This window comes from Paracoccus sediminilitoris (assembly GCF_003259195.1).
GTDB classification, from domain to species: Bacteria; Pseudomonadota; Alphaproteobacteria; order Rhodobacterales; family Rhodobacteraceae; genus Paracoccus; species Paracoccus sediminilitoris.
This window is the reverse complement of sequence record NZ_QJPK01000022.1, coordinates 1-55,617: the sequence shown is the minus strand read 5'-3', so window position 1 is coordinate 55,617 and position 55,617 is coordinate 1. Positions and strand designations below refer to the sequence as shown.

Below are 55,617 nucleotides of genomic sequence, written 5' to 3'. Positions count from 1 at the left end.
GGACGTCCCGCGCGGCGGGTCCATCCGCCACGCCGTCCACCTGCCCGTCCGCGGCGTCGTCCATCTCGCCAAAGCGGGCGGTCTTCAGACCGGCGGCACGACGCAGGATGCGCTCGATGGAAAACAGCATCAGCAGGATGCCGCCCGCCACCAGCGGCGCGAAATCCCATAGTCGCGAGATGCCCAGCCCCGGCACGACACCGGATGCCACCCGTTCGGCCAGCTGCCAGCCATACCACGCCATGCCGAACCCGAAGGCGGTGACGACAAGGTCCGACAGGCTGTGAAACCACGGGCGCCAGCTGGCCGGCACCACCATCAGGCCAACGTCGAAGGACAGATGGTACCCTTCCTTCACGCCGATCGCGGCCCCCAGGAAGATGAACCATCCCATCAGCATGACGCTGGCAGGTTCGGCCCAGAACAGGCTGCTGCCGATCACGTAACGAAAGACCACCTGGGCAAAGACGAAGGCGGTCATCAGCACCAGCCCGATACCCGCCACCCACAGGCCCGCAGTGGCGACAGCCCCCGTCATCCGGGCAAGCCGGATCAATCCATCGCGCATGGCGCGTTCCCTTCACGTTCGAAGAAAGCCGCCCGCGAATGACGCGGGCGGCCTGATGTCACTGCGTGTCCTGAATGCGCTTGACCAGGTCCTGCGCCTCGGGGGTGGTGACGTATTTCTCATAGACCGGGGCCATCGCCTCGATGAACGGGGTCTTGTCGATCTCGGTGATGATCTCGGCGCCGGCGGCCTTGACTTTTTCCTGCGACGCCTTTTCCTGTTCGGCCCACAGCTCGCGCTGGACCGTGGCGGAATTGCGGGCCGCCTCGCGGATGATCTCCTGGTCCTCGGGGCTCAGCTTGTCCCAGCTGGCCTTGGACATGGCGACCAGTTCGGGCACCATCAGGTGTTCGTCCAGCGTGAAATACTTGGCTACCTCGGCATGGCCCGAGCTGTCATAGCTGGGGAAGTTGTTTTCCGCCCCGTCGATGACGCCGGTCTGGATCGAGGAATAGACCTCGCCATAGGGCATCGGCGTGGCGTTGGCGCCAAGCGCGCTCATCATGTCGACGAAGACGTCGTTCTGCATGACACGGAACTTCATTCCTTCCAGGTCGGCGATCGACTGGATCGGCTTTTGCGAGTTGTAGAAGCTGCGCGAGCCGCCGTCGTAATAGGCCAGCGCGATCAGGTCGTTCTCCTCGAAGCCCGCTCCGATCTCCTCGCCGATGGGGCCGTCCATCACGGTGTGCATGTGGTCGACCGACCGGAACAGATAGGGCAGCGACATCAGTTGCGTGACCGGCACGATGTCGTTGAACGACCCGAAGCTGGCACGGACCATGTCGATGACGCCGAACTGGGTCTGTTCGATCGTGTCCTTCTCCTCGCCCAGCTGGGACGAGGGGAAGACCTCGATGCAAATGCGGCCATCGGTCTTTTCCTCGACCTCGGCGGCCATCGCCTTGACGCCCTCGACCGTCGGATACCCGTCGGGATGAGTGTCCGAGGACCGCAGCGTGATCTCGCACGCGCCGGCAATGCTGACCGAGCACATCAGCCCGGCAATCGTCGTCATCAGGAACTTCATCTTATCCTCCCAAAATAAGCAGTTCAGAGTTTATAGGCCCGTTTCGCTAGGCCATAGGTCAGGTCACGCGCCACCTCGGGGGCCTCGTCTTCCGCAAGACGACCCGTGGCGACCAGCGTGGCCAGATAGGAACAATCCACCCGGCGCGCGACGTCGTGGCGCGCGGGGATCGAACAGAAGGCGCGGGTGTCGTCGTTGAACCCCACGGTGTTGTAGAAACCGGCCGTTTCGGTGGTCATCTCGCGAAAGCGCCGCATCCCCTCGGCGCTGTCATGGAACCACCATGCGGGGCCAAGCCGCAGGCAGGGCCAGACGCCGGCCAGGGGCGCCAGCTCGCGCGCATAGGCGGTTTCGTCCAGCGTGAACAGGATCAGCGTCAGCCGCGGGTCCATGCCCACCGCGTTCAGCAGCGGGCGCAGCGCGGTCACGTAATCGGTGCGGCCGGGGATGTCGAAGCCCTTGTCGCGCCCGAACATCGCCAGCACCTGGTCGGAATGGTTGCGGCGGGACCCGGGATGGATCTGCATGACCAGCCCGTCTTCCAGGCTCATCCGTGCCATCTCGGTCAGCATGTGGCCGCGGAAGGCGTCGGCCTCCTCGGGGGTGCAGATGCCGCGCAAGACCTTGGCGAACAGCGCCGCCGCCTCGGCCTGGGGCAGGTCCTCGGTCCGGGCGCTGGCATGGCCGTGATCGCTGGAGGTCGCGCCATGTTCGATGAAAAACGCCCGCCGCGCGCGATGCGCGTCCAGGTATCCGGCCCAGGTCGTCGTGTCAAAGCCGGTCTGCTGTCCCATCAGCGCAACATTGTCGGCGAAACCCGCCATCTCGGGATCGATGACGCCATCGGGGCGATAGGCGGTGATGACCCGGCCCTGCCAGCCGCTGCCCTTGATCATCGCGTGCCAGCGCAGATCGTCGGTCGCGGCTTCGGTCGTGGCGATGGCCTCGATGTCGAACCGCTCGAACAATGCGCGGGGGCGGAATTCGGGCTTGGCCAGACATTCCGCGATATGGTCGTAATACCAATCCGCCGTCTCTGCCGACAGGCGGCGGTCGATGCCGAAGACATGCTGAAAGCTGTGGTCCAGCCACAGCCGCGACGGTGTTCCGCGCAGCAGGTGGTAATGCTGCGCAAACAGGCGCCAGATCTTGCGCCCGTCGGTTTCCGTTGGGCCGCCATCGACCCGCGGCACGCCCAAGTCGCGCAGCGCGATGCCCTGCGAACACAGCATGCGAAAGACATAATGGTCGGGCGTCATGAACAGTTGGGCGGGGTCCGGGAAAGGCTGATCCTCGGCGAACCAGCGCGGGTCAGTATGGCCATGCGGTGACAGGATCGGCAGCGCCTTCACATCGTCATAAAGGGCGCGCGCCAGATCGCGCAATGCCGGGTCCGTTGGAAAAAGCCTGTCTTCGTGCAAAAGCGTCACCAGTTGATCCCCTGCCCTGCTTGCCTTGGATGTGGTCAACTAATATGCTAGTTTACAAATCGCGTCAACAGGAGCCGCATATGCCCTCTGCCAGCCTCAAGGCCTTGCCAAGCATGGATGAACTGCGCCCCCGCACGGTCACCGACCAGATCTTCGACGTGCTTTACGACCGCGTGGTCAACCTGACCCTGCCCCCCGGCAGCAAGCTGTCCGAATCAGAGGTGGCAGCCCAGATGGACGTGTCGCGTCAGCCGGTGCGCGATGCCTTTTATCGGCTGTCGCAGCTGGGCTTCATCCAGATCCGCCCGCAGCGCGCCACCACAGTGACGCCGATTTCCCAGGAAGCCGTGCTGCAGGCCTATTTCATCCGCAGTGCGCTGGAGGAACAGACCATCCGCCATGCCGCGACCAGCCTGACCGCCCAGAACCTGACCGATCTGGACGCGCTGCTGGACCGGCAAGAGGCCGCGATCAAGACTGACAGCTTTGCCGAATTCCACGTCCTGGACGATCAGTTCCATCAGGATATCTGCAAGGCGGCGGGGCTGGGTTTCGTCTGGGCGCTGGTGCGGGAAAACAAAGGGCACATGGACCGGGTGCGCTATCTCAGCCTGTCATTCGGGGCCGAGGCGGCGTTTTCCGAACACCGCACCATCATCGCGGCCCTGCGCGCCCGCGACCCGGACGCCGCCGCCCTGGCGGTGCGCGATCATCTGGGCCATATCAACGACATCCTGGACCGCCTGCGCCTGGATCGCCCCGAGGTCTTTGGCTGAACATCGGCGCGTTGATCACCCGGGGCCGTCCTGTTCGGGGGCGGCCAGCTGCGTGGCCACATCGGATACCAGTCCCGCGATCTTGCGCAGGCGGGCCGTCATCGGGCGGTCCCGGCGACTGACCAGCCATAGCTGATGATGGCGCTTGTGCGGCAGATCCGCGATGCGCAATCCGTCACGGTCCGGATGTGTCTGAAACCCGCTGCGCGGCAGCAGGGTATAGCCGACGCCCCGCGCCACCGGGGACGGGATCTGCCCGATCTGGTTCAGGAATCCGCGCAGGTGCAACCCCTCCGATCCGGTGAAATCATCGGGGAAATTCAGGGCGAACAGATCGTCGGCATAACCAAAGCCATCCGGATGCGCGATGAAACCCGCACGCTGCAGATCATCGAAGCCGGGGGGCCAGACCAAACGGTGGGAACAACCAGGCACAGCTGTTCCTGCCCCAGATGGCGGGCCTGCAACCGGGGATGGGCGGGGTCGTGGTCAAGGATGCCCAGATCCACGCGCCCGTCCTGCAGACCCTGCAGGACGGGCGCGTGGGGGGCGGCCTCCAGCCGGACGGTCAGCCCCGGCGCCTGCTGCATCAACGGGAAAAGCGCGGGCGCCAATGGCAAGGCAAAGCTGCCCGAACAGGCGATGCGCACCTCGCCCTGATCGGGGTCGTCGGTTTGCAGCGCCTGCATCAGGCGACGTTCTTCCTCTTGTCGGGACAGGGCCAGTTGCTGCACCGCTTCGCCGGCCTGGGTCAGGGAAAAACCCTTGCCCTGCTGGACAATCAGCGGCTGGCCGACCTGTGTCTCCGGCTTGCGCAGATGCTGCGACACGCCCGGTTGCGTCATGCCAAGGCGTCGGGCCGTCTTGGTGAAATGGCCCGTCTGACACAGGGCCGCAAAGGTGTGAAGCCAGCCCGCATTCAGCATCATTCCGTTCCGTTATAAAAACCATGCCGAATGATAATTTCACATAGGGGTCCGCGCTGGCTAGCTGAGGGTCAGAAATCAGCGAAAGGACAAGACATGACCCCGGCCCCCCGCGCCTTTTCCCATATCGGCCTCTCGGTCCCCGATCTGGACGCCGCCGTCAGATTCTATTCCGAGGTGATGGGCTTTTACAGGGTCATGCAGCCCACGCAGGTGAAGGAAGATGACGGCGATATCGGCCAGATGTGCACGGACGTCTTCGGCCCCGGCTGGAACAGCCTGCGTATAGCCCACTTGGCAACGGCCGACCGCATCGGTTTCGAGCTGTTCGAGTTCGACGGCAACGAAGCCCCCGAGGACAACCTGCCCTTCCGCCGCCACGGGACCTTCCATTTCGCCATCCAGGACCCCGATCTGGAAGGCCTGCTGGCCCGCATCGTCGCCGCGGGCGGCAAGCAGCGGATGCCGGTGCGTGAATATTTCCCCGACGAAAAGCCCTATCGCATGGTCTATGTCGAAGACCCCTTCGGCATCGTCTTCGAAATCTACAGCCACAGCTATGAGCTGACCTATTCGGCTGGCGCCTATTCCTGACCGAAGAAAGAAAAAGGGCGGACCTTGCGGACCGCCCTTCCATCAGAGAGACAAGTGACCCGAAGATCAGAAGCCGTAAACGACTGCCAGACCCAACGAGTTGTCGGTGCGGATCTTGCGGTTTTCCTGATATTCGGTGGTGTAGCTTGCGCGGGTGGCCAGCTGCTCCGACAGGCGGAAGTTCACACCGAATTCGTTGGTGATGACGTCATCCGCATCGCTCGACCCGAGGTAGTCGGTGTCGTTGGTAATGAAGACGTTTTCGTTGATGCGGTGGTACAGACGCGAGGACGCGATGTAGCCGACATCGGTATCCGAGCTGTCAGAGACGGGAACGTTAGTATAAGTCCCATCTGCCTGCTCAACCCGATTAAAGCCGGCATACTGGGCACCGGTCTGGGTGTAGCGAACGCCGACACCGGCCTGGACGCGCCAGGTGGTGGTGGGGTTGTTGATGATGCGGTAACCCGGACCAAAGCCCAGGAAGGCATCACGGCGCAGGTCGCTGAATTCGGCTTGGAAGTCTTCTGCCGACTGCGCTTCGCTGTTGCGCTCGCCATCGACCAGACCGTTCTGGCTGATGCGGCCCAGTGCGAAGGCATAGAACTGGTCGTTGAAGTAGTACTGCGCGTCATAGATCGCGTTGACTTCTTCCTGGTCCTTGTTGCCGTTGTCATCTTCGCCGAATTCCAGCGACAGGCCAACACTCTGGGCGAACTGGCCCTGGTTGTTGTTGATGCGGCCGGCGACGGCCAGATCCTGGTTTTCGTTGTTGCCGGTGCGGCCCGAGTAGCTCAGCGACATGGTGCCGAACAGACCCTGACGGCGATCGGCGGGACCGAAGCGGTCTGCGTCGACGGCGCGGTCGAAGTTGTCGGTGACATTGTCTTCGATGTCGGTGATGCGATCGTCGATGGCCGAAACGCCCGCAGCATCAGCGCCCGAGGCGATTTGGGTCTGCGCGAAGGCAGGTGCCGACAGGGCGGCGACGAGTGCGGCGGTGCCGGTCAGCAGCGTAACTTTTTTCATTTCATGTCCTCACGAGCTGAGTTGGGAGGGTTCCGATCCCGTCATGGGTCCGAAGCGTCTCTGCTGGATGATCAATTAATGAAAGCGCCTTTGGGTTCACAGAGCCAGTATCCAGAACAACTGCTAGCGGAAATGTGAGCGAACCTGCCCTTGACGAAAAATGGCAAAAACTTGCCGAAAATAATGTGAAACATAAAATGATGCAACCAAAGCGTGACTTTTATATGTCGTGTTTATGCTGGCCGAATTGCGGTTAGATGACGGTCAAGTCACCTAGGCGATCAGATGACAGGTTTGAAACATCCGCGTGATTGTTTAATTATTAGGCAGTTTTTAAAGGCGGTGACGGCACCGTGATTGTTGCACAGATACAACGATCTCAACGTCATCTTGCGGCGGGGTCACAGTCGCTTCACCCCCATTTCCGATCCCGCACCGACACAATCCCATGAAAAAGGCCCGAACCATGTCGGGTCCGGGCCTCTGCATATCACATGTTCAGCGCAGTCAGTTGAATGAGTCGGGCTGAAGCGTCCGCGCCATGTGGTCCAGAACCGCATTCACGAATTTCGATTCCTTGCCTTCGGCGAAGAAAGCCTGGGTCAGGCGCACATATTCGGTGATGATCACCCGGAACGGCGCCCGGTTCAGCACCAATTCGGCACCGGCGGCGCGAAAGACGGCGCGCAGGACAGGGTCCAGACGGTCGATCGGCCATTTTTCGACCAACCCCTTGTCGGTGGCCTGATCGATGCGCGACTGCCACATGACGGCGTGATCGACGATCCGCTCGAACAATTCTTCGTCTGCCTGGGCGGTAGGGCCGTCGCGGTCTTCGAAATCGATGCGATAGTTGCGGAATTCATTGGTGACGCGGTCCGAGGCTTGGCCCATCGCCTCCATCTGGAACAGCGCCTGGACGGCGTAAAGCCGTGCCGCGCTGCTGAGCGTCCGGCGGTCGGGGCGCTTGGCACCCTCTTGTTCGTTGTCGCTCATGCTTTGCCTTGCCCTTCCAACTCGCCTGCCAGGCGGATCACATCATGCGGGGCGGCGGCGTCCTTGCGCGTGCCTGCCCATCTGCGGGACAGCGCGACCAGATGCAGCGCCGCTGCGGCCGCCCCGCCCCCCTTGTTCTGTCCATCCGGATCGGCGCGGACCTGAGCCTGGCCCAAGTTTTCCACCGTCAGGATACCGTTGCCGACGCAGACGCCCTGCAGCCCCAGCAGCGTCAACCCGCGAGAGCTGTCGTTGCAGACCGTGTCGTAATGCGTCGTTTCCCCGCGGATGACGCAGCCCAGCGCCACGAACCCGTCATAACGGCCGCTGCGCGCGGCCATGCCCACGGCGGTCGGGATCTCCAGCGCGCCCGGCACCTCGATCACATCGAACACCGCGCCCGCCTGCTGCGCGGTTGCCCGCGCGCCCGCCAGCATCCCGTCGGTGACGTCCTTGTAATAGGGCGACACGACGGCCAGCAGCCGCACCGGCGCATCAAAATGCGGCAATGCCAATTCGTGATGTTGCGTGTTCGAGGCCATGTCTCAATCCTTGGGGATAGGCCGGGTGGAATGAATGGAAAGACCGTAGGCGTCAAGCCCAACCACCTTCACCGGTGCGGAATTGGTCAGAAGGATCAGCTGCGAGAGGCCCAGCGCCGACAGGATCTGCGCCCCCAGCCCGTATTGACGCAGGGTGTGGGGCCCGGCTTCGGTCGCATCGACGATGGCGTGGGTCAGATCGCGGATCAGCACGACCGCACCGCAACCTTCCTCGGCGATGGCCTTCATCGCGGCACCGATGCTGCCCGACGCCTCGCGCCCGACGCCCAGCACGTCGTGCAGCGGGTCCAGCGCATGCATGCGCACCAGGACCGGCTGATCGCCTGTCACGTCGCCCTTGGTCAGCACGATATGTTCGGTGCCCTGCGTCTGATCGGCAAAGACCCGCATCGTCCAGTCGCCCCCAAAGGCCGAATGGACCTGACGCTGGCTGCGTTCCACGATCAGGTTGTCGTGGCGGCGGCGATAGCGGATCAGGTCGCTGATCGTGCCGATCTTCAGCTTGTGGCGCTGCGCGAATTCCACAAGGTCGGGCAGACGCGCCATGCTGCCGTCGTCGTTCATGATCTCGCAGATGACGCCAGCGGGGTTCAGCCCCGCCAGGCGCGAGATGTCGACCGCGGCTTCGGTATGGCCCGCGCGGACCAGCACGCCGCCGTCGCGGGCGCGCAGCGGAAAGACGTGGCCGGGGGTCGCGATGTCGGCCGCCCCCTTCGCGGGATCGATCGCCACGCTGACGGTGCGGGCGCGGTCATGGGCGCTGATGCCCGTGGTCACGCCTTCGCGCGCCTCGATGGAGGCGGTGAAGGCGGTCTCGTGACGGCTGGAGTTCTTGGGGCTCATCAGGGTCAGGCCCAGGGCCTCGATCCGTTCGGCGGTCAGAGACAGGCAGATCAACCCGCGCCCGTGGGTGGCCATGAAGTTGATGGCGTCGGGCGTGGCCATCTGCGCGGGGATCACCAGGTCGCCCTCGTTCTCGCGGTCCTCATGGTCGACCAGGATGAACATGCGGCCGTTGCGGGCCTCCTCGATGATCTCCTCGGTGGGGGCGATCACGGCCGACAGGTCGCTTTCGACGGGGCCGGGTTCTTCGAATTTCATCTGGCTGTCCTTTGATGGCCCTGTCGGCGGGGCGGGTTATCCGGCTTCGGCAAGCCGCGCGACATAGCGGGCCAGCGTGTCGATTTCCAGGTTCACGGCGTCACCTTCACGGGCATCGCCCCATGTCGTGACCTGCTGGGTATGGGGGATCAGGTTGATGCCGAAACGGTTGCCGTCAACCTCGTTCACGGTCAGCGAGGTGCCGTTCAGCGCGACCGACCCCTTGGGCGCGACAAAGCGGGCCAGTTCGGGCGGCGCCTCGAAGGTCAGGCGCAGGCTGTCGCCGTCATTCACCGCCGAGACGATCCGCGCCACGCCGTCGACATGGCCGCTGACGATATGGCCGCCCAGCTCGTCCCCCACGCGCAGCGCGCGTTCCAGGTTCAGGCGCTGGCCGACCTGCCAGCCTTCGCTGCCGATATTGGTCTTGGAAAGCGTCTCGGCCGAGATGTCGACATCGTACCAATCGTCGCCCTTGGCCACGACCGTCAGGCAGACGCCGTCCGATGCGATGGATGCCCCGAGATCGACACCCGACATGTCGTAGCCGCAACCGATGCGCGCCCGCATGTCGCCGCGCATCTCGACCGCGCGGACGATGCCGATATCCGTGATGATCCCGGTGAACATAGCCATCCCTTTCCGTCTTTGCGATTGACCTAGGCCATCGCCCCTTTCCGATCAAGGACCAACCCCGGTGTGGCAGAACCGTTACCATTTGCACCATCGGGACAAATTGCTGGATCGGGGACGGCGTTCATGGCATCCCATGTGGTAACGTGTCGGCGAGGATACGGAATTTTCGCAAGTTGCCCATGTATGATCTGGACACCGCCAACCCCGACAGGACCGATCCGGCCGTCACGACCGGATCAGCGGCGGATGATATGGACATGACCGCCCTGCCCGCCGATGGCCGCGTCTTCCTGATGTTGCAGGGACCGCACGGGCCGTTCTTCGACCGGCTTGCGCGGCTGTTGCGGGCCGCCGGGGCGCAGGTTTGGCGCTGCGGCTTCAACGCGGGCGACGAATTCTTCTGGAGCGACAAGCCGCATTTCATCCGGCACGAGGGCAGCGTGCTGGAATGGCCCGACCATCTGGCCGACCTGATCCGCGACAAGAGCGTGACCGATATCGTGCTTTACGGCGATGTCCGCGCCATCCACGACACCGCACGGTCGCAGGCCGCCGCCCAAGGCATCCGCTTCCACGTCTTCGAGGAAGGCTATCTGCGTCCCTACTGGATCACTTATGAACGCCACGGGTCGAACGGAAATTCGGCGCTGCTGGGGATCGGGCTGGACGAAATGCGCGCCGTGCTGCGCGAACAGATCAACGAGGTGCGCCGCCCCCCCGCCCATTGGGGCGACATGCGCCAGCACAAGTTCTATGGCGCCTTCTATCATTTCCTGATCCTGATCGCGAATGGGCGCTATCGCGCCTATCACGGGCACCGGGCGATTTCCGTGGTGCAGGAATTCCGTCTGAACCTGCGCCGCTTCATGCTGGCGCCTGCCTATAACCTGGGGCGCGCGCTGCAATGGCGAAGGCTGCGACTGTCGGGATGGCCCTATGCGCTGGTGCCGATGCAGCTGGAACATGATTCGAATTTCCTGGGCCATTCACCCTTCACCAAAAATGCCCAGTTCATCCAGGTGGTCATCGCGGCCTTTGCCCGATCGGCCCCGCGCCACCACCACCTGGTTTTCAAGGCCCACCCGCTGGAGGACGGGCGCGCGGGTAACCGTGCCGCCATCCGGGCCGCCGCCGCTGCCGCCGGCATCCCCGAACGCGTCCACTATATCCGCGGCGGCAAGCTGGCCGAAATCCTGTCCCATGCACGCGCGGTCGTCACGGTCAATTCCACCGCCGCCCAGCAGGCCTTGTGGCGCGGCATCCCGGTCAAGACCCTGGGCCGTGCCGTCTATGAAAAGCCGGGACTGGTATCAGAGCAATCGCTGGAGGATTTCCTGCAATCGCCCGATGCCCCCGACCCGCAGGCCTATCGCGTCTTCCGCGACTACCTGCTACAGACCAGCCAGGTTCCGGGCGGTTACTATGCCGGCAGATCGCGCGCCCATGCCCTGCGGCAGGTCGCGGACATGATGCTGTCGGCCGAAGACCCCTATCAGGCGCTGGCATCGGGGCGCACGCTTCCCCGTCAGCAGCTTGGCGACCGCGACGGATGATGCCGGCGCGACGAGATTCGATAGCCTGCCAAGGATGGCAAGGCTAAGCTAATGACGAACCGGTCTTCAAAGACCGGAACTGGATAACAGGAGTATGCGAGGTGACAGTTTTGTTTCGGTTCAAGGCGCCGGTCAGGCTGCTTCTGATGGCGTCTATGGTCCTCGTATCGGCTTGTGCATTGCCGCGTTCGGGCCCCAACAAGGGCGAGATTTTCGATGGCGCGGTCGAACGCGGTGGCAACACCCAGGTGATCTATGTGAATGACCACGTGACCAGGGCCGCCAATTTTGCGCCCTCCTACGGGTTCTCGAACAGCTTCCGTTCGGCCGGCCAGGTCGGGGCGGATGAAATCCGGGCGGGCGACGTGCTGGGCCTGTCGATCTGGGAGAACGTCGATGACGGTCTTCTGGCATCGCTCGGCAGCAGCTCGACCCAGCTGACCGAAATCCAGGTGGACAGCGCGGGCTTCATCTTCGTGCCCTATGCAGGCCGCGTCCGCGCCGCCGGCAGCACCCCCGACCAGCTGCGCCAGACCATCACCGAGCGTCTTTCCGCCCAGACCCCCGATCCCCAGGTGACGGTGCAGCGCATGGCCGGTGACGGCGCCACGGTGTCCGTCGTCGGCAGCGTCAGCGCCCAGGGCGTCTATCCGATCGAACGCCCGACCCGCAGCCTGTCGGCCATGCTGGCCCGCGCCGGCGGCGTCGCCATCGCACCCGAGGTCGCCGTCGTCACCGTCAAGCGTGGCAATGACAGCGGTCGCGTCTGGCTGACGGATCTCTATGCCAACCCGTCGAACGACATTGCCCTGCGTCCGGGCGACCTGATCGTGGTCGAGGAAGACCAGCGCAACTTCACCGCCCTTGGCGCCCTTGGCGGCCAGACCCGCGTGCCCCTGGGCAATGAAACCATCAACGCGGCCGAAGCCATCGCCATGGTCGGCGGTCTGAATTCGACCCTGGCCGATCCGACCGGCGTCTTCGTTCTGCGCGACGAACCGGAATCGGTGGCAAGCCGGGTTCTGGGCAAACCGGTCATCGGGTCGCAGCGTTTCGCCTATGTGCTGGACCTGACGCGTCCCAACGGCCTGTTCCTGGCGCGCGACTTCGTCATCCGCGACGGCGACACCGTCTATGTGACCGAGGCACCCTATGTGCAGTGGCAGAAGACCCTGTCCGCCGTCACCGGCAGCGCGGCGACGGCCGACAGCCTCAGCTCGATCGGCAACTGACCTTTCGATGATGGATAATGACGACAAAGCCGCCGGGACCCCCCGGCGGCTTTGCATTTTCAACCTGGGGTTCCTGAACCGCCCCCGGCTGGCGCGGATCCTGACCCTTGCCGGATGGCGGCCCGTCATCGGATTGCCGCGTCCCGGCGATGCGATAGGCATCTGGGGGGCCAGTCCCACCGCTTGGCGCGGCCGGGCCATTGCGCGCCGCCATGCCAGCCCCGTGGTCACGGTCGAAGACGCATTCCTGCGGTCGATCCTGCCGGGGCGCAGCCGGGAACGGCTGGCGCGACGCGGCCCCATCGGGCTATTGATCGACCCGATCGGCCTCCATTTCGACCCCTCGCGGCCCTCGCTTCTGGAGCGGCTGATCGCACAGCCCCTGTCCAGGGCGCAGATCGCGCAGGCCGATCAGGGTCTGGCGCGGCTGCGGGCTCTGGATCTGTCGAAATACAACATGCACGATCCCGACCTGCCGCCGCCCGCGCCGGGTTACGTGCTGGTCATCGACCAGACGCGTGGCGATGCATCGCTGCAGGGGGCGGGACGGGACCGGTTTTTGCAGATGCTGACCGCCGCACGGGACGAAAATCCGGGCCGCCGCATTATTATCCGCACCCATCCCGAAACCGCCTCGGGACTTCGGCAGGGGCATCTTGGGCCAGACGATCTGCGACCGGGCGACCTGATCTGCGACGGGCTGGTTTCACCTTGGCGACTGGTCGAGGCGGCGGACGCGGTCTATGCCGTCAGCTCTCAGCTGGGATACGAGGCGCTGCTGGCCGGGCATACCCCCCGGCTCTTTGGCCAGCCCTTTTATGCGGGATGGGGCTTGACCCAAGACGACCTGCCCCTGCATCGCGGTACTGCGACCCGCAGCGCGCTTTTCGCGGCCAGCCATCTGAACGGCTCGACATGGTACGATCCCTGCCGCGACCGGTTGACCGATTTCGACGGCGCCTTGGACCAGATGCAGGCGGAAACGCGGGCCTTTCGACAGGATCGCGGCGGCCACTTGGCCTATGGCATGCGGCTGTGGAAACGTCGCTTCATCGCCCGCGAATTCGGCGATGCTGCCCCCTTGCGTTTCGCGGCCAAGCCCTCGGCGCAGGTGACGCTGGCTTGGGCCGGCCATGCCGGGGACGTTCCGCGGGCCACGCGGGTCGAGGACGGCTTTCTGCGATCGCGCGGCCTTGGGGCGGCGCTGACGCCGCCGCTGTCGGTCGTGGCCGACGATCTGGGCATTTATTTCGACCCGACAGCGCCGTCGCGGCTGGAACGCCTGATTGCCCAGGACCTGCCGCCGGGCGGGCATGACCGGGCGCAGCGATTGATTGCAACCCTGATCGCCGCGCGGCTGTCGAAATACAATCTGGACGGCGTCACTGACCTGCCGCCATGCGACCATTGCCGTCGCATCCTGGTTCCCGGTCAGGTGGAAAACGACGCCTCGATCCTGAAGGGGGCGGGGGTCGAACGCACGAACCTTGCGCTGCTGGAACGCGTGCGCGCCGAAAACCCGGACGCCTTCATCGTCTTCAAGCCCCATCCCGATGTCGAGGCCGGCCTGCGCCCCGGCCGGATCGACGCCCGCCAACTGGCCGATCACGTCGCCGATCGGGCCGATCCCGTCGCGCTGATCGGCAACGTGGACGAGCTTTGGACCATCACCTCGACCATGGGGTTCGAGGCGTTGCTGCGCGGAGTTCCGGTGACAACGCTTGGCGCGCCCTTCTATGCGGGCTGGGGCCTGACGCGGGATCTGGGACCGATACCTGCGCGCAGGCAGGCCAGGCCGGACCTGGCAGCGCTGGTCCATGCCTGCCTGATCGCCTATCCGCGCTATCGCGATCCGCTGACCGGCCTGCCCTGCCCGCCCGAGGTTGCGCTGGACCGCCTGCGGATGGGAACCGGCGGGCAGCCTCCGACGCTTCGCCTGCTGGCCAAGGCCCAGGGGGCGCTGGCCGGACATGCCTGGATCTGGCGGCGCTAAAGCACCCGCCAGCGGTGGAACAGGTCGGGCCCGATCGGGCGCGTTTCGACCAGCCGGAACCGTGGTGCCTCGGCCAGCCGTTCCCATCCGGTCGGCCCGACGAAGGGCCGCGCATCCGATCCCAGCATCAGCCCCGCGCTGTAACCGATGACCTGATCGACCAGCCCCGCCGCCAAAAGGCCGGCGGCCAAGCGGCCACCGCCCTCGCAGAAGATGCGGGTGATGCCGCGCCCCGCCAGATCGGCCATGATCTGTTCAGGCGCGCCGTCGACCCGCCACAGGGGGCCATGATCGGCATCCTGCGGCGCAAGCGGCGGCAATGCCTGGCTGGAGACCACGATGCGGACAGGCTGCTGAGGCGTGTGGATGCCGCGCACGTTCAACTGCGGCAGGTCGGCGCGCGCCGTCATCCCCCCGACCATCACCGCGTCATGCTGGGCGCGCAGTGCATGCACATGGGCGCGCGCGTCCGGCCCGGTGATCCAGCGGCTTTCCCCGCTGGCCATGGCGATCCGCCCGTCAAGACTGCTGGCCAGCTTCAGCGTCACGAAGGGCCGGCGCCGCGTGATGCGGCTCAGAAACCCCGCCTGCAACTCGGCCGCGCGATCGGCCAGCACCCCTTGGGTCAGGGCAATGCCCGCCGCGCGCAGCATGGCATGCCCCTTGCCCGCCACGCGCGGATCGGGATCGGTCAGCGCGGTCACGACGCGGGTCACGCCTGACGCGACCAACCCTTCGGCGCAGGGGGGCGTTCGGCCGTGATGGGCGCAAGGTTCCAGTGTGACATAGGCCGTCGCGCCGCGCGCCAAGTCGCCTGCATGATCCAGCGCCATGCGTTCGGCATGGGGGCGACCGCCGGGCTGCGTCCAGCCCCGTCCTACGACGCGACCGTCGCGCACCAGCACGCAGCCGACGGCGGGATTGGGCCAGACATTGCCAAGCCCGCGCCGCGCAAGGCGCAGGGCATGGGCCATGTGGCTGGCGTCCTGTGCGGGATCAGAGGTCAATCTTGGTGGCGCCGGGGCGCAGTTCGGACACGAATTTGTCGAAGTCATTCGCATCCTGGAAATTCTTGTAGACGCTGGCGAAACGCACATAGCCGACATTGTCGATCCGTGACAGGGCCTCCATCACGATCTCGCCGATGGCCTTGGAGGGAATGTCGGTTTCGCCCGTGCTTTCCAGACGGCGGACGATGCCGCTGATCATCTGTTCGATCCGCTCGGGCTCGACCGGGCGCTTCTGCATGGCGATGCGGATGGAACGGGCCATCTTGTCGCGGTCGAAATCCTCGCGCTTGCCATTGGATTTGACGACGACCAGATCACGCAGCTGAACACGTTCGTAGGTCGTGAAGCGCCCCGAGCAGGACGGGCAGAACCGGCGACGGCGGATGGCCACATTGTCTTCGGCCGGACGCGAATCCTTGACCTGAGTGTCGACGTTCCCGCAAAATGGGCAGCGCATTCCGTTGTCCCTTCGATCCGGCAATCCCCATCCACTATAGGCATCTTGGCAGAGCTTGGGTAGGGATATCGGCTGCACACAAGATAGCCGCTCTGGAACCTGTGACGCGAAAGCCGCGTTCGACGGCAGCATTTTCCCGAACATTGACAGGATTGGAAAAATCATGGGCAAGACCCTGTTCATCACCGGTGCCTCGTCGGGCATCGGCGCAGCCACCGCCAGAAGCGCCGTCAAGGCAGGTTGGAACGTGGCCCTGTTCGCCAGGTCCAAAGACAAGCTGACCGATCTGGCCCAAGAGCTGGGCGACAAGGCACTGGTCACGACTGGCGACGCGACGAATATCGACGACCTGACCCAGGCCGTGGCCCAGACTGCCGAGCGCTTCGGCGGCATCGACGCGGCCTTTGCCAATGCCGGTCGCGGGTTGTCGAAGCCCGGCACCGAGGCGGGCGATCTGGATGACATCAAGGGCATGGTCGACCTGAACGTCATGGGCGTGATCATGACCGCCCGCGCGACCCTGCCCCAGCTGCGCAAGACCAAGGGCACGCTGGTTCTGACCGGATCGGCGGCGGGGCGCAGGCATATCCAGGGCTCGATCTATGGCGCGACCAAGTGGTTCGTGCACGGTTATGCGGGCAACCTGGCCGAAGAGATGCGCGAATGGGGCGGGCGTTGTTCGGTCGTCGCACCGGGCATGGTCGACACCGCCTTCTTCGATGACGGCGCCCCGGACAAGCTGCAGCCGCAGGACGTGGCCGATGCTGTCATGCACATGATCGAAGCCCCTGCCCGCGCGGTCATCCGCGAAACCTATCTGATGCCGCAGAACTAAAGCGGCTGGAACATCGCCGCGACCTGCCGGCTGTGCGGCGCGCGGCGATGTTCGACCAGATAGATCCCCTGCCAGCGGCCAAGGCTCATCCGCCCCTGCGCGACAGGCACCTGAAGGCTGACGGGCAGGACGGCGGCCTTCAGATGCGCCGGCATGTCGTCCGGCCCCTCATAGCGGTGGGTGATCCAGCCCATGGAGGGATGATCCGCGGGCGGTGCGACGCGGTCCAGCCACGCCAGCAGATCGACCTGCACATCCGGATCGGCATTTTCCTGGATCAGCAGCGAACAGGACGTGTGCCGCACCATCAGCGTCAGCAGGCCATCGCCCACCTTGGCGCGCGTCAGCCAATCGGCGACATCGCGCGTGAATTCGTGGCAGGCGGGGCCATGGGTGTCGATGCTGAATTCGGTGATCATTCTGCGGCCTCCGGTCCTGCCAAGGCCTCATCGTCGCCCCGATCATGGTCCAATGCAATCTGCTTGGTGTTGCGCGCGCCCAGGCCCCGCAGCATCTCCACTTGCCGGATGACATTGCCCGATCCGCGCGTCAGGCGATCCATGGCCTGACCATGCGCGTGATTGGCTTGGTCCAGCGCCTTGCCGACCCCCTCCATCGCGTCGACGAAACCTGCGACCTTGTCGTAAAGCTGCCCCGCACGACGCGCGATTTCCATCGCATTGCTTTCGCGTCGCTCAACGGCCCAGATATGTTCGATGGTGCGCAGGGTCAGCATCAGCGTGGTCGGCGTGGTCAGGCCCACCCGACCCTCCATCGCGAAGGAGGCCAGCGTGGGGTCCGCCCGCAGCGCATCCGAGAACGCCCCTTCGATCGGGATGAACATCAGCACGTAATCGACCGAGGCATCATCCATGCGGTGATAGCCCTTGGCCGACAGCGTCGTGATATGGGTGCGGATCGCGGTGACGTGCCGGCGCAGGGCGGCCTGGGCCTCGACGGGGTCGTCATGGGTCACCGAGACTTCATAATCGTTCAATGAGACCTTGCTGTCGATCACCATGACCTTGCCGCGCGGCATCTTGACGACCACATCGGGCCGCCACAGCTTGCCGTCGTCATCGCGCCAGGTGGATTGCAGATCGTAATGGGTGCCGTCCATCAGGCCGGATTCTTCGAGGATCCGTTCCAGCACCATCTCGCCCCAGGCCCCCTGCTGCTGCTTGTCACCCTTGAGCGCGCGCGCCAGGTTCACCGCCTCGCGCGAGATCTGCTCCGAGCGGTTGTGCAGCGACAGGATCTGCTCGCGCAGCCGGGCGGATTCCTCGTCCAGGATCTTGTTGCGGGTCTGCATCTCGGTTTGGAAACGGTTCACCTGATCGCGGAACGGGTTCAGCAGGGCGTTCAGCTGATCGTTCTGCGCCTGCTGGATTTGGCCTTGCTGGGTGCGCAGGGTTTCGGCCGACAGCAGCTTGAACTGCGTCGTCATTTCGGCCCGCATTTCCTTCAGCGTGGCGATTTCCCGCGCGGCGGCTTCGGCGTCCTTCTGCGCGCCAAGACGATGCTGAGCCAATTGGGTTTCCAGACGGTTCGCGGTCTGATGGGCCTGATGCAGCGCATCGGTCAAGCCGTCACGCTCTTCCTCAAGCTGGGACAGCCGGGCCGCGTTCAGGTCATGGCGCGCCTGTTGCTGGCCAAGGGCAACGTCGCGCTGGTGCAGCTGCATCTGCAGATCGGCCAGATCGGCAGTGGTTCGGCGAAGGCGTCCGGCCGCCCTGAACCAGCCGAATGCCGCCAGCAGCGCGATCACGCCTGCCGCCGCCAAAGCCTGGCCGCCCTGCCACCAGATCATGTCTTCCAAAGCCTGCATCCTGCCACTGTCCCCGGATCTTTTGGCCAGTGTTCACTTTTCGTGCCCGGCCTGCAAGGCCAGCCGTCAGATCGCGATGGACATCAGGAAGGCGACGACGGCACCGGCGTAATCCTTGGGCCGCACGGTGGATTTGTCGGAACTGGCGAACCAATCCATCAGCGAAGCCCGGTCCCTGTCGGAAAAGCGCATCCGCCAATCCTGAAAGCGCCGCTGGTCTAGGGCGCCCTGATCCAGGATGGTGATCTCTTGGTGGCGATCATCGACAAGGATCAGGTCGACAACTTGCAACAGCCCGTCCTTGGGGCCTTCCAGCCACTGAAAGAACATCCCGTCTTCGAAATGCAGACAGCCGGTCAACCCCAAGGCCTGATTGCGGTGGCGGGCAGAGCGCAAAATGTCCTGCGTGTCACCACCGCTCAGTTCCGATGCGGCCGAACTGCGATACAGGAAATACCCCAGCCCGCCGATGTCCCTCAGATCACTGGTCAAGGAAGGACCGCAGCTTTCTGCTGCGCGACGGATGCTTCAGCTTGCGAAGCGCCTTTGCTTCGATCTGACGGATCCGTTCGCGAGTGACGCTGAACTGCTGGCCGACCTCTTCCAAGGTGTGGTCGGTATTCATGCCGATGCCGAAACGCATCCTCAGGACACGTTCCTCGCGCGGGGTCAGGCTGGACAGGACGCGGGTCGTGGTTTCCTTGAGGTTTTCCTGAATGGCGCTGTCCAGCGGCAGGACGGCGTTCTTGTCCTCGATGAAATCGCCAAGCTGGCTGTCTTCCTCGTCCCCGATCGGGGTTTCCAGGCTGATCGGCTCCTTGGCGATTTTCATCACCTTGCGGACCTTCTCCAGCGGCATCTGGAGTTTCTCGGCCAGTTCCTCGGGCGTCGGTTCGCGACCGATCTCGTGCAGCATCTGGCGGCCGGTGCGGACCAGCTTGTTGATCGTCTCGATCATGTGGACCGGGATGCGGATCGTGCGGGCCTGGTCCGCGATGGACCGGGTGATCGCCTGACGGATCCACCAAGTCGCATAGGTCGAGAACTTGTAGCCGCGGCGGTATTCGAACTTGTCCACGGCCTTCATCAAGCCGATATTGCCTTCCTGAATAAGATCAAGGAATTGCAGGCCACGGTTGGTGTATTTCTTGGCGATGCTGATGACCAGGCGCAGGTTGGCCTCGACCATTTCCTTCTTGGCCTGGCGGGCCTCTTTCTCGCCGCGCTGAACTTGGGCCACGATGCGGCGGAATTCCTCGATGTCGACGCCGACGTATTGACCGACTTCGGCCATGTCGCCGCGCAGCTTTTCGACCTGGTCGCGCGACCGGTCGAACAGGGCCTGCCAACCGCGACCGGCCTGGCCTGCCATGCGGTCGACCCAGGTCGGGTCCAGTTCGCTGCCCCGATAGGCATCGATGAATTCACGACGGTTGATGCGGGCCGCGTCGGCCAGCTTGACCATGCCGCTGTCGATCGTGACGATGCGGCGGTTGATGCCATAAAGCTGATCGACCAGCGCCTCGATGCGGCCGTTGTTCAGGTGAAGCGAATTCACCAATACGACGATTTCGCTGCGCAGGGTCTGGTAATCGGTCTCTGCCGTCGCCGAGAAGCTGTCATCTTCATTCATCGTCGCAGACATGCGCAGATCCTGCATGTCGGACAGACGCTCATAGTAGAGCGCGATGGATTCCAGCGTTTCCAGAACGCGCGGCTTCAGGCTGGCCTCCATCGCGGACAGCGACAGGTTGGCCCCTTCGTCCTCGTCATCCTCGTCGTCGGAACGCAGCGGGTTTCCGTCGGCGTCATATTCCTCGCGCTTGCCGGATTCCGACGGGGTGCCGCCGGTCTCGCCGCCTGCGACGGGAACGACGACCTCGTCGCCCTCCTCACCTTCCATGGACTGACCGAAGGTCGTTTCCAGGTCGATGACGTCGCGCAGCAGGATGTCCTCATCCAACAGCTCGTCGCGCCAGAGCGTGATGGCCTTGAAGGTCAGCGGGCTTTCGCACAGCCCCGCGATCATGGTGTTGCGGCCGGCCTCGATCCGCTTGGCGATGGCAATCTCGCCCTCGCGCGACAGCAACTCGACGCTGCCCATCTCGCGCAGGTACATGCGGACGGGGTCGTCGGTACGGTCAAGCTTTTCGGTTTCGGTGGTCGAGACGGCGACTTCGCGGTTTCCGCTGCCGGTGGTGACGATGGCACCACCTTCGGATTCCTCGGCCCCGTCCTCGTCCTCGATGACGTTGATGCCCATTTCGGACAGCATCGACATCACGTCCTCGATCTGTTCGCTGCTGACCTGCTCGGGTGGCAGGACGGCGTTCAACTGGTCGTAGGTGATGTATCCACGTTCGCGCGCCTCGGCGATCATCTTCTTGACCGCTGCCTGGCTCATGTCCAACGAATGGGCGTTGTCGTCCTTGTCGGTCTTGTCGTGGTCGTCGTCCTTGGCGGCCATCCAGGGCTCCTTCTCGGCGCGGTCTTGGGCAGTCGATTCGGCAGGTACGGCGAATCGCTGCGGAATTATGACGTTTCTAGCGCGGTTCCCGGCCGAATCAAAGGCCGTCCGCAATGATGATTCGCGATCCGTTCAGCGGGCGATTCGCATTCGCCATGCCGGATCATCTTCCCGACGGCTTTCGCCAGATCTGGCCGTCCAGCCAGCCTGACAGCTGTGCAGAGAGTGCGCTGCGGTCTTCATCCATGTCGCCGCTGGTCTCCAATTCGGGACGTTCGGCCAGATGCCGGGCGCGGGTCGTCTGGCTGATCCGCCAGGTCAGGCCTTCATCCGCCTCGCCCTGGATCTCGCTTTCGGCACGGGCCAGTTCGTGGCTGGTGGCGCGGGCCGCTTCCAGCCTGTCCAGAAGGTTCTGCAGGATTGCGATGGCTGCGGCGTCCTCTTGCTGCTGAATCACGTTCGGGGTCAGACCCAGATGGGCGTCACGGCGCAAGGTTTCAAGGCAGCGGCGTCCCATCTGGCTTTCGCCTTGGGTCAGCAGATCGTGAAGCAGCGCGCCGCGTTCGGCGTTGCGCGGCATCAGCCGCTCAAGACGCGCCTCGACCATCGTCACCATGGTCGGCCGCAGCGCGCAGATCAGCAGCGCCGCGCCCTCCAGCAGATCCTCGCCATGTTCTGGCATGTTCAGATTGACCGGGGGCAGCGGTCCGCGGGGAATGGCCGACTGCGCGCCGCGCTTGCCGGTCATGTTGCGTCCGTTGCCCGGCTGCCAGTTGCTGCGGCTTTGCTTGCGGGCCCCGCCGCCGAAGGTCTCCCACCGCTTGCGGCGGATTTCCTCGGTGTAGTGGCTGCGGGTCAGTTCGTCGGGGATGCGGGCGACGGCCTCCTGCAGGCGACGATCCAGCGCGGCCTTGCGTTCGGGACTGTCAAAGACCTGCCCTTCGGTTTCGCGCGCCCAGAGCAGGTCCAGAAGCGGTTTGGCCCCATCCAGCAACGCCCCCATCGCCCCCGGCCCCGCCGCCTTGATCAGGTCGTCGGGGTCCTGCCCCGCCGGCAGGATGACAAAGCGCAGCGCCTGTCCGGGCCCGGTCATCGGCAGGGACAGATCGATCAGCCTCTGGGCCGCGCGCTGACCCGCCGCATCGCCGTCCAGCGCGATGATCGGTTCGGGCGACACCCGCCACATCAGCCGCAGCTGTTCTTCGGTGATGGCGGTCCCCAGGGGGGCGACGGCCCCTTCGAACCCCGCCCGCGCCAAGGCGATCACATCCATATAGCCTTCGGCCACGACCAGACGCTGCCCCTTGGCCACCGCTCTGCGCGCAGGCCCGAGGTTGTAGAGATTGCGCCCCTTGTCAAACAGCGGCGTTTCCGGGCTGTTGAGGTATTTTGCCCGCGCATTCGGATCCATCGCGCGCCCGCCAAAGCCGATGCAGCGCCCTTGCCCGTCGCGGATCGGAAAGATGATGCGGTCGCGGAAGCGGTCATAGATCGCGCCGCCATTGTCGGGCTTGGCGGACATGCCGGCCTGGATGATCAGCGCCTCGGCGAAGCCCTTGTCGCGCAGGGCCGTGGTCAGCGCCTGCCGGTTGTCGGGGGCAAAGCCGATCTCGAAGCGTTCCAGCGCTTCGGCATCCAGGCCACGCCGATCCAGGTAATCGCGGGCGGCAGCCGCCGATGATGTCTGCAATTGCAGCCGGAACCAGCGGCAGGCGGCCTCGGTCACCTCCAAGAGCTTGCTGCGCAGGTCGGTCCGTTCGCGGGCGCGCGGGTCGGGTTCGGGCATCTGCAGGCCCGCCTCGGCGGCCAGCAGCTTGACGGCATCCATGAATTCCAGGCCGTCTGCCTCGCGCAGGAAGGACAGCGCATCGCCCTTGGCCTGGCAGCCGAAGCAGTAATAGAAGCCCTTCTGGTCGTCGCAGTGGAAGCTGGCCGATTTTTCCTGATGGAAGGGGCACGGCGCCCACCAGTCGCCCCGCGCCTGGTTCGACTTGCGCAGATCCCACACGACTTTCTTGCCGATCACGCGACTGATCGGAACGCGATTGCGAATCTCGTCAAGGAAACCGGGAGGTAGGGCCATGGTCTGATTATCTGCAATGATGCGCCCTGCGGCAAGCGGGGCGGAATGGGTATTTGGGCAAAGACGAAGACGCGTTCAATGCGCGCCCACCGCGCCGCGCGCAAGACCCCAGTAGATATCGGTGATGCGGACGCGATCAAGACGGCCCCCTTCGCGATACCAGTTTGTCACCCCGGTCAGCATGGCGATCAGGGCAAGGGTGGTCAGCTTGGGGTCCTCGATCCGCATGACATCGGCGGCGATGCCGTCCCTCAGGATGCCTTCCAGCGCGGCTTCATAGCGGCCGCGCAGTTCCGCGATGGCGGCGAAATTTTCGGGGCTGAGATTGCGCAGTTCCATATAGGACAGGAAGACCGCGTCGGGATTGTCCAGGCTGAAGCCGATATGGAAGCGGACGAAGCGTTCGAGCCGCGCCAGGGGTTCCGCATCGGGCGCATCCGACCAGGCGGCCAGCAGATCCTGCATGTGGCTTTCCAGAAGGTCGTGCAGCAGCGCCTGCTTGTCTGGTGTATAGGCATAGAGCGCGCCCGCCTGAACGCCCACCGCCGCCGCGATCTGGCGCATCGACACCGCCGCATAGCCCTGTCGCGCGAACAGGCGGCGGGCCTGGTCGCGAAGCAGGGGGCCGGTGATCTCGGCGCGGGAACCTTGGGTGCGGGCCATGCGGTGTTCTAGCCTGCGCGGAGGGCGGTGAAAAGGGATCGCGACAGGTCACGAGGGCCGTTGCCGCCCGCCCGGCCTGCGCGTAACCTGCAGCCATGAACCATGTGTCGCGCCCTGCCCTGCCCATTGTCCTGATGTTTGTCCTGGCGCTTGCCGCTTGCGGGACCGAGGGCGATTATCCCGACCTGCTGCCGACCAGCCAGCTGTTGGCGGAACCTGTGGTTCCGGTCCATGCCCAGGCTGCCGCGGCCGATCCCGCCCTGGTCGAGGCCGCGACGGATGCCCGTGCCGAGGCGCTGCGCGCCCGTGCCCGCGCGCTGCAGGGGCCGGTCGTCCCCGAGGAACTGCGCCGCGCCGCGATGCGGTGATTGCACGGGGCCATGGGCGCTGTTACCAATTCCCCTGCACAGGGGGAGGATGGGCCAGATGGCGGTGATCACATCGATCGATGACCTCAAGGCGTTGCATCGCGCAAGAACGCCGAAGATGTTTTACGACTATGCGGAATCGGGCAGCTATACCGAGCAGACCTTCCGCGAGAACACGACCGATTTCGCCAAGCTGAAGCTGCGCCAGAAGGTGGCCGTCGACATGAGCGATCGCAAGCTGGCGGGCGACATGATCGGCATGCCCGTCACCATGCCCGTGGGCTTGGCCCCGGTCGGCATGACCGGCATGCAGCATGCCGATGGCGAGATCCATGCCGCCCGCGCCGCCCAGAAGTTCGGCGTGCCCTATACCCTGTCCACCATGTCCATCTGTTCGATCGAGGATGTGGCGGCCCATACCACCAAGCCCTTCATGTTCCAGCTTTACGTGATGAAGGATCAGGATTTCCTGGCCGCCATCATCGAACGCGCCAAGGCGGCAAATTGCAGCGCGCTGGTGCTGACGCTTGACCTGCAGATCCTGGGCCAGCGCCACAAGGACCTGAAGAACGGCCTGACCGCGCCGCCCAAGATGACCTTGCCGACGATGCTGGATCTGTCCACGCGCTGGCGGTGGGGCATGGGGATGCTGAAGACCAAGCGCCGTTTCTTCGGCAATATCGTGGGCCACGCCAAGGGGGTCGGGGACACCAGTTCGCTGATGGACTGGACGGCCCAGCAGTTCGACCCCAAGCTGGACTGGAACAAGGTCGCCCGCATCCGCGAGATGTGGGGCGGCAAGCTGATCCTGAAAGGTATCCTGGACCCCGAGGACGCCCGCATCGCCGCGGATTTCGGCGCGGATGCGATCATCGTCAGCAATCATGGCGGACGTCAGCTGGATGGCGCGCTGTCCTCGATCAGGATGCTGCCGCATATCGTCAAGGCGGTCGGCGACCAGGTCGAGGTGCATATGGACAGCGGCATCCGGTCGGGCCAGGACGTGCTGAAGGCGCTGGCGATGGGCGCCCATGCGACCTGGATCGGACGCGCCTATATCCACGGGTTGGGGGCGATGGGCGAAGCCGGCGTCACCCGCGCGCTGGAGGTGATCCGCAAGGAGCTGGACATCAGCATGGCCCTGTGCGGGGAACGTGATCTGAAGAATGTGGGGCCGCAGAACCTGCTGGTTCCCAAGGGCTTCACGGACGAATATTCGATCGTCTGACGGCGATGGCCTGCCTTGCCCAGACCACCCCGAATGGCAGCGCGATGCCCAGGATGACGGCGACCAGCAGGTCGTCCACCCCGATCAGCGGCAGGCCCTGCAGCACGATCACATGCATCACGTAGATGCCCGCGGCCGCCGCCCCCAAGGGCAGGTTGGTCGCGGGCATCGGGATGCGCCGCACCAGCATGAAGATGGCCGGGCACAGCAGGAAATGCCCCAAGGGGATCTCCAGCAGGGGATCATGGCCGATGCGGGCAATCCAGATCATGTTCTCGGCCACAGTCAGGGCAAGGCCGAGGATGGCGGCCAAGGCGGCCATGCGCATCCGCATCCCTTCGGCGATCAGCCAGCCCATGGCCAGAAAGGGATAGAGATAGAACGGGCCATTGCGGTAATGTTCGATCGGCACCTGCGACAGGTCGGCCATGCGCGCATATTGCAGCCCCAGCCCCAGCAGCGCGAATGCCACGGCCGACAGGATGACCGCGCGCAGACCAAGGCGGCGAAATCCGCCCAGCATGATGCCCGCGATAGCGATGCCCTGCAAAAACCACAGATGCATAAAACCAAGCGTCAGGTCGCGCAGCGTCAACGATACGGGGCGTGCGCTGAAATAGGGCCACAGGAAGACGATATAGACCAGCGACCAGATCGCGTACATCGCCAGCAGCTGCCCCACCCAAGGCGACAAGCGACCCCTGCGCAGCGTCGCGGCCAGAAAATAGCCGGCGATAATGGTAAAGACCGGCACGGCCACGCGCAGGATGCTGTTGCCGACCGCCAACCCCGTGTCGCCAATGACGTCGCGGGCAAAGCCCGAATGGCCCAGCACGACGAAGCCCGCCAGAAGGACGCGCAGATAATCGATCGAGATGACCCTGCCCTGCACCCTGCGTCTCCGTTTCACAGTCCCATGTCGAACAGGGGCGTTATCTGCGATTGCCGGGTCAAGTCAAACCGTGGTTGCACGGTGCGGTGCTGGCACACGCGAACGTCATTTTCATCCTTCACAACCCGCACCGATTGCGTTATGGGCACCGCTTGGTCGCCGTGCACCCTTGGAGGACGGCGTCATCACATATGGTTAAGGATAGATAACATGGCCAAAGAGATTCCGGATCTGGTGGCTGAGGCACGCGCGGGGACAGGCAAGGGGGCCGCCCGCCAAGCTCGCCGTGACGGCAAGGTGCCCGGTATCGTGTATGGCAACGGCGTCGAGCCGGCTGCGATCGCGTTTGACTTCAACAAGCTGCTGACGCAGCTGCGCAAGGGCCGTTTCATGTCCACGCTGTGGAACCTGAAGGTCGAAGGCCAGGAAGACGTTCGCGTCATCTGCCGTGGCGTTCAGCGCGACGTCGTCAAGGATCTGCCGATCCACATCGACTTCATGCGCCTTCGCCGCACCTCGAAGGTGAACCTGTTCATCCCCGTTGAATTCATCAACGAAGACAAGTGCCCCGGCCTGCGCAAGGGCGGTACGCTTGTGACGGTTCGCAACGAAGTCGAAATGATCGTGACCGCGGGCGACATCCCCGACCACATCACCGTCGACCTGGAAGGCGTCGACATCGGCACCTCGATCCACATCAGCAGCGTCAAGCTGCCGGAAGGCGCCAAGCCGACCATCGACCGCGACTTCGTCGTCGCCAACATCGCTGCCCCGTCCGCTCTGCGTTCGGAAGGTGATGATGCGGAAGGCGAAGAGGCCGAGGCCGCCGCGGAGGAGTGATCCCGCGCGCTTGGGTCGCATGACCTGTGGGGCGGTGCCACTGGCGCCGCCCCTTTTCTTTTGGGACAAGCTTTGCTAGCCCCGCCCCGCATCCCTTGCAGGAGATCCGCATGGAACCCGTCCACATCATCGGTGCCGGCCTTGCCGGGTCCGAGGCCGCCTGGCAGATCGCACGCGCAGGCGTCCCCGTCGTGCTGCATGAAATGCGCCCGACCGTCGAAACCTTCGCCCATAAATCCGGCGACTGCGCCGAGATGGTCTGTTCCAACAGCTTCCGGTCCGACGATGACGTGATGAACGCCGTGGGTCAGCTGCACTGGGAAATGCGCGCGGCGGGCGGGTTGATCATGGCGATGGCCGACAAGCACAAGCTGCCCGCAGGCGGCGCGCTGGCCGTCGACCGCGAGGCGTTCTCCGCATCCGTCACCGCGGCGCTGAAGGCGGAACCGCTGATCACAATCCAGTCCGGAGAGATCACCGAACTGCCCACCACCGGCAATTGGATCGTGGCAACGGGGCCTTTGACCTCGGACGCGCTGGCGGGGGCCATCCGCGGCATCACCGGGTCCGAGGCGCTGGCCTTCTTTGACGCCATCGCGCCCATCGTGCATGCCGACACCATCGATATGTCCATAGCCTGGGAGCAGAGCCGTTACGACAAGGGCGAAACGCTGGAGGAACAGCGCGCCTATATCAACTGCCCGATGACCAAGGACCAGTACGAGGCGTTCATCGACGCCCTTCTGGCCGCCGACAAGACCGAGTTCCACGAGGGCGAGACCGCCGGATATTTCGACGGCTGCCTGCCGATCGAGGTCATGGCCGAACGCGGCCGTGAGACTTTGCGCTTTGGCCCGATGAAGCCGGTGGGTCTGACCAATGTCCACAAGCCCGATGAAAAAGCTTATGCAGTGGTTCAACTTCGCCGTGATAACGCGTTGGGAACGCTTTATAATATTGTCGGTTTCCAGACCAAGATGAAATACGGCGCCCAGACCCAGGTGTTCCGCATGATCCCCGGTCTGCAGGATGCCAGCTTTGCGCGTCTGGGCGGTATCCATCGCAACAGCTTCTTGAATTCGCCCACGTTGCTGGACGACCGGATGCGCATGAAACGCCAGCCGAACCTGCGCTTTGCCGGTCAGGTGACGGGCGTCGAAGGCTATGTCGAAAGCGCCGCGATGGGGCTCTTGGCGGGCCGGATGGCCGCCGCGCAAGCCAAGGGGCAAGACCTTGCACCACCCGCCTACACGACCTCGATGGGCGCACTGGTCAACCACATCACCGGCGGGGCCGAGGCCAAGACCTTCCAGCCGATGAACGTGAATTTCGGTCTGTTCCCCCCGGTCGAGGAAGGCCGCAGCGGTCGTCGTGGCCGCAAGGACCGCTATCCCGCCTATACGCAGCGCGCCAAGGATGACTTCAACGCATGGCTGGCCGCCCAGTAACGCGCTTTGCGCCCTCGCCCACGGGGCTTTTGCACCTGGGACACGCGTTCTCGGTGCTGATGGCGGCGCGGGCGGGGGATTTCCGGCTGCGGATCGAGGATATCGACCGCGACCGCTGCAGGCCGGAATACGAACAGGCGATCCTTGAGGATCTGGCGTGGCTGGGGCTGGATTGGCCGCGTCCCGTCATGCGCCAGTCGGACCGGATGGGGGCCTATCGCGACGCTTTGACGCGTCTGGCGCCCTTGACCTATCCCTGCCAATGTCGGCGCGGAGATATCCGTGCCGCGCTGTCGGCCCCGCAGGAAGGCGCCCTGCCCGCCGGTCCCGATGGACTGATCTATCCCGGCACCTGTCGCCACCGCCCGATGCGCGACGCCGGCCCCGACGACGTGATCCGGCTGGATGTCGGGCGGGCCTTCGATGTGCTTGGGGTCGACCGGATCGGCTTTGTCGATCAGGGCACCGCGCACCAGATGACCCGCAGCCAGTTTCTGGACGGGATCGGCGACGTCATCCTGTCGCGGCGCGGCATGGGGACTTCCTATCACCTGGCGGTGGTGATCGATGACGCGGCGCAGGGCATCACGCTGGTCACGCGCGGCAAGGACCTGTTCGACAGCACATGGATCCATGTCCTGCTGCAGCACCTGCTGGACCTGCCAACGCCCGCCTATCTGCACCACCGCCTGATCCGCGACGACGCAGGCAAGCGGCTGGCCAAGCGCGACGATGCCCGCGCGATCCGGCATTATCGCGACGAAGGCGTGACCCCCGCCGATATCCGCGCGATGGTCGGGCTTCAGGACATCGGCTGAAGGATCTCGACCTCGGCCCCGTCGCGGATGGCGGTATAAAAACAGCTGCGGCGGTTTGTGTGACAGGCGGGACCGGTCTGGCGCACCAGCACCAGCAGGCAGTCGCTGTCGCAATCGACCCGCATCTCGACCAGTTCCTGAACATGACCCGAGCTTTCGCCCTTGATCCAGAAGGATTGCCGCGACCGCGACCAGTATGTGACGCGTCCGCTGTCCAATGTCTTGGCCACCGCATCGGCGTTCATCCAGGCCATCATCAGCACCTCGGCGCTGTCAGCATCCTGCGCGATCACGGGGATCAGCCCCTTGTCGTCATATTTCAGGCTGAGAGGGTCGAACATCGGGTTTCCTTTCGCGGGTCGCGTCCCTATCTAATCCCCAAGGCAGGTGCCGAAAAGACCGCAGGACAGATTGATGGCCGACAGCGACCTCATGCAGCTTTACTCGCGCCGGATCCTGGCGCTGACCACCGCGATCCCTCATCAGGGCAAGCTGGAGGGTGCGCAGGCCAGCGTGCTGAAACGCTCGCCGCAATGCGGATCGTCGGTGACGGTGCATCTGACAATGACCGACGGCGCCATTTCGGATTTCGCGCAAGAGGTGCGGGCCTGCGCGCTTGGGCAGGCCTCGGCCTCAGTGCTGGGCCAGGCGGTGATCGGGCTGGACCGCGACACCGTCGCGTCCGTGCGCGATCAGCTGCGCGCCATGCTGACGCAGGATGGCCATCCCCCCGCCGCCCCCTTTGCCGACCTTGAGGCGCTGTTGCCGGCGCGTGCCTATCCCAACCGCCACGCCTCGATCCTGCTGGCATGGGACGCGACGATCGAGGCGATGGACAAGGCCGCCGCCTGACAATTTTCGAACATCTTGAATGAAAAAAACCGGCCCCTGCCAGGGCCGGTCAAGTTGCGCGTGCTGGACAGTGGCGGCGCACAGGCAGGGCGCCGCATCGCAACGCGGGGCAGAGGGAACAGATCAGGCTTGCAGGATCGCAGGCAGCCAAAGCGTCACCACAGTCGTGGTCGCAAGGGCCGTCACGCCGACAAGGTCACAGAGAAAATCGCGGTTCATGGGCAGCAACTCCTTTTCCGTTGCTGCTTTGTTCTCACATTCAGCGATCACTGTAAAGAACATTTTAAGAACATTTTGGTTGTCAGCCGACCTGAACCAGTCGAATCGCCTGATCCTGCTGCATCAGCCACATCAAGTGGCGCAATGCCACGCCGCGCGGGCTGTCCAGCGTCGGGTCGCGTTCCAGCAGGGCGCGCGCATCTTTTCGCGCCACGGCCATCAGGCCGGACTGATGTTCCAGATCCGCGATTCGAAACCGCGGCAGGCCCGATTGCGCCGTTCCGATGACATCGCCCGCACCGCGCATCTCTAGATCCACTTGGGCAATGCGGAAGCCGTCCTCGGTATCGCGCAGGGTGGTCAGGCGTCGGGCACCGGTCTCGTTCAGCGGCGGATGATACATCAGCAGGCAGGTCGAGGCCCCGGTCCCGCGCCCCACCCTGCCCCGCAACTGATGCAGCTGCGACAGGCCAAAGCTTTCGGCGCGTTCGATCACCATGATCGTCGCTTGCGGGACATCCACCCCCACCTCGATCACCGTCGTCGCCACAAGGATCTGCGCCACGCCTGAGGCGAAATCGGCCATCGCCGCGTCGCGCTGGTCGGTGGGCATCTGGCCGTGGACCAGCCGTACCAGATCGCCGAACTGGGCGCGCAGGCTGGTGAACCGCGCCTCGGCGGCGGTCAGGTCGCTGACCTCGCTTTCGTCTACCAGCGGACAGACCCAATAGGCGCGCGCGCCCTGCGCCAGCGCCGCCTTCAGGCGGTCCGTGACCTGATCCAGGCGCTGGTCGCTGATCATCACCGTGGTGATAGGCTGCCGGCCAGGCGGCTTTTCATCCAGCACCGAGACATCCAGATCGCCATATTGCGACAGCGCCAGCGATCGGGGGATGGGGGTCGCGGTCATGATCAGCATGTCGGGCGGAACATCGCCCTTGGCGGCCAGTTCCAGCCGCTGTCCTACCCCGAAGCGATGCTGTTCGTCGATGATCGCCAGCCTCAGGTCGTTGAAATGCACGTCTTTCTGAAAGACCGCGTGGGTGCCGACCAGAATGTCGATGCCGCCGTCGGCCAGGTCGGCCAGTATCTGCTGCCGGGTGGCGGTCTTGTCGCGCCCGGTCAGCGCTGCCAGCCGGATACCTGCGGCGCGGGCCAGGGGCTCAAGCGCGCGGGCATGCTGGCGGGCCAGGATCTCGGTCGGGGCCATCAGCACGGCCTGCCCCCCGGCTTCGACCGCCACCAAGGCGGCCAGCATGGCGACCAGCGTCTTGCCTGCGCCGACATCGCCCTGCAGCAGTCGGTTCATACGGCGGTCGCTGGCCATGTCATCGGCGATTTCCTGAGCCGCGCGGGCCTGCGCGCCCGTCGGAGGCCATGGCAGATGGTCCAGCACCGCGCGCCGCAACCGCCCGTCACCCTCACTGGCCCGCCCCTTCAGCCGCCGCTTTTCGCGCCGCACCAGCGCCAAGGTCATCTGATGCGCCAAGAATTCGTCATAAGCCAGACGCGCCCGTGCGGGACTGTCCAACGACATGTCGGCAGGCGATTGCGGCGCATGGGCCTGCGCCAGCGCCTGCGTGAAGGACGGCCAGCCACGTTCGCGGATCAGCTGCGGGTCGATCCATTCCTGCACCTCGGGGACCAGCTGCAGCGCCGCCTTGGCGGACCGGGTCATCACCCCTTGGGTCAGGCCCGCCGATAGGGGATAGACCGGCTCGAACGCAGGCGGCAGCGGATCGGCCTCGGACAGGATATGGTCAGGATGAACCATCTGGGCGTGGCCGTCGAACAGTTCCAGCTTGCCACTGACGATGCGGCGCTGGCCTGTGGGCAACTGGCCCTCGATCCAGTTTTCGCGCGGACGGAAGAAGACCAGCGTCAGGTCCGTCGTGCCGTCGCTGCAATGCACCCGCCACGGCCTGCCCCTGACCTGCGGCGGATGATGGCGCAGGATGGTCACCGCGATGGTCACGATCTCGGGCGGCCGTGCCTCGGACAGGGCGGCAATGCGGCGGCGCGTTATGCCGCTGGCAGGCAGGGTCATCACTAGGTCGCGGGGCCTCTCGACGCCCATCTGTTCCAGCGCAGCACGCCCCTTGGGGCCGATGCCCGGAAGGGTGTCGATCCCCGCGAACAAGGGAAACAGCGCCGGCGGACGGCCCTTGGGCTGGGTCATTCGGCCCCCGCGATGCGCAGCCATTCGTCCTCATCGATCACCTTGACGCCCAAATCGGCAGCCTTGGTCGCCTTGGACCCCGCCCCCGGCCCCGCGATCAGCAGGTCGGTCTTGGCGCTGACCGATCCGGCCACCTTGGCGCCCATGACCTCGGCCCGGGCCTTGGCCTCGGCGCGCGACATGCGCTCCAGCGTGCCGGTGAAGACCAGCGTCTTGCCCGACACTTCGGTCTGGGCGCTGGCCTTGGCCTCGACGGGTTGAACGGTCAGTTGGGCCAGCAGGCGGTCGATGCCTTGGCGTTCGGCCGGTTGGGCGAATGTGGTCACCAGCGAGTTCACCAGAACGCTGCCGATACCGTCGATACCCGTCAGTTCGGCCCAATGGGGGCTTTCGGCCAGCGCCGCGCGGCGGGCCTTGTCATCGGGCGCCTTGAAGGCGGGTTCGGCAGCGGCCCCGTCGATGGCGGTGACAAGCGCGTCCCAGGTTCCGAAATGCCGGGCCAGGGTGGCGCTGGCGACCTCGCCAAGATGGCGGATGCCAAGCGCGAACAGCAGGCGCGACAGGGGGATGGCCCGCTTGTCCTCGATGGCATCGAACAGCTTGCGGGCCGAGCGTTCGCCGAAACCGTCGCGGTTTTTCAGCCGCGCCAGCTGCGCCCCGTCGCGTTCGGCCAAGGTGAAAATGTCGGCAGGTTCGCGGATCGGCAGGGTGGGGTCGGCAAAGAACATTTCGATCTGCTTGGCGCCCAGCCCATCGATGTCGAAGGCCGCGCGGCTGACGAAATGCTTCAGCTTTTCAACAGCTTGTGCCGGACAGATCATGCCGCCGGTACAGCGCCGGACGCTGTCGCCCGGCTCACGGATCGCATCCGATCCGCATTCCGGGCAACGCGTCGGAAAGACATACGGGGTGTCGTTCTGCCGGCGCGACAAATCCACATCCGCAATCTTGGGGATCACATCCCCGGCGCGATAGACCTTGACCCAATCGCCTTCGCGGATGTCGCGCCCCTCGCGGATCGGCGCGCCGGTGTTGTCGCGACCGGCGATGTAATCCTCGTTGTGCAGCGTTGCGTTCGACACGACGACGCCGCCGACCGTCACGGGTTCCAGCCGCGCAACAGGTGACAGCGCGCCGGTGCGGCCCACCTGGATCTCGATCCGGTCCAGCCGCGTCCAGGCCGTTTCAGCAGGAAACTTATGCGCGATGGCCCAACGCGGCGTGGTGGCCCGGAACCCCAGACGCGCCTGATAGGACAGATCGTTGACCTTGTAGACGACGCCGTCGATGTCATAGCCCAAGGTCGCGCGCTGCTGTTCGATCCGCGTCCAGACCGCGATCAACCCCGCCGCATCCTGACACAGTTCCGTCAGCGGATTGGTTTGAAAGCCCAGGTCGGCAAGACGCTGCACCGCTTGCATCTGGGTCGCCGCCAAGGGCGCGGACAGTTCGCCCCAGCTATAGGCAAAGAACCGCAGCGGGCGGCTGGCGGTCACGGCCGAATCGATCTGCCGCAGAGACCCCGCAGCCGCATTGCGCGGATTGGCAAAGACGCGACCGCCCTCGGCCCGGTTCAAAGCCTCGAAATCGGCATGGGTCATATAGACCTCGCCGCGCACTTCCAGGATGTCGGGGACATCGCCTGACAGCATTTGGGGAATGTCGTCGATGGTCGCGGCATTGGCGGTGACGTTTTCGCCCACCGACCCGTCGCCGCGCGTGGCCGCCTGTATCAGCCGGCCCTTTTCATAGCGCAGGGACAGCGACAGCCCGTCGATCTTGGGCTCGGCTGTGACGTGCAGGGGGGCGTCGGCGGCCAGCCCCAGAAAGCTGCGCACCCGGGCCAGAAAATCCGCCACGTCCTCCTTGGAAAAGGCATTGCCCAGCGACATCATCCGTTGCGCATGGGTGATCTTGCCGAAGCCCTCGGCAGGGGCGGCACCCACCTGCGCGGTGGGGCTGTCGGGGCGGGCCAGATCGGGGAAAGCCTCCTCCAGCAGCGCCAGCCGTGTCTTGGCCGCATCATAGTCGGCATCCGAGATGACCGGCGCATCCTGACCGTGATAGGCGGTGTTCGCGGCGCCGACCTGCGCCGACAGTTCCGCAATCTCGAATGCGGCCTGGACGTGATCCAGATCCGCTACGGGCGGCCGCCCTGCCACATTCTGCGCCATCGTGTCCTCTCTGCCTCGGCATGGCCGGAACGCATCCGGCCATCGGTCCTTGTCAGATCAGGGTATCGCGCAAGGGGGCGCGGTCGTCCAGCACCCGTGATCGATCAGGCGCTGGCCGCGATGCGTTGGTCCGACCCGGCCGCAGGGTCGCGCAGGACATAGCCCCTGCCCCAGACGGTTTCGATATGGTTTTCCCCACCCAAGGCCTCGGAGAGTTTCTTGCGCAACTTGCAGATGAAGACGTCGATGATCTTCAGTTCGGGTTCGTCCATGCCACCATAGAGGTGGTTCAGGAACATCTCCTTGGTCAGGGTCGTGCCCTTGCGCAGGCTCAGCAGTTCCAGGATCTGATATTCCTTGCCGGTCAGGTTCACGGGCTTGCCCTTCACCTCGACCGAACGGGCGTCCAGGTTGACAGTGATCTCGCCGGTCCGGATCAGGGCCTGGCTATGCCCCTTGGAACGTCGGATGATCGCCTGGATGCGGGCCTGCAGCTCCTCGCGGTTGAAGGGCTTGGTCATGTAATCGTCGGCGCCAAATCCGAACCCGCGCAGCTTGCTTTCGGTATCGTCCGACCCCGTCAGGATCAGGATGGGCGTGTCGATGCGCGCCAGTCGCAAATGGCGCAACACCTCCATTCCGTGCATGTCGGGCAGGTCCAGATCCAGCAGGATCAGGTCGTAATCATACAACTTGGCCAGATCTATCCCTTCCTCGCCCATATCCGTCAGAAAGACGTTGTAGCTGGCCGCCGTCAGCATCAGTTCGATCGCACGTGCCGTGCTGGGATCGTCTTCTACCAAAAGAATGCGCATGGCTGATCTTTCCCCCGATTCGCCGCAATGTCATGGGCCGACATTCGGATGAAATGGTTAACATGCGGTTTATCGACCCTAACGTCATGCTGCACGTATCAACCTAGAGTTGTCTATACTTTTGTAGGGATGTCGTCTTCAATGCCGGGGCACCGTGTCTTTCGAACGCCTTGCACCACCCGTCGAACTCCTCGGCCGAAAGGCCATAGCGGCGCAGCGCCTCGTCCCGCGCGATCAGGTGGTGCTGCACGGCCAGCACGACGATCTGCTTGCGGCTGGCCACCCACCGCGTCTGCGGCGATGGCAGGTCCGCCACGCTGATGATGCGTCCGTCATCAAGCGCCGCAATCCGCGGTCCGGTCGTTTTCTTCACGAACATACATGGTGTCCTTTTTCTTCCTGTCCTTTCTTTCGTGACGCAAAGCTTTTAAGTCCGGGTTAGTCGAAGCGGCTTTTCTGCCCCGCGCGGGGTTGAGAATAGCGGGCATTTACATATATTTTGACGCAATCCTGCACTGCATGCCCAAAGCCCCGCGGGGGCGAAAGATCATCCGATGACCACGATTGCCGCCGAACGCGCCGATGCGCGCGATACCGAATTGAACAGCCTCGGCTTTGCCAAACCGCCTGCGCAGACGCGTGTCGTGGTGGCAATGTCGGGGGGGGTCGACAGCTCGGTCGTGGCGGCACAGCTGAAATCCGAAGGCTATGACGTCATCGGCGTCACCTTGCAGCTTTACGATCACGGGGCGGCACTGGCGAAAAAGGGCGCATGTTGCGCGGGTCAGGACATCCATGATGCGCGGCGCGTGGCCGAACGCATGGGCTTTCCGCATTACGTCCTCGACTATGAAAACAAGTTCCGCGAATCCGTGATCGACGAATTTGCCGATGCCTATCTGGCGGGCGCGACGCCGGTGCCCTGCATCCGTTGCAACGAACGCGTCAAGTTCCGCGACCTGCTGGAGACTGCGCGCGATCTGGATGCCGATTGCATGGCGACCGGCCATTATATCCAGCGCAAGGATGGTGCCGCCCGTGCCGAGCTGCACATGGCCGCCGACCCGAACCGCGATCAAAGCTATTTCTTGTTCTCGACCACGCAGGAACAGCTGGATTTCCTTCGCTTCCCCCTGGGACATCTGGTCAGCAAGGACGAAACGCGCGCACTGGCTGCGGAATACGGGCTGTCGGTTGCCGACAAGCCCGACAGCCAGGACATCTGCTTTGTCCCGAACGGCGATTACGCCGCCGTCATCGAAAAACTACGCCCCGGCGCGGCTGATCCCGGCGAGATCGTCGACATGGAGGGCAACGTCCTGGGCACCCATCGCGGCGTGATCCACTATACCATCGGCCAGCGTCGCGGCCTGGGGATCGGCGGTCTTGGCGATCCGCTCTATGTCGTCCGGCTGGAACCCGAAACCCGCCGCGTCGTCGTCGGGCCCCGTGCCGCACTCTCCACCAAGACCGTCAACGTCACCGAGGTGAACTGGCTTGGCGACGGCGCTTACGAAGGCGAGATCCCCTGCCTTGTCCGCATCCGGTCCACCCGCCCGCCGCGCCCTGCGATCCTGCGCGCCCTGCCCGGCCGCCGCGCCGAGGTCGAACTGTTGGACCCCGAAGACGGCGTCAGCCCCGGTCAGGCCTGCGTGTTCTATGAACCCGAAGGCACCCGCGTGCTGGGCGGCGGCTGGATCAGCTTGCGTCGGCGGCCAGCAGCCTGATCCGTTCGATCATCGCGCGTACGCCATTCGACCGCTGCGCGGACAGATGTTCATCCAGCCCCAGCCGTGCCAGCGCGGCGGGGGCATCGACGTTTTCGACCTCGGCCACGGGCAGACCCGAATACAGGGCATGCAGGACGGCGATCAGGCCGCGAACGATGATCGCGTCGCTGTCGCCTTGAAAATCGAACCTGCCGTTCTCGATCTGCGGCAGGATCCAGACCTGGCTGGCGCAGCCGTCGACCTTGGTGGCGGGCACCTGAAAGGCCGGGTCCAGACCGGGCATGGCCTTGCCCAGTTCGATCACGTGGCGATAGCGCTCCTCCCAGTCATCCAGGAATTCGAACGTCTCGGCGATATCCTCGAAAGCGGCGGTGGGCATGGGTCTCTCCGTTTTGCGCAAGAAGGCCTAGCCCGACCGCGCCCCAAGGTCAAAGAGGCTTTTACGCGCGCCCCGTTTCCCCTATCACCAAGGGCAAATGCCGAAGGGATGCGCCATGACCAGACTGACCCTGCCCCTGTTGATCGCCGCCGCGCTGGTGTCCGGATGCGGACGGTTCGGGGATAGCGGCTGGAACCCGCTGTCCTGGGGCGGACGATCGGTCCCGTCATCGCTGGCCCCCGAAGGCGGCTATGTCACCCCCGAAGACCAGCGCCCCGCCATCCCCCAGATCCTGTCGGCCGAGTGGGAACCCCTGTCCGAGGGACGGCTGCTGGTCGTGCGCGGCCTGGCCCCCACCAAGGGCTATCATTCGGCGGAACTGGTCACCGTCCGACCCCAGCCCGGCGACCGCCTGACGCCCGATGCGGATGGCGTTCTGCGCCTGCGCTTCGTCGCAAGCCCGCCCCCTGCCGACGCCGCCGCGGCAGGGCTTGCATCGAACCCTGCGACCGACCAGATCATCGTCGGCCTGCCGCTCAGCTTCCTTCAGCTTGGCAAGATCTATGCCGTCGAAATCTCGGGCGCCAATCAGACCGTCCAGCTGCCGCGCTAAGTCCCTTGCACCGCCCGCGCTGCCGCGCTAATCCGCCCCAGTCGGAGGCGTGGCAGAGTGGTTTAATGCACCGGTCTTGAAAACCGACGTGGGTGAAAGCCCACCGTGGGTTCGAATCCCACCGCCTCCGCCATTTATCAGCCGAACCGGCTGTATTTTAAGGTTAATTTTGGGTGCTAGTTTTTTATCCCCCCATCTGCCCCCCCACGCGTGTCGGGTAGCAGTGGGACGGGTTGAGAATCAAAAGGCTCGGAACGACGCGAAATTGGTTAGGCTTCTGATCTGTCGATTATCCCTAGGAGCGCTCCCGCCTAGTCTTGCGGAGAGAAAGACGTCAGACGCATCATGCCGCAAGATACTGCCAACCCCTTGGGTCCTGCAGCCTTCTTGTGCCCATAGCCAGGATCACTCTGGAAGCTCGCTCGTCGCTGGAGGGCGTAGGGCTGACGGCGGCAGCCTTCAATGCTTTGGCCGGCTGTGACATTTCCTACAACATGACGGCGGCGCGCTTCGCCACGATCATGTCGTTGCGCCCTTGCAGTCGGCCGAGGAGCTGTCGCAGGTCGAGGCGAAGACCGCGGGCCTGCTGACGGCGATTAAGGACGGCATGTATCACTCGTCGAAGAAGGCCAAGATGGAGGCTCTCGAGGCGCGGAAGGCGGGGCTGAACGCAACGCTGGCGGAGGCGCTGCAAGACCATATGAGCCGGCCTGCAGTAACGGGAATCCTGCGGGGCCTAATCCGGGAGATCCGGATGGTCCCCGAGGCGGCTGCGCCGGGCGGGCACCATGTGGAGCTGTTGGGCGAGCGTGCGGGGATCTTGGGTCTTACATAAGACGCTACGGGTGGTGGGCGTCCGGACATGACGAAGCCCCAGCGTGTTGCCGGGGCTGGTAATGGGTCCGTAACGGTGGTTTGGGGGACAGGATTTAACCTCAACCGAACAGCTGCAGTCCTGCAGCAGTCGCATGCGACCTTCAGGTTATGAGGCGGACCAAAAGGAGAACATCAGGCCCTTAGATTTCAACCACTTACGCGCCAACCCGTTGATTTCGATTGATTACCTTGCCGCTCTCAACCGCAACCGGCGGAAGCAGATGTAGCCCAAACCGTGAAAGACGTAGATCGGCAGGTTGACCTATTGTTGACCCGAAACCTTCGCCCTCGACCGAACTCGTCAAAATGCTAACCCCTCTGCCCCGCCGCCGCAGGCCGGACATTTCCGTTGCCAGATATCTGAGCCATTCGCCCCATAGCGATGACCGCAGCTTCCGCACCGGAGGACATAGACGACCTGGTTGTGGTCGTTGCCCGGCAGATCGGTAGCCTGCAAAACCTCCTGGCCGTTCTTGTTCACGTAGCCCGCCTTGGTCGTCTTGCCGCCACTGCTAGCGCCTGCCACCTTTGCCTTAGGCTTTGCGGTGGGCTTGGCCTTTTCGTTGGCGCCCAAGAGACTCCCAGTATCCAGCCCTCGACCTGTGCCACTGCCATTTCGGGCGGCGAGAGCTCGGGCGTCATCGCCTTCAGAAGCCCCCCGTCTGCAGCCGCTTTCGAGAGCCAGGCCGCCACGCTGTAGGCATCGTGTTGATCCGGTGTGCGATCCTCCACAGGATAGCGCGCGCTCCACAGTCGTGGGTAAACCTCGAGGACCACCGACTTTCCCACCGGCACCTCCCAGCCATCGAAGGGCCAGAAGTGAACTCGATTGCCCAGTTCGCGTCGGATATGAAGCAGCCAAGGGATTCCGGCATGCGTGGACTTAGCCACGGACCCTTGCACGTCGAAATGAAACACCGACTTCGCCCCGGAGGATCGCTCTTCCGTTATGCGGCGCCAGCGCGGGCTTCCCTCGCGCGCCGCCCCGTTCCCGGCCGTGCCGAAGCGCACGAAATCGACATAGGTATGATCAGCATCCGTCGGCCAATGTCGCTGGAAATCATCGAGGAACGCGGGCCATTCTGGCGGCAATCCGTGGACCTCGAAGTAGCGCAAGGGAAACGAGAAAGCGTGATCGATCCCGACGACCGTCGGGATGTCCTCGGCGAGTCGTTCGACCAGCCATTCCGCGATCCCGCGCCGCGTCCAGTATCGCTTCGGTGAGGGCGGCGGGGCAACCTCCCGGGGCGCCTCGCCCCGGTCGCCCATGTAGACCCGCAGCCCCTTCAGGCTCGAGTTGGCCGTCTCGGCGCCCGAGTAGTCGATGCCGATAGCCCGGGCAAAGGTTACAGATTCGCCGGTCATGACGCACCAAAAATGAGATCGATCAGAGGCTTCACCTCAATCGCCGCCTGGAAGCAGGGACAGGCCGAGTTCCTTCAAGAAGCCATTGTGCCTCGAAGTTGCCTCCCGCACCTGCTTCTCGATTTCGACCAGTTCCCTTTGGGTCTCTGCTAGTTCGATCTCCTCCTCTCCAACCGCTGTGCTGATGTACCGGGAGATATTGAGGTTGAAACCCTCCTCGGCGATGCGCTCCATGCTCACACGCTTGGAGTACCGATCTTCTTCCTTGCGGAACTGGTAGGTCTCAATGATCTTGCCGATGTGCTCATCTGTCAGCTGGTTCTGACGCTTGCCCTTCGCATAGTGCTCGGCTGCGTTGATGAAGAGCACGTCATCCGGCTTCTTGCACTTCTTCAGCACAAGAATGCAGACCGGGATGCCGGTGGAATAGAACAGGTTTGCGGGAAGGCCGATCACCGTGTCGATGTGCCCGTCCTTCAGCAGCTTGGTGCGGATACGCTCCTCTGCCCCGCCCCGGAAAAGCACACCGTGAGGCAGGATGATGGCCATCACGCCTTCATCCTTCAGATAGTGGAAGCCGTGCAAGAGGAAGGCGAAGTCAGCGGCTGACTTCGGCGCCAGTCCGTAGTTCTTGAACCGCACATCATCGCCCATCGCTTTGGTCGGTTCCCAGCGGAAGCTAAAGGGCGGGTTGGCGACCACGGCATCGAAGGAAGGCTTCTTGGCCGGGTTCAGCTCGCGCATAATATCCCAGTCATTGGCCAGGGTATCGCCGTGGAAGATCTCGAACTCGGTGTCCTTCACCCCATGCAACAGCATGTTCATACGGGCGAGGTTGTAGGTCGTGATGTTGCTTTCCTGGCCGAAAATCTTGCCGATGCCATGCGCGCCCATCCGCTTGCGCACGTTCAGCAAGAGCGAGCCCGATCCGCAAGCAAAGTCCAAAACGCTTGCCAGGCGATCCTTCTGGCCTGTCGCGGGTTCCTGGCTGTCGAGGGTGACGATCGCCGAAAGGATATCCGAAATCTGCTGCGGCGTGTAGAATTCCCCCGCCTTCTTGCCCGAACCGGCAGCAAACTGGCCGATCAGGTATTCATAGGCATCGCCCAGATGGTCGACCTCGTTCGAGAACTCTGCCAGCCCTCTCGCGATCTCGGCGATGATCGAACAGAGCTTCTTGTTCTTGTCCGCCTGCGTCTTGCCCAACTTTTCCGAGTAAAGGTTGATCTCTGAGAATAGCCCGCCGAACGTGCTCTGGAAGGACTCGTTCTCGATGTGCTTGAACCCGTCGTAGAGCGTGCCGATAAGCTCGTCGCTCTGCCGTCTCGCCAAATCGGCGATGTTGTTCCACAGATAGAGTGGTTCGATCACATAGTGCACCTTGCGGCGCATCTGCTTTTCGAAATCGCCGACATCACTGAGGTTGCGCCGATACCAGAGCTGCAAGGGCGTTGCGATGTCCGAGTTATTCGGATCGTCAAGATTGACTTGCACCTCATCTATGCTGCGAGCGTTCTGCCGCGCTTTCGCCGCTCGTTCAGAGGCTTCGGCCCTGTGTGCTGACACCCGCGCTCGTTCGGCGGCAACGTCTGCGTCACTTGGATAGTCGCCGCCGAGTTCCCGCTTCGCCGCGGCCTCGTAGTTGTCCGACAGATAGCGCAGGAACAGGAAGGACAGCATGTAATCGCGGAAGTCGTCCGCGTTCATCGCCCCGCGCAGCGTGTCGGCGATGTTCCAGAGCGTCTTGCCCAGCTTTTGTTGGATTTGGTCGTTCATTGTGCGGGGGCTTCCTGAGGAACGGGCGCGGGCGCCGGGGCTGTCGCTGTGGCTGGAGGCTTGGTCGGAGCGGCACCTGGCAAGGCGAACTCGAACCGCGTGAGGAATTCGCTCAGGATGCGCCGGAAAAGTTCCTTGTTGTCCTCACCCATCTCTGTGGGTTCGTGGATGGCGTAAGCGCCGTGGCTCAACAAGTTTAGGGCTCGGTTGAACAAGGCCCGATCTTCATCCTTGTCCAGTGCCTTCAGGCAAAAGGCGATGCTCGGGTGCCCGAAGAACGACGCTGTCTTTTCCATCACGCTGCGCAAGGCATTGAAGTGGAAGGTGTAGAGCTTGCCCTTCTTCGGATCAGCCGCGCGCTGCAATTCGGCGAGCGTGGCTACATGGTGAAAGAAGGGCGTGTCCTCCGTTGCCTGAAGCGTGTAGGTCCCGTCGCCACTTGGCCGGTGCAGGAAATAGCGCCGATGGTCGACCGACGGCGCGTCATCGATCTTCCGACCAAGCTCGTTGCACATGACGTTGAAGAACAGCGCATGATGCGAAGAGAAGATCACCTTGATCGGGGCTGGCTTGCCTTCCGCGTCCTTTCGCGTGGCTGCACGACGAAGGAGCTTGGCCAGGTCGCAGGCGACGGAAATCGCGTTGTTGTCGTCCAGCGACGAGATCGGGTCATCGATATAGAGGTACTTCTTTCCCTGATAGGATTCATGCCCATCCAGCATCCGTTCGCAGATGGCCATGAAGATGCACCAGATGAAGATGTTCTGTTCGCCCCGCGATACCTTGATGTTGGCCTCGCCACCCTTGCGGAAGCTGACGAAATCCGGCTTGGAGATGGTGTCCTTGCCCTGCTGGACGTCCTTGTAGGTGAAGTCGAACTCGAAGTCGGCGTAGCGGGAAAGGTAACGGGCGATGGTTTCGTCCAGCGCAAGTTCCGTCATCGCGTTGAAGAACGACGACTTCTCATTCAGTTGCAGGCGGCGCACACTGTCACCCTCAAGGTCGTTCTCCCACACGAACAGGTCCTCGGTGAAGGCGTTGAAATACAGTGTGTCGGGCGTGCCTGTCGGGTTCTTCTTGTTCTTGCGCTTGCCTGCGTCCTTGAACTCCATCGACAGGCGAGTCTTGCCGGTCCGGTTGTAGGCATAGATCAAGACCAGCGACGCTGCCCCGGTTGGATTGGTCAGATCGTCGCGAAGCCTGCCCACCAAGCTCTTCAGGTTCTTGTAAGTGCTCATGCCTCATCCTCCCCGACCTTAGGGAAAAGCTGCTGCATCAGCCCCTTCTTATGGGTTTTAAGCGCGTCGAGCTTTTTGGCCTCGGCGGCGATGTGGTCATCCAGTGAGGTGAGGCATTCGGCAATGCGCTGTTGCTCAGAGGGCTTCGGCACAAAGAACTTGTAGCGCAAGAACTGCGCACCGTTGATGGAATTGATCGTCGCTCCAAGGTCTCCGGCGACCTGCTTCTGGTATCTTGACGTCTGGAAAAGCTGAAAGACGAATTCCGGGGCATGAGATCGGAAAACGGTCATGAAGGCGCCATGCGTGCAAAGAGGCATTCCACGAGGAATAAGGGCCGTCTTTCCTATCAAGGCTGTCGAACCATTTCGAACGCAAACCAAGATGTCATTCGGCTGGGATAGGTTCGCTCCCTTTATGTTCGGCTCCACATAGACGCAATCATTTAGGTCGATCTTCCCGCCTTGGATATTTGATGACCGCAGAACCAAGAGTCCCTCGTCCCGAACATCGTCTGGGCTGTAAGTCAGGCCCGAAACGAGCTCGCCCAACGTGCTTAACCGAACCTCGTCCCACTTCCCCGCACCCTCGAACTCGGGGAAGCGGAGGCGGGGTTGGGTTTCGCCTTCCTGGGGGAAAAGCTGCTGCATCAGGCCCTTCTTGTGGGCCCTCAGCGCCTCCACCCTCCGCCCCTGCGCGGCAATCAGCGCGTCCGCCGAGTCCAGACAGTCAGCGATCTTTTTCTGTTCGGCCTCGTCCGGCCGCCATGCGTTTGTCGACAAAAACTGAGTAACGGAGATATTGAACCGGCCTGCTCTGGCGCCCTCATTTACGAGCCCACCCAGCGCTGGATTGTGGCTTCCCGACTCGAAGTACCATTCCCAGAAGGCTGGGTTTTCACTCGAATGGAAGCGGAAGCATTTATAGATCGGCGAGACGATCCCACCCTCATGGACGGAAAGCCGTTTGATCGTTCCGAAGCTTGACGCCTTGGTTGTCCGGTCATTGTAGACGAAGTCGTCTTTGCGAATCTTCAGATAGCGATCAGTGCTGTTGCCAGCGATCTTCTTTCCGAAGTATTCGCTCTGAAGAACAAGGCCATGCTCGCCCGAAAGGCTTAGCACGTTGTCCGCGTCGCCGGTTGTCGCCCGATCAGTTACAGGTCGAGCAAGCTTCTGGAGCGGTATCTCTTTCCAACCATCAGCCTCCTCGAACTCAGGAAACCGCAGCTTCGGTATCAAGGCTGTTCCGCCGCCCATCTCGACCGATGACTTCCCCTTACTGCTCATAAGCGCTCAGCCCCGAAATCTCCCGCCCACCGGCCCGCTTCAGCAGCAGCGGCATCAGGTCGGCCATCAGGTCGAGTTCCTTCACCCGACGCGCCTTCCAGTTCAGGCCAAGGGGGTCCATCAGGTCGGTCAGCGCCTCGCCGTCAAAGATCATGCGCTGCAGGATAGCATCGACAAAGCCTTGCAGCGCCTCGGTTGCCAGCCCGTGCTTGCCCGCGATCCCCGCCAGTTCCGCCGCGTTCTTCTCTGCCTTGAAGCGGCTATAACCGTCACGGATGGCCTTCTCGCTAAGGCCCTCGCCCGCCTTGAGGGTGCCGATGTAGGCCGCGATATCCTCACGCTCTTCCATGAACTTGGCGTCGGACTGGATCAGGCCGATCAGCTCCTCGCGGCTCATCTTCTGCTTGCCAGGCGTCGCCTCGGAATAGCGGGCGATCAGACCCATGATGTAGTCATAATCGATCACGGCCGAGGCGAAGAGAACGAACTCGAAATCCAGCTGGTCGGCATCCTGGCTGGGCTTGTCCGCGCCCTTGCCCTGCTGGGCCCGAAGGCGCTGGGCGGTTTCCAGATAGGCGCCGCGGAAGCCAAGCAGGTTGTCGCGGGGCAGGACCTGTTCGATGGTGTTGCGGTGTTCGTCGGTCAGGTCGGTGTACTGGTCAAGCTGTGTCTTGAGCCGCTGGACTTCTTTGAAATGCTCGATGAACGCCGCACGGGCTGCGTCGCCCTTGAGATTCGGCACGGCTTCCGGGGCGCAATCAAGGCCCTGCGACTTCATGAAAGCGTCAAGCTTCTGCACCGCAGCTCCCAGCTTCTGGATGACCACCGGGGCTTTGTCGACCAACCAGATTTCGCTGGCCTTTTCTGCAGCGGCTTCACCTGAAAACATCGCGATGGCAGCATCGACTGCGCTCTGTTGCTGGCGGAAGTCGAGGATGTGGCCATAGGGCTTGGTGGCGTTCAGTACCCGGTTGGTGCGCGAGAAGGCCTGGATCAGACCGTGATGCTTGAGTTTCTTATCGACGTAGAGGGTGTTCAGGAATTTGGAGTCAAAGCCGGTCAGCAGCATGTCTACGACAATCGTGATGTCGATCTTGTGGTGCGGCTGGTTCGGGTAAGCCTTCTTCAGGTCGGCATCCGGCCATTGCTGGTCTTTGATCCGCTTCTGCACATCCTGATAGTAGAGGTCGAATTCGCCGATCTTGTGGTTGGTGCCGTACTGGACGTTGTAGTCAGCGAGGATGGCCTTCAGGGCCTCCTTCTTCTTCTCCGGCTCGACTTTGTTGTCTTCCCTCTCGTTTTCAAGGTCCTCCGAAAGCTGTTCTATGTCCTTCTTCGCCTCAGGGGTTTCCGCAAGCTGGGCAGGCGGGGAAAAGACGCAGGCGATGTTCAGCGGCCGGAAGCCAGGATCAGCGGCCAGCTTCTCTGCCTGCATGATCTTGAAAAGGTCGTAGTACGCAATGGCGTCATTGATCGACGATGTGGCGAGCAGAGCGTTAAAGCGGCGGTGACTCGTGGCCCGGTCATGCTTGGCAAGGATAGCTTCGATCACAGCCCGTTTGGCCAACGGCTCGCCTGGCTTCGGCAGAGTTTTGCCCTGCGGCTTGAAATAGTCGACATGGAACCGGAGAACGTTTCCGTCCTCGATGGCATGGGTGATCGTGTAGGTGTGAAGGCGCTGCTGGAAGAGGTCTTCCGTCGTCATCATGCTGGCTTGGGTATCTTCGATCTTCTCGCGGTTTGAGTTTTTGTCGAAGATAGGCGTGCCGGTGAAACCGAAGAGCTGGGCGCGCGGAAAGAACTCCTTGATCGCCTTGTGGTTCTCGCCGAACTGCGACCGGTGGCATTCGTCGAAGATGAAGGCGATGCGCTTGTCGCGCAGAGGCTCCAGTTGTTCCTTGAAGCTCTTCTTGCCGTCCTTCTTCTGCCGCTTGTTGCGCTTGCTGTTCTCGTCCAGCGCCAGCCCAAGCTTCTGGATCGTGCAGACGATGACCTTGTCGGCGTAGTCGTCAGATAGAAGGCGACGAACGAGGGAGGCGGTATTGGTGTTCTCCTCGACACAGCCTTCCTGGAACTTGTTGAACTCTTCGCGGGTCTGGCGATCGAGATCCTTGCGGTCCACAACGAACAGGCACTTCTCGATGTCGGGATTGTCCTTAAGGAGCGTTGACGCTTTGAAGGAGGTAAGCGTCTTGCCGCTGCCCGTCGTATGCCAGATGTAGCCGTTTCCGCAGTCCTGGGCGATGGAGTCGACGATCGCCTTGACCGCGTAGACCTGATAGGGCCGCATCATCAGAAGCTTCTGCTCGCTTGCGACGAGCACCATGTATCGGCTGATCGTCTGGCCGAGGGTGCATTTCACCAGAAAAGTTTCGGCGAAGCTTTCGAGATGGACGATCTTCTTGTTGTCGACGTCCGCGAATTCGTAGACCGGCAGGAAGCGCTCTTCCGTGTTGAAGGCGAAATGGCGCGCGTTGTTGTTTGCGAAATAGAACGTCCGATCGCGGTTGCTGACAATGAACAGCTGAAGGAAGCAAAGGATGGTCTTGGTATAGCCGTTCCCCGGATCGTTCTTGTACTCGACGATCTGCTCCATGGCGCGTCGCGGGCTTATCCCGAGGGTCTTCAGTTCGATCTGAACGACCGGCACGCCGTTGATCAGGAGAACAACGTCATAGCGGTGGTGGCTGTTGTCCGTGTTGATCCGGAGCTGGTTGACAACCTCGAACGAGTTCTTGCACCAGTCCCTGATGTTGACGAGCGTGTAGTTCAACGGCGTGCCGTCATCGCGGGTGAAGTTGTTCCGCTCCCTTAGGGTGCGGGCCGCTGTGAAAACGTCCGATGTGACGATTTCGTCAAGAAGCCGCTGGAACTCGCCATCGGTCAGCGTGACCCGATTCAGCTGTTCGAACTTTCTCCTGAAGTTTGCTTCCAAGGAGGCTCGGTCACGAATATCCGGGCGATACTCATATTTCAGGTCGCGCAGCTTGGCGACCAGATCCTCTTCAAGGTCTCGCTCAGCCTTGCTCATAGGTATGGCAGCACTCATTGCGTGAAACATCCCGTCGAAGTGATCGGGTTTTCCCGGACCCGGTCGGAAGCGTGATTTCGCCGGGCCTCTGTTGCCCCCAGGCCCGCGATTGCCTTTGCGCCAATTGCTTGCTCAATCACTCGTCTACCCTGCCAGCTTTATCGGGGCTCTTTTGTTGGCCCATTTCAATATCCTTCAAGCGATCGTACTCTTCGATCGCCAGTACCACAACGACTGGTCGCCCATGTTTTGCAACCGCGACGGGCCCAGATCGAGCCAGATCGATCAGACGACCGAAGCCGTATTTGGCGTCTTTTGCACTGAGGGTCTGCACGCCGTACTCCGCCCCTTGTCATGCGCACTTTTGGCCATTTTGGCCGAACTTAGCAACCTCTGTTGTTCTGAATCGCGCTGATGCAGTGACTGCTACTGGAACCGAGCCGCATGAAGCAGACGGGTTATTAATGCCCGCCTACTGCACGCCCTGGCTCTCGCTGAACTGGCAATAAATCGACCCCGCCCAGCGCCGCAAACCTGTCGTGGATGGACTGCCCAAGATTCCTGGGGGCTCCGGCGGGAGCAAGCGCCACGCGCAAGATTTCCCGCGCTTCTGCTTCCATCGAACGGCCGTTCTTCGCCGCCCGCACGCGCAGGCGGCGTTTCAAATCATCATCCAGATTGCGAATCGTGATGCTGGCCATGGCCCCCTCCTTGTTCGAAGGTGCGCAGGCCACGACCAGCTTTCAAGCGACGTTCGATCGGACACTGGCGGTTTCGCCCTCCCCCACCACCCTCAGCCTGGGCTTCAGCATCTCCCCCACGGCATTGACCCCGGCGCGCAGGGGCGCATCGATCAGGTGGGCGTAGCGCTGGGTAGTGCCGATCTGGGTGTGACCGAGGAGGCGGCCGATCATTTCCAGCGATGCGCCGCCCGAGACCAGTAGCGATGCGAAGGTGTGGCGCAGGTCGTGGATGCGGACGTCGGGGATCTGGGCCACCTTCTGCATCTTGGGCCAGAAGCGCTTGGGATCACCGACCGGCTGGTCGGGCACGTCGCCCGGAAAAAGGAACGGGCAGCCCTTGGGGACGATTTCACGGCGCAGACGGATCAACGCGACCGCCTCGTGCGAAATCGGCACGCGGTGGATGCGGCGCTGTTTGGTGTAGGCGGCCTGCTTGGTCCAGATCGCAAGGTCGAGGTTGAACTGATCGAAGGTGGCCGTCCGGACCTCGCCCAGACGGGCGCCGGTCAGCATGCAGAGGCGGATGATGCTGGCGGCGCGCTGATCCTCGTCGACGGCCAGGGCGTTGGCCAGGCGTTCGATCTCCTCGAAGGACAGAAACCGGTCGCTGGCCACCTCGGGCCGCCTCCGAAAGCCGAAGGTCGGATTGTCGGGGCGCATCTTCCACAGCATGGCGAGGTTGAACATCTTGCGCAGCATCTCGCCCGCCCGGTTGGCGCGGACCGGCGTGGGCTTGGGCGGGGCCAGTTTCTTGCGCCGCTTCTGGGTTGGTTTCTTCTTCGACGGCCGGGCACGACCCGCGGCGATCTTGGTCAGGAGGCGATCAACATCCGTCGGTGTGATGTCCGCCACCTTGCGGTTCTTCCACTCGGGCAGGACCAGCTTTTCCAGCATGCTCTTCTGGTCCGAGGCGTTGGTCGGGGCCAGCTTCGGCAGGTGTTCCTCAATGAAGCGCTCGGCCAGTTCCTTAACCGTGGGCGCCCCACGGGCTGCCTTGCGGGTGTCGAGGGGGTCATCCCCGCGATCGATTTCACGGATTAGGTGCCTCGCTTCATCCCGGGCGGCGGTGACCGACCATGTCGGCCAGACCCCGATCGTGAAGCGCTTTTGCTGGCCCGCGATCCGGTAAGATCAGCACAAACCCCTTGCGCCCGGTGGTGTAGACACAGAGCCCGAAACCGGGGGTATCGGTGTTTTCCGGGGCAGATCAAGCGGAGCGCGTCGTCTAATACCCCATGGAGGCAGCTGCGCTCGGAAGAATAGTTACGGTCTGCTAACTGACTAGCCCGGCAGCCTTCACGGCCTGGCTCGTTCTCCATCTTGCCCAGCGCTTGCGCTGAGCCTCGGCGATCCGAGCTCTGCCTTCGACGGTTGTAGGTCCGGTAGATCTACCTCCGTGAAACTTGCAGCGTCGCTTGCCGGGCTCTGACTTCATCTGGCAGGCTGTGCCCTTGCGCGTCTTCGCCTTACAGCGCACCCGACGGTTGGCTTTGATAGCTTTTAGGCGCGCTTCCACGGCCTGAATCGTGTTTAGCATCAGTGCATCTTGGCGTGCCATCTCTTGTGCTCGGCGATCTATCGAGGACCTCCTGACTGGCAGGACTACGAGCGCATCCGGCAGGGTCAGCACCTCACCCATGCGTTCCACCGCCCAGGCGCTGCGTTCGACCTTCGCCTTGCATTCCCAATAGCTGACAGCGTGACGGCCTATACCTGCGCGCTGTGCCAGTTCGGTTTGCGACAGTCCGGCGGCTTTACGAATGGCCGCCAACTCGGCTCCGGTCATGTCACAACCCTTGCCCTTTACAGCATCCGGTCTGGCTACAATCGCCATCACGGCTTACCCAAGCCTTGCAGATGCCGCAGAACAGCCGCCCTGCCGGGCCGTGCTGGTCCCAGACTGAAAGCTGGCGCCATTCATCCATAGACACCACCCGGCCTGTCCAGGTGCGGCGATAGTCCTCAGCGCTCGGGATCAACTCATTCGGCGGTGATCCAGAAGGTGGGGTGGGCGGCAAAGCACATGATCCGGCATCTTTGAGTGCAGCAGACATGTGCAACTCGATCGGTGCGGAGTTAGCAGCAGAGTACAGCTGCGATTCCCGCGATCCCCGCGATTTCAGTTCCGCTGAGTCGCAAGTATCGCAAAAATCGCAGCGTGCTTGAGGCCCGTCTAGAATTTCGGCCAGCGCGGCTTTTACGTCAAACAGCATGGCGCGGCCTAAGGATCCGGTAAGCTTCTTTTCGCGATATGCCGCGCACCTCTGTCCCCGGCAGAAGAGGCGCAAGCCACCCGGACTTGACCAGCAGTTCCAGTGGTTTCTTCAGTCTGGCGCGTTCCCGCAGCCCATTTGGGCCCTTATTCAGGATATCACTCGGCACCACCTCATCATGCTGCCATTTATCCAGCAGCCACAAGCGCAACTGTTCAGCCTTCGTAGTTTCCTCAGAAACAAGGCCAGCCTCAGCCAGGCGCTGCGCCTCGCCCAGATAAAACTGTGCCAGTTCGACTCCCCACCCCATCGCTTCCGGCGTCACATCAACGGCGTCCAAGCTGTGAAACAGGGTCAGCACCCCGGCAATGCGTGCCGCCTGTTCTGCTGACTTGCTGGCGTAGGCCCGGACATGCTCCATCAACTGCCCCGGCCCCTGCGCCCGCTCCACCGCATCATAGAAGCGCCACAGCATTTCCCTCGCTCCGCCCGACAGCGGCAGCCGTGCCGGTGTTAGTTCCTGCGGGCTATCGCCAGTCGGCATCGGTGCATCCAACAGCTCGCGCAGGCGGGCCTTGAACGCGACCACGGCCACATCGCTCGCCTCCTTACGCCCACGCCGCAGCCGGGTGCCGATGGTACTCGGCGGCTCGGTGATCAGGAAGCGCGCCAGAAAGCCCTGTCCCGACGCCTGCGGATCAGCCATCAGCGGCCGCGCAGCCACAGGCTGGGCCATGAGGTGCATGGCAAGCCGACGGCCCGGATAGCTACTGGCTCCGTCGCCGGACCGGATGCGGTTCACGGTGTCGCCGTTCCAAAGCTGGGACAACCCCGCAATAGTCTTCAACTTGTTGTCGCTGTTCATGGCGTGCCCCCCGATGAAGCCACCTGCCTCATCGGAGAACAGCCCCAGCGCCGGCCGCCCCATCTGATACAGTTTCAACAGCCCCTCGAACGTCGGTTCCTGCGCCGTGACGTTGGCCAACAGCGGTGCGCGGGGTTCTGGGCCCAAGGCACGAAGATCGGCCTCCGCCCCGGCCGCCTTAATGTTGTCTGTCCCTGCCGCCTCGACCAGCATCCGCTTTCGCCGGCCGGTCCAGACTTCACGCGCAACCTCATATTCTGCTACGGCTTCACGATAAGCTTCGGCCCGATCTTTCTCATGGTCGCGAACCCCCTGCATCAGCAACCGATCACAGGACGATTTGCGTTCGCCGCTTTCGGCAATGGTCAGGCAGAACAGCGAACAAGGCGCGTCACCGCCTAGCGTTTCCACGTCAGCGAAACCCTGCACGGCCAATGAGGCAACAGACAAGGCCGATTGCGCGGCAATGCCCAGGGGTGCTTGGGTAATGTCCTGCACAGCCTCGACGACTTGCCGCAGCGGACCAAGAGCATGGGCGGGATAAGCGGCACCAGGCGGGATCTCCCGCAACAGCGGCTGCGGCCCTTCGGCCTTGAAGGGAGTAGATTCGGGCAGGGCGTTCATCCGCGAGCCCCTTTCATCAACAAGATGTCGTTCCAGTCGCGCCCCTGCGGCGCGGGAAGCAGACTGACAGACCAGCCCAAGGCATCGGCACGCTCGGCCAGCTTGTGTCCGGCTGCCATTCCGGCTGGGTCACCGTCGCTGGCGATGGTCAGGTAGTGCGGGCGGTCGGGAAGGCGAAGGGCGGCGATGCCCGGAGCAGACAATGCGGACCAGATGGTTGCAGGCGTGCGCAGCAAGCCGCAGGACAGGCTCAAGGCCGTCTCGATGCCCTCAGCCACCACAAGAGGTCCAACGGCCTCAGCAACTCTTACAGCGCCGCCCGAAGCTGCGCCCTGCATGGCCTTGGTCGGTTCAGCATCGGCCTTACCACTGCCATCCGGGCGCAGATAGGTGCGATGGATCGCGGTGCGGGGCAGCCCTTCAATCAGCGCCACCATCGCCGGGAAGCGTCGAGCGGTCGGATGCCAGCATTCGGGATGAAAGCGCAGCGTGTCCGGTAGAGCGCAGGTGATGCCCCGACCGCGCAAATAGGTTTCCACGATCGTGCCGCTGATCGGCAGCGCCTCGCGCCACGTGGCCAGAGCCTTGCGTTCGGCGCGCTCTGCGTCGGCTCGGTCCTGCGCCTCGCGCAGGGCCAGTCCCATAACGTCGGGCGGCTGGTGTCGGGGATGTCCATTCAGCAAACCCCTGTCGCGCAGGGATTTCAGAACATCCTCAAAGCCACAGCCCGTCTTGCAGTGCAGAAGCAAGCGTCCATCGGTCCCGTCCGCCAGAGTCAGGCTGGGCCTGCGATCGCCGTGCGCAGGGCAGCAGGTCATGCCGTAGCGGCCATACCACTTACCTCCGAGTTGCAGGGTTAGGGTGCGCGCATCAGCCATGCAAAGCGCCCCTAAGACCGACCTGCACCGCGATGTGCTTGATCGTCAGCACGAGACGACGACCGTAGACCCCGAAGCAAGCGGGGTTCGTTGATTGATGCGCGCGGAAGACGTCCGGGCATTCCGGAAGGGTGGTCTGAACAGGCTGTACCCGCTCCAGACCGCAAAGATGGTTCATCTCTTGAGATCCTTGTGTCTTGCCGACAAAGGGGGCTCGCGCTACATTTCGGAGCATCACCTCAACCGAAACGAATAGCACCGCTGCCCTTTTGCCGGGCGGCGGCTCACTATCAGTCCGTCAGCGGACGCTGGGCCAGCCATTCGTTAATGGTGTTCTGCTGCCAGCCGACGGCCTTACGGGTCAACTTGACAGGTTTTGGAAACTCGCCATCTGCCATCAAACGGTAGATCGTCGAACGGCTGAGGCCAGTGAGGCGCTCGACCTCGGGCCTACGGAGGATGTGGTGGGTCATCTGGTTCTTCCTGCGCTTCTTTTAGAATACGCTGGAAGGCTGACCTCATGTGTTCAGGTACGCAACCTGAGGAAGACGGTGATAATCCTAGAGGTGGCGGCAATTCTTTCAGGTGCAAATCTGCCGCTGTCACCGCGGAAACAGCAGCTTTCGCCGGGCCTCGTAAAGTAGTCTTCTTCCACCCTAAGGCATCAAAAACATTCCGCAGGACCGGAGTGTACTCGCCGGAAAGCCCATCCGCTCCCTCGGAGTACGTTGGGCGCTTCCCCGTGATTTTCGCGTACAGCTGAGCAAGAGCGGCCGCCACAGTGTAAACTGCAGTATCTTTCTTCCTGCCGCGCTTGCGAGGCTGTTCCTCAGCCTTCTTGTCCAATAGAGCGATACGCTCTTCCGCCGCTTCCAGGAGCAACGTCATGCTCGCCAAAAGTGCTTTCTCGACGTCCAAAGCGAAGGATACGCGCTCCTCAGTGGTTCGCCCGCGCCTCGTGCCTTTTGCAAGCTTTCGGAGTTCGGCGTCCTCGAACGCAGAACATGCGCTAGCACATTGGCGTAAGCTGGATGCAAGTTTTGCCAACCGCTCTCGGTCTTCCGCGGTGCGCTTCTCCGACGGCAAAACACTGCCTCTCAGGACCTGTTCGACAGGATCGTTTGCCTCAGAACCGAAGTGTTCGATGATATCGCCTGCCCTGACGACGGGTAGCTGCGGACCATCTGTGTAGAGGCCGCCGGACCAACGACGAATACCCTCCTTAATTGCTTCAGCTGCAGCAATTCTTTCAGGTGATTTGGTTGATGAGGCTGGTCGTTGCGCATCAGCGGAAGCGGCGTTCGTTGGAGTTTCGGATATCATGCCAGCTTCGCCACCTTGCCAAGGTCCTGCGCCAAATATAGTGCCCAAGCCTCTCCCAGCGCCCGGCGCTTTTCCATCAGCTCTGACCGGGCGTAAGATGCCTCGGACTTGTTCTGGATCGTATGAGCCAGTGCAGCCTCGGCCACTTCGCGGGCAAATATCGTCCGTTCCTGTGTCCAGATGCGAAATGACGTGCGGAACCCGTGAATGTCGATCGCATATCCCTGCTCTCGTACCAGCTTGAGCAAGGTGGCGTCTGACAACGGCTTGCCCTTCACGACGCCTGGAAAAATCAACGCCTCAGGATCGTCACTGTTCGAGACCTCCTGTGCCGCCCGAAGGACCGACACTGCCGCCTCTGACAGCGGCACGCTGTGCGCCTTCTTCGCCTTCATCACCGACGCCGGTCGCGTCCAGATCGGTCCTCCCTCATTCTTCCAGTCAATCTGGCCCCATCGTGCTAGCCGGACCTCTCCCGATCGGCTGGCCGTCAGGATTAACAGCCGGAAGGCCAACTTGGTTGTCAGTCTAGCGGTGCTGCCCTCCACTGCCGCCATGCAGGCCGCAACTTCAGAATAGGGCAGCGCCTTGCGATGCTCCTTGGCCTGCTTGTCCTTCGGCAGCGCCTGAGTGATCGCCATCGACGGATCGTCGTGCCGCCAGCCCTGAGCAACGGCCCACTTCATCACAGTGCCGATGCGCTGCTTGACCCGTCGGGCTGTCTCGCGCTTCTCGTTCCAGATCGGCGCCAGCACGGCCAGCACATCGCTGGTGGAGACCTCCCCCACCTTCATCTTTCCAATGCGAGGAAAGGCATACGTCTCCAGGGTACTGATGAACTGCGCTGCATGCTTCTTGTTGCGCCAGGTCGGCTCATGCAGCTTGTGAACCGTGTGGGACGCCTCCTCGAAAGTCGGTATGGCCTCTGCAGCTTTTCGGGCTTGTAGGGGATCCACACCACCACGCACCTGGCGCTTATTCTCCAATGCGATTTCGCGTGCTTTTGGACTTGCCCGGCTTTTGTGGAGAGCGTTTAGCTCACTTCCCGTGCCTTTCGCTCGAAGGCGATGG

General features: G+C 63.2%; 55 protein-coding genes and 1 tRNA gene (1 of these 56 only partly in view). 16 read left to right on the top strand and 40 right to left on the bottom strand.

All coding sequences use genetic code 11. The features are described 5' to 3' along the window. The 3 genes in view from DKT70_RS14160 to uxaC are tightly spaced (at most 58 nt apart) and all read right to left on the bottom strand, a layout consistent with a single transcriptional unit that may run on beyond the window. A protein-coding gene (locus DKT70_RS14160; protein ID WP_111559753.1) for a TRAP transporter small permease crosses the window boundary here: on the bottom strand, positions 1-568 show its 5' portion. Its footprint begins 35 nt before the window's first position; only the first 568 of its 603 coding nucleotides appear in the window; the start codon lies at positions 566-568; its stop codon lies beyond the left edge, outside the window. Between the two features lie 58 nt (positions 569-626). Then, the gene (locus tag DKT70_RS14155; protein ID WP_111559752.1) at positions 627-1,598 is read right to left on the bottom strand and encodes a TRAP transporter substrate-binding protein; all 972 of its coding nucleotides are present in this window, start codon (positions 1,596-1,598) and stop codon (positions 627-629) included. Between the two features lie 23 nt (positions 1,599-1,621). After that, entirely contained in the window at positions 1,622-3,028 is a 1,407-nt protein-coding gene (uxaC, locus tag DKT70_RS14150) for a glucuronate isomerase (RefSeq protein WP_111559751.1), read from the bottom strand. Positions 3,029-3,108: 80 nt separating this feature from the next. Here uxaC and DKT70_RS14145 point away from each other — a divergent pair, with 80 nt between their 5' ends. Then, positions 3,109-3,804: a GntR family transcriptional regulator gene (locus DKT70_RS14145; protein WP_111559750.1), complete on the top strand. Its 696-nt coding sequence runs from the start codon at positions 3,109-3,111 to the stop codon at positions 3,802-3,804. 15 nt (positions 3,805-3,819) lie between these two features. Here the strand turns inward: DKT70_RS14145 and DKT70_RS18675 are convergent, their stop codons facing one another. After that, on the bottom strand, positions 3,820-4,239 hold the full coding sequence (locus tag DKT70_RS18675; RefSeq protein WP_267895658.1) for a LysR substrate-binding domain-containing protein: 420 nt from the start codon (positions 4,237-4,239) through the stop codon (positions 3,820-3,822). Continuing rightward, entirely contained in the window at positions 4,125-4,733 is a 609-nt protein-coding gene (locus DKT70_RS14140) for a LysR family transcriptional regulator (protein ID WP_267895657.1), read from the bottom strand. The genes DKT70_RS18675 and DKT70_RS14140 overlap by 115 nt, the downstream gene beginning before the upstream one ends. A gap of 93 nt (positions 4,734-4,826) precedes the next feature. Between DKT70_RS14140 and DKT70_RS14135 the strand changes: the two genes are divergently transcribed. Further along, entirely contained in the window at positions 4,827-5,324 is a 498-nt protein-coding gene (locus DKT70_RS14135) for a lactoylglutathione lyase family protein (protein WP_111559749.1), read from the top strand. A gap of 66 nt (positions 5,325-5,390) precedes the next feature. Here DKT70_RS14135 and DKT70_RS14130 read toward each other — a convergent pair whose 3' ends face one another. The 5 genes from DKT70_RS14130 to DKT70_RS14110 all read right to left on the bottom strand — a co-directional run bounded on the left by DKT70_RS14130 (position 5,391) and on the right by DKT70_RS14110 (position 9,643). Then, positions 5,391-6,353: a DUF481 domain-containing protein gene (locus tag DKT70_RS14130; RefSeq protein ID WP_111559748.1), complete on the bottom strand. Its 963-nt coding sequence runs from the start codon at positions 6,351-6,353 to the stop codon at positions 5,391-5,393. A gap of 507 nt (positions 6,354-6,860) precedes the next feature. Then, positions 6,861-7,349 carry a transcription antitermination factor NusB gene (gene nusB, locus DKT70_RS14125; RefSeq protein WP_111559747.1) on the bottom strand — a complete coding sequence of 163 codons (489 nt, stop codon included), beginning with the start codon at positions 7,347-7,349 and terminating at the stop codon, positions 6,861-6,863. Next, the gene (locus tag DKT70_RS14120) at positions 7,346-7,891 is read right to left on the bottom strand and encodes a 6,7-dimethyl-8-ribityllumazine synthase (RefSeq protein WP_111559746.1); all 546 of its coding nucleotides are present in this window, start codon (positions 7,889-7,891) and stop codon (positions 7,346-7,348) included. The genes nusB and DKT70_RS14120 overlap by 4 nt, the downstream gene beginning before the upstream one ends. A gap of 3 nt (positions 7,892-7,894) precedes the next feature. Next, complete coding sequence (gene ribB / locus DKT70_RS14115; RefSeq protein ID WP_111559745.1) at positions 7,895-9,013, bottom strand: 3,4-dihydroxy-2-butanone-4-phosphate synthase; 1,119 nt, start codon at positions 9,011-9,013, stop codon at positions 7,895-7,897. 36 nt (positions 9,014-9,049) lie between these two features. Beyond that, complete coding sequence (locus DKT70_RS14110) at positions 9,050-9,643, bottom strand: riboflavin synthase (RefSeq protein ID WP_111559744.1); 594 nt, start codon at positions 9,641-9,643, stop codon at positions 9,050-9,052. Between the two features lie 185 nt (positions 9,644-9,828). Here DKT70_RS14110 and DKT70_RS14105 point away from each other — a divergent pair, with 185 nt between their 5' ends. From DKT70_RS14105 to DKT70_RS14095, 3 genes are all read left to right on the top strand, one after another. Further along, positions 9,829-11,202: a capsule biosynthesis protein gene (locus DKT70_RS14105; RefSeq protein WP_456095300.1), complete on the top strand. Its 1,374-nt coding sequence runs from the start codon at positions 9,829-9,831 to the stop codon at positions 11,200-11,202. A 146-nt stretch (positions 11,203-11,348) separates the two neighbouring features. Then, positions 11,349-12,434: a polysaccharide biosynthesis/export family protein gene (locus tag DKT70_RS14100; RefSeq protein ID WP_456095299.1), complete on the top strand. Its 1,086-nt coding sequence runs from the start codon at positions 11,349-11,351 to the stop codon at positions 12,432-12,434. Between the two features lie 10 nt (positions 12,435-12,444). Next, complete coding sequence (locus tag DKT70_RS14095; RefSeq protein ID WP_111559759.1) at positions 12,445-14,427, top strand: capsular polysaccharide biosynthesis protein; 1,983 nt, start codon at positions 12,445-12,447, stop codon at positions 14,425-14,427. Here the strand turns inward: DKT70_RS14095 and ribD are convergent. Beyond that, positions 14,424-15,434, bottom strand: a complete 1,011-nt coding sequence (gene ribD, locus DKT70_RS14090) for a bifunctional diaminohydroxyphosphoribosylaminopyrimidine deaminase/5-amino-6-(5-phosphoribosylamino)uracil reductase RibD (RefSeq protein ID WP_267895656.1) — start codon at positions 15,432-15,434, stop codon at positions 14,424-14,426. The two genes, DKT70_RS14095 and ribD, sit on opposite strands and share 4 nt — an antisense overlap. Then, a complete protein-coding gene (nrdR, locus tag DKT70_RS14085; protein WP_111559742.1) occupies positions 15,424-15,894 on the bottom strand; it encodes a transcriptional regulator NrdR in 471 nt (156 codons plus the stop codon). The genes ribD and nrdR overlap by 11 nt, the downstream gene beginning before the upstream one ends. A gap of 163 nt (positions 15,895-16,057) precedes the next feature. On the opposite strand from nrdR, the gene DKT70_RS14080 reads away from it, so the two are divergent. Next, complete coding sequence (locus DKT70_RS14080) at positions 16,058-16,729, top strand: SDR family oxidoreductase (protein ID WP_111559741.1); 672 nt, start codon at positions 16,058-16,060, stop codon at positions 16,727-16,729. Here the strand turns inward: DKT70_RS14080 and DKT70_RS14075 are convergent. From DKT70_RS14075 to DKT70_RS14050, 6 genes are all read right to left on the bottom strand, one after another. Beyond that, positions 16,726-17,148: a secondary thiamine-phosphate synthase enzyme YjbQ gene (locus tag DKT70_RS14075; protein WP_111559740.1), complete on the bottom strand. Its 423-nt coding sequence runs from the start codon at positions 17,146-17,148 to the stop codon at positions 16,726-16,728. The two genes, DKT70_RS14080 and DKT70_RS14075, sit on opposite strands and share 4 nt — an antisense overlap. Continuing rightward, complete coding sequence (gene rmuC / locus DKT70_RS14070) at positions 17,145-18,557, bottom strand: DNA recombination protein RmuC (protein WP_111559739.1); 1,413 nt, start codon at positions 18,555-18,557, stop codon at positions 17,145-17,147. Before rmuC ends, DKT70_RS14075 begins: the two co-directional genes overlap by 4 nt. Before the next feature lie 66 nt (positions 18,558-18,623). Beyond that, entirely contained in the window at positions 18,624-19,049 is a 426-nt protein-coding gene (locus DKT70_RS14065; RefSeq protein WP_158530062.1) for a BLUF domain-containing protein, read from the bottom strand. After that, the gene (rpoD, locus tag DKT70_RS14060; protein WP_111559737.1) at positions 19,039-21,024 is read right to left on the bottom strand and encodes an RNA polymerase sigma factor RpoD; all 1,986 of its coding nucleotides are present in this window, start codon (positions 21,022-21,024) and stop codon (positions 19,039-19,041) included. Before rpoD ends, DKT70_RS14065 begins: the two co-directional genes overlap by 11 nt. A 163-nt stretch (positions 21,025-21,187) precedes the next feature. Beyond that, positions 21,188-23,107, bottom strand: a complete 1,920-nt coding sequence (gene dnaG / locus DKT70_RS14055) for a DNA primase (RefSeq protein ID WP_111559736.1) — start codon at positions 23,105-23,107, stop codon at positions 21,188-21,190. Positions 23,108-23,182: 75 nt separating this feature from the next. Continuing rightward, positions 23,183-23,770 carry a TetR/AcrR family transcriptional regulator gene (locus tag DKT70_RS14050; RefSeq protein WP_072296307.1) on the bottom strand — a complete coding sequence of 196 codons (588 nt, stop codon included), beginning with the start codon at positions 23,768-23,770 and terminating at the stop codon, positions 23,183-23,185. A 95-nt stretch (positions 23,771-23,865) separates the two neighbouring features. On the opposite strand from DKT70_RS14050, the gene DKT70_RS14045 reads away from it, so the two are divergent. Both DKT70_RS14045 and DKT70_RS14040 read left to right on the top strand, forming a co-directional pair. Continuing rightward, positions 23,866-24,138: a hypothetical protein gene (locus DKT70_RS14045; protein ID WP_111559735.1), complete on the top strand. Its 273-nt coding sequence runs from the start codon at positions 23,866-23,868 to the stop codon at positions 24,136-24,138. Between the two features lie 58 nt (positions 24,139-24,196). Then, entirely contained in the window at positions 24,197-25,366 is a 1,170-nt protein-coding gene (locus DKT70_RS14040) for an alpha-hydroxy acid oxidase (protein ID WP_111559758.1), read from the top strand. On the opposite strand, the gene DKT70_RS14035 is transcribed toward DKT70_RS14040, so the two are convergent. Continuing rightward, complete coding sequence (locus tag DKT70_RS14035) at positions 25,341-26,258, bottom strand: acyltransferase family protein (RefSeq protein ID WP_158530060.1); 918 nt, start codon at positions 26,256-26,258, stop codon at positions 25,341-25,343. The genes DKT70_RS14040 and DKT70_RS14035 overlap by 26 nt on opposite strands. A 210-nt stretch (positions 26,259-26,468) precedes the next feature. On the opposite strand from DKT70_RS14035, the gene DKT70_RS14030 reads away from it, so the two are divergent. The 3 genes from DKT70_RS14030 (at position 26,469) to gluQRS (ending at position 29,364) form a co-directional block, all read left to right on the top strand. Then, positions 26,469-27,098, top strand: coding sequence for a 50S ribosomal protein L25/general stress protein Ctc (locus DKT70_RS14030; protein ID WP_111559733.1), 630 nt, complete (start codon positions 26,469-26,471; stop codon positions 27,096-27,098). A 110-nt stretch (positions 27,099-27,208) separates the two neighbouring features. After that, a complete protein-coding gene (trmFO, locus tag DKT70_RS14025; RefSeq protein ID WP_111559732.1) occupies positions 27,209-28,546 on the top strand; it encodes a methylenetetrahydrofolate--tRNA-(uracil(54)-C(5))-methyltransferase (FADH(2)-oxidizing) TrmFO in 1,338 nt (445 codons plus the stop codon). Beyond that, positions 28,528-29,364 (top strand): tRNA glutamyl-Q(34) synthetase GluQRS, encoded by an 837-nt coding sequence (gluQRS, locus tag DKT70_RS14020; protein WP_111559731.1) that lies wholly within the window; start codon positions 28,528-28,530, stop codon positions 29,362-29,364. The genes trmFO and gluQRS overlap by 19 nt, the downstream gene beginning before the upstream one ends. Here the strand turns inward: gluQRS and hisI are convergent. After that, complete coding sequence (hisI, locus tag DKT70_RS14015; protein ID WP_111559730.1) at positions 29,349-29,705, bottom strand: phosphoribosyl-AMP cyclohydrolase; 357 nt, start codon at positions 29,703-29,705, stop codon at positions 29,349-29,351. The genes gluQRS and hisI overlap by 16 nt on opposite strands. Positions 29,706-29,778: 73 nt before the next feature. Between hisI and DKT70_RS14010 the strand changes: the two genes are divergently transcribed. After that, positions 29,779-30,216, top strand: coding sequence for an iron-sulfur cluster assembly scaffold protein (locus tag DKT70_RS14010; RefSeq protein ID WP_199559609.1), 438 nt, complete (start codon positions 29,779-29,781; stop codon positions 30,214-30,216). Positions 30,217-30,517: 301 nt separating this feature from the next. Here DKT70_RS14010 and recG read toward each other — a convergent pair whose 3' ends face one another. The 4 genes from recG to sciP form a co-directional block, all read right to left on the bottom strand. Continuing rightward, positions 30,518-32,614: an ATP-dependent DNA helicase RecG gene (gene recG / locus DKT70_RS14005; RefSeq protein WP_111559728.1), complete on the bottom strand. Its 2,097-nt coding sequence runs from the start codon at positions 32,612-32,614 to the stop codon at positions 30,518-30,520. Beyond that, positions 32,611-34,788 (bottom strand): NAD-dependent DNA ligase LigA, encoded by a 2,178-nt coding sequence (gene ligA / locus DKT70_RS14000; RefSeq protein WP_111559727.1) that lies wholly within the window; start codon positions 34,786-34,788, stop codon positions 32,611-32,613. Before ligA ends, recG begins: the two co-directional genes overlap by 4 nt. 104 nt (positions 34,789-34,892) lie before the next feature. Beyond that, the gene (gene ctrA / locus DKT70_RS13995) at positions 34,893-35,603 is read right to left on the bottom strand and encodes a response regulator transcription factor CtrA (protein ID WP_111559726.1); all 711 of its coding nucleotides are present in this window, start codon (positions 35,601-35,603) and stop codon (positions 34,893-34,895) included. A 103-nt stretch (positions 35,604-35,706) separates the two neighbouring features. Beyond that, positions 35,707-35,982, bottom strand: coding sequence for a CtrA inhibitor SciP (sciP, locus tag DKT70_RS13990; protein WP_111559725.1), 276 nt, complete (start codon positions 35,980-35,982; stop codon positions 35,707-35,709). 175 nt (positions 35,983-36,157) lie between these two features. On the opposite strand from sciP, the gene mnmA reads away from it, so the two are divergent. Further along, positions 36,158-37,330 carry a tRNA 2-thiouridine(34) synthase MnmA gene (gene mnmA / locus DKT70_RS13985; RefSeq protein WP_111559724.1) on the top strand — a complete coding sequence of 391 codons (1,173 nt, stop codon included), beginning with the start codon at positions 36,158-36,160 and terminating at the stop codon, positions 37,328-37,330. Here mnmA and DKT70_RS13980 read toward each other — a convergent pair. Continuing rightward, entirely contained in the window at positions 37,302-37,712 is a 411-nt protein-coding gene (locus DKT70_RS13980) for a SufE family protein (protein WP_111559723.1), read from the bottom strand. The genes mnmA and DKT70_RS13980 overlap by 29 nt on opposite strands. Before the next feature lie 115 nt (positions 37,713-37,827). On the opposite strand from DKT70_RS13980, the gene DKT70_RS13975 reads away from it, so the two are divergent. From DKT70_RS13975 to DKT70_RS13965, 3 genes are all read left to right on the top strand, one after another. After that, the gene (locus tag DKT70_RS13975) at positions 37,828-38,325 is read left to right on the top strand and encodes a hypothetical protein (RefSeq protein ID WP_111559722.1); all 498 of its coding nucleotides are present in this window, start codon (positions 37,828-37,830) and stop codon (positions 38,323-38,325) included. A 43-nt stretch (positions 38,326-38,368) separates the two neighbouring features. Further along, positions 38,369-38,458: transfer RNA gene (locus DKT70_RS13970), tRNA-Ser, on the top strand. A 402-nt stretch (positions 38,459-38,860) separates the two neighbouring features. Further along, positions 38,861-39,160, top strand: coding sequence for a hypothetical protein (locus DKT70_RS13965; RefSeq protein ID WP_111559721.1), 300 nt, complete (start codon positions 38,861-38,863; stop codon positions 39,158-39,160). Positions 39,161-39,678: 518 nt separating this feature from the next. On the opposite strand, the gene DKT70_RS13955 is transcribed toward DKT70_RS13965, so the two are convergent. From DKT70_RS13955 to DKT70_RS13890, 15 genes are all read right to left on the bottom strand, one after another. Then, positions 39,679-40,566, bottom strand: a complete 888-nt coding sequence (locus DKT70_RS13955; protein ID WP_199559608.1) for a hypothetical protein — start codon at positions 40,564-40,566, stop codon at positions 39,679-39,681. A 36-nt stretch (positions 40,567-40,602) separates the two neighbouring features. Continuing rightward, positions 40,603-42,342 carry a type I restriction-modification system subunit M gene (locus tag DKT70_RS13950; RefSeq protein WP_111559719.1) on the bottom strand — a complete coding sequence of 580 codons (1,740 nt, stop codon included), beginning with the start codon at positions 42,340-42,342 and terminating at the stop codon, positions 40,603-40,605. Beyond that, complete coding sequence (locus DKT70_RS13945) at positions 42,339-43,580, bottom strand: AAA family ATPase (RefSeq protein ID WP_111559718.1); 1,242 nt, start codon at positions 43,578-43,580, stop codon at positions 42,339-42,341. The genes DKT70_RS13950 and DKT70_RS13945 overlap by 4 nt, the downstream gene beginning before the upstream one ends. Further along, positions 43,577-44,869 (bottom strand): restriction endonuclease subunit S, encoded by a 1,293-nt coding sequence (locus tag DKT70_RS13940; RefSeq protein ID WP_199559607.1) that lies wholly within the window; start codon positions 44,867-44,869, stop codon positions 43,577-43,579. The genes DKT70_RS13945 and DKT70_RS13940 overlap by 4 nt, the downstream gene beginning before the upstream one ends. Then, a complete protein-coding gene (locus tag DKT70_RS13935) occupies positions 44,859-47,900 on the bottom strand; it encodes a type I restriction endonuclease subunit R (RefSeq protein WP_111559717.1) in 3,042 nt (1,013 codons plus the stop codon). Before DKT70_RS13935 ends, DKT70_RS13940 begins: the two co-directional genes overlap by 11 nt. A 136-nt stretch (positions 47,901-48,036) precedes the next feature. Next, entirely contained in the window at positions 48,037-48,234 is a 198-nt protein-coding gene (locus DKT70_RS13930; RefSeq protein WP_111559716.1) for a type II toxin-antitoxin system Phd/YefM family antitoxin, read from the bottom strand. A 127-nt stretch (positions 48,235-48,361) separates the two neighbouring features. Continuing rightward, the gene (locus DKT70_RS13925) at positions 48,362-48,601 is read right to left on the bottom strand and encodes a FitA-like ribbon-helix-helix domain-containing protein (RefSeq protein ID WP_111559715.1); all 240 of its coding nucleotides are present in this window, start codon (positions 48,599-48,601) and stop codon (positions 48,362-48,364) included. A gap of 42 nt (positions 48,602-48,643) precedes the next feature. Next, positions 48,644-49,738, bottom strand: coding sequence for a tyrosine-type recombinase/integrase (locus tag DKT70_RS13920; RefSeq protein WP_407672216.1), 1,095 nt, complete (start codon positions 49,736-49,738; stop codon positions 48,644-48,646). A gap of 178 nt (positions 49,739-49,916) precedes the next feature. Beyond that, entirely contained in the window at positions 49,917-50,429 is a 513-nt protein-coding gene (locus DKT70_RS18230; protein WP_199559606.1) for an HGGxSTG domain-containing protein, read from the bottom strand. Between the two features lie 416 nt (positions 50,430-50,845). Further along, complete coding sequence (locus DKT70_RS13910; protein WP_111559714.1) at positions 50,846-52,345, bottom strand: YfjI family protein; 1,500 nt, start codon at positions 52,343-52,345, stop codon at positions 50,846-50,848. After that, positions 52,342-53,223, bottom strand: coding sequence for a DUF7146 domain-containing protein (locus DKT70_RS13905; RefSeq protein ID WP_111559713.1), 882 nt, complete (start codon positions 53,221-53,223; stop codon positions 52,342-52,344). Before DKT70_RS13905 ends, DKT70_RS13910 begins: the two co-directional genes overlap by 4 nt. Then, positions 53,216-53,401, bottom strand: coding sequence for a hypothetical protein (locus DKT70_RS13900; RefSeq protein ID WP_111559712.1), 186 nt, complete (start codon positions 53,399-53,401; stop codon positions 53,216-53,218). The genes DKT70_RS13905 and DKT70_RS13900 overlap by 8 nt, the downstream gene beginning before the upstream one ends. Before the next feature lie 112 nt (positions 53,402-53,513). Continuing rightward, the gene (locus DKT70_RS13895) at positions 53,514-53,696 is read right to left on the bottom strand and encodes a helix-turn-helix transcriptional regulator (RefSeq protein WP_111559711.1); all 183 of its coding nucleotides are present in this window, start codon (positions 53,694-53,696) and stop codon (positions 53,514-53,516) included. Beyond that, positions 53,674-54,546: a hypothetical protein gene (locus DKT70_RS17815; RefSeq protein ID WP_146612645.1), complete on the bottom strand. Its 873-nt coding sequence runs from the start codon at positions 54,544-54,546 to the stop codon at positions 53,674-53,676. The genes DKT70_RS13895 and DKT70_RS17815 overlap by 23 nt, the downstream gene beginning before the upstream one ends. Beyond that, on the bottom strand, positions 54,543-55,617 hold a 1,075-nt coding region (locus DKT70_RS13890; RefSeq protein WP_111559756.1), incomplete at its 5' end, for a tyrosine-type recombinase/integrase. The genes DKT70_RS17815 and DKT70_RS13890, both read right to left, overlap by 4 nt.

Bases quoted from the DNA above. Each gene is read 5' to 3' on its own strand.
- nrdR (WP_111559742.1), bottom strand. From the start codon at position 15,894: ATGCGCTGCCCATTTTGCGGGAACGTCGACACTCAGGTCAAGGATTCG.
- DKT70_RS18230 (WP_199559606.1), bottom strand. From the start codon at position 50,429: ATGACCGGAGCCGAGTTGGCGGCCATTCGTAAAGCCGCCGGACTGTCG.
- DKT70_RS13975 (WP_111559722.1), top strand. From the start codon at position 37,828: ATGACCAGACTGACCCTGCCCCTGTTGATCGCCGCCGCGCTGGTGTCC.
- DKT70_RS14050 (WP_072296307.1), bottom strand. From the start codon at position 23,770: ATGGCCCGCACCCAAGGTTCCCGCGCCGAGATCACCGGCCCCCTGCTT.
- DKT70_RS14145 (WP_111559750.1), top strand. From the start codon at position 3,109: ATGCCCTCTGCCAGCCTCAAGGCCTTGCCAAGCATGGATGAACTGCGC.
- DKT70_RS13980 (WP_111559723.1), bottom strand. From the start codon at position 37,712: ATGCCCACCGCCGCTTTCGAGGATATCGCCGAGACGTTCGAATTCCTG.
- DKT70_RS13900 (WP_111559712.1), bottom strand. From the start codon at position 53,401: ATGAACCATCTTTGCGGTCTGGAGCGGGTACAGCCTGTTCAGACCACC.
- DKT70_RS14110 (WP_111559744.1), bottom strand. From the start codon at position 9,643: ATGTTCACCGGGATCATCACGGATATCGGCATCGTCCGCGCGGTCGAG.
- DKT70_RS13955 (WP_199559608.1), bottom strand. From the start codon at position 40,566: ATGACCGGCGAATCTGTAACCTTTGCCCGGGCTATCGGCATCGACTAC.
- DKT70_RS14080 (WP_111559741.1), top strand. From the start codon at position 16,058: ATGGGCAAGACCCTGTTCATCACCGGTGCCTCGTCGGGCATCGGCGCA.
- DKT70_RS14120 (WP_111559746.1), bottom strand. From the start codon at position 7,891: ATGGCCTCGAACACGCAACATCACGAATTGGCATTGCCGCATTTTGAT.
- DKT70_RS13945 (WP_111559718.1), bottom strand. From the start codon at position 43,580: ATGAGCACTTACAAGAACCTGAAGAGCTTGGTGGGCAGGCTTCGCGAC.
- dnaG (WP_111559736.1), bottom strand. From the start codon at position 23,107: ATGGCCCTACCTCCCGGTTTCCTTGACGAGATTCGCAATCGCGTTCCG.
- sciP (WP_111559725.1), bottom strand. From the start codon at position 35,982: ATGTTCGTGAAGAAAACGACCGGACCGCGGATTGCGGCGCTTGATGAC.
- DKT70_RS14100 (WP_456095299.1), top strand. From the start codon at position 11,349: ATGGCGTCTATGGTCCTCGTATCGGCTTGTGCATTGCCGCGTTCGGGC.
- DKT70_RS14135 (WP_111559749.1), top strand. From the start codon at position 4,827: ATGACCCCGGCCCCCCGCGCCTTTTCCCATATCGGCCTCTCGGTCCCC.
- DKT70_RS14040 (WP_111559758.1), top strand. From the start codon at position 24,197: ATGGCGGTGATCACATCGATCGATGACCTCAAGGCGTTGCATCGCGCA.
- DKT70_RS14010 (WP_199559609.1), top strand. From the start codon at position 29,779: ATGGCCGACAGCGACCTCATGCAGCTTTACTCGCGCCGGATCCTGGCG.
- DKT70_RS14045 (WP_111559735.1), top strand. From the start codon at position 23,866: ATGAACCATGTGTCGCGCCCTGCCCTGCCCATTGTCCTGATGTTTGTC.
- DKT70_RS13910 (WP_111559714.1), bottom strand. From the start codon at position 52,345: ATGAACGCCCTGCCCGAATCTACTCCCTTCAAGGCCGAAGGGCCGCAG.
- DKT70_RS14095 (WP_111559759.1), top strand. From the start codon at position 12,445: ATGGATAATGACGACAAAGCCGCCGGGACCCCCCGGCGGCTTTGCATT.
- DKT70_RS17815 (WP_146612645.1), bottom strand. From the start codon at position 54,546: ATGATATCCGAAACTCCAACGAACGCCGCTTCCGCTGATGCGCAACGA.
- DKT70_RS14030 (WP_111559733.1), top strand. From the start codon at position 26,469: ATGGCCAAAGAGATTCCGGATCTGGTGGCTGAGGCACGCGCGGGGACA.
- hisI (WP_111559730.1), bottom strand. From the start codon at position 29,705: ATGTTCGACCCTCTCAGCCTGAAATATGACGACAAGGGGCTGATCCCC.
- DKT70_RS14130 (WP_111559748.1), bottom strand. From the start codon at position 6,353: ATGAAAAAAGTTACGCTGCTGACCGGCACCGCCGCACTCGTCGCCGCC.
- DKT70_RS14140 (WP_267895657.1), bottom strand. From the start codon at position 4,733: ATGATGCTGAATGCGGGCTGGCTTCACACCTTTGCGGCCCTGTGTCAG.
- trmFO (WP_111559732.1), top strand. From the start codon at position 27,209: ATGGAACCCGTCCACATCATCGGTGCCGGCCTTGCCGGGTCCGAGGCC.
- gluQRS (WP_111559731.1), top strand. From the start codon at position 28,528: ATGGCTGGCCGCCCAGTAACGCGCTTTGCGCCCTCGCCCACGGGGCTT.
- DKT70_RS13940 (WP_199559607.1), bottom strand. From the start codon at position 44,869: ATGAGCAGTAAGGGGAAGTCATCGGTCGAGATGGGCGGCGGAACAGCC.
- DKT70_RS14105 (WP_456095300.1), top strand. From the start codon at position 9,829: ATGTATGATCTGGACACCGCCAACCCCGACAGGACCGATCCGGCCGTC.
- ligA (WP_111559727.1), bottom strand. From the start codon at position 34,788: ATGGCGCAGAATGTGGCAGGGCGGCCGCCCGTAGCGGATCTGGATCAC.
- DKT70_RS13895 (WP_111559711.1), bottom strand. From the start codon at position 53,696: ATGACCCACCACATCCTCCGTAGGCCCGAGGTCGAGCGCCTCACTGGC.
- ribB (WP_111559745.1), bottom strand. From the start codon at position 9,013: ATGAAATTCGAAGAACCCGGCCCCGTCGAAAGCGACCTGTCGGCCGTG.
- rpoD (WP_111559737.1), bottom strand. From the start codon at position 21,024: ATGGCCGCCAAGGACGACGACCACGACAAGACCGACAAGGACGACAAC.
- DKT70_RS14075 (WP_111559740.1), bottom strand. From the start codon at position 17,148: ATGATCACCGAATTCAGCATCGACACCCATGGCCCCGCCTGCCACGAA.
- mnmA (WP_111559724.1), top strand. From the start codon at position 36,158: ATGACCACGATTGCCGCCGAACGCGCCGATGCGCGCGATACCGAATTG.
- DKT70_RS13925 (WP_111559715.1), bottom strand. From the start codon at position 48,601: ATGGCCAGCATCACGATTCGCAATCTGGATGATGATTTGAAACGCCGC.
- DKT70_RS13935 (WP_111559717.1), bottom strand. From the start codon at position 47,900: ATGAGCAAGGCTGAGCGAGACCTTGAAGAGGATCTGGTCGCCAAGCTG.
- DKT70_RS13905 (WP_111559713.1), bottom strand. From the start codon at position 53,223: ATGGCTGATGCGCGCACCCTAACCCTGCAACTCGGAGGTAAGTGGTAT.
- recG (WP_111559728.1), bottom strand. From the start codon at position 32,614: ATGACCCAGCCCAAGGGCCGTCCGCCGGCGCTGTTTCCCTTGTTCGCG.
- DKT70_RS13950 (WP_111559719.1), bottom strand. From the start codon at position 42,342: ATGAACGACCAAATCCAACAAAAGCTGGGCAAGACGCTCTGGAACATC.
- DKT70_RS14155 (WP_111559752.1), bottom strand. From the start codon at position 1,598: ATGAAGTTCCTGATGACGACGATTGCCGGGCTGATGTGCTCGGTCAGC.
- rmuC (WP_111559739.1), bottom strand. From the start codon at position 18,557: ATGCAGGCTTTGGAAGACATGATCTGGTGGCAGGGCGGCCAGGCTTTG.
- ctrA (WP_111559726.1), bottom strand. From the start codon at position 35,603: ATGCGCATTCTTTTGGTAGAAGACGATCCCAGCACGGCACGTGCGATC.
- nusB (WP_111559747.1), bottom strand. From the start codon at position 7,349: ATGAGCGACAACGAACAAGAGGGTGCCAAGCGCCCCGACCGCCGGACG.